The following is a 57,671-nucleotide window of genomic DNA, read 5'->3' as shown; positions in this document are numbered from 1 at the left end:
GCACAAACCCGATGATAACCCATCAGCGTGCACATCGAACAGCCGCAGTCACGGTGCGGACACTCCGCGCGCCACCCCGGGCGTGGTGCCTCGAACGCCGCCTTCCGCCTGTGCTAGTACAATTTGTCAATGACTTGACAAGTCAGGACCTATAGAAGAGGAGATATTCCGTGACTTTCTTCAATTCCATCAAGTCCGCCGCAGCTGGAATGGCCCAGAGAGCTCAGCGACTTGGAAAATACTCCGACGAGACGGCATCGGGCTTCGGCAATGAGGCCGAGGCGGACGACGAGGTGATGTCGCCTGAAGACCTGGCGAAGCTCCCTTGCACGTCATGGTGGGCGCCCGACTACCCCACGACAACGTATATCAGCGAGCAGTCCGGCATGCTCACCGCCACCACGAAGGGCGTGGACGAGATCGACGACGACAAGACCGTCTACAGCCTGTATGAGGACCGTGCGTCGCGCATGCCCGACGATCCGCTTTTCACTTACAAGCACAACGGCGAATGGGTGACGAGCACCGCCGCCGAGACGCTGACCGACATCCGCCGCATCGCGAAGGGCCTCATCCACATCGGCCTGAAGAAGGGCGATGCCGTGGCGTTCATGTGCCACACCAGCTACGAATGGGATGTGTTCGATGCGGCTGTGCTCGCCATCGGCGGCGTGATCGCCACCGTGTATGACACGGATTCCGAAGAGCAGATCCGCAACATCGCCAATAATTCCGATGCGCGCGCGGTCGTTGTCGAGACGCGCGACATGGCAGACAAGTGCGAGGGCATCGAAAAAGACTGCCCCACCGTGCAGCGCGTGGGATGCTTCGAAAATGGCGACCTGGACGCCCTGCGCGCCTACGGCGACGCGATCAGCGACGGCATACTCGACGAACGTATCTCGCAGGTTCACAAGACCGACTTGTGCTCCATCGTGTATACGTCCGGCTCCACCGCGGCGCCCAAGGGCGTGGAGATGACGCATGAGCATTACCTGCAGCTGGCATACAACCTGCAGGCGTTCGTGCCGGACATCGTCAACGACCCGAACGGCTCCATCCTCATGTTCCTGCCCCAGGCGCACACGTTCGCGCGCGCCATCAACTACGGCGTCGTGGGCGCCAGCATGCACGTCTACATCGCCACCGGCATCAAGACGCTCATCGGCGACCTGCAGGTGGCCAAGCCCACCGCGCTCATCGTCGTGCCCCGCGTGCTTGAGAAGGTGTACAACGCTGCATCGCAGAAGGCCGGCCACGGCCCGCAGGGCTATGTGTTCGCCTCCGCCGTCGACACGGCGCGCAAATACATGAAGCAGACCGTGCGCCATGGCAAGCCCGGCCCTGTGCTCGCGGCACACCGTGCGCTGTACGAACCGCTCGTCTATTCGCAGCTCAAGGAGGCACTGGGCGGTCGCATCAAGTGGCTTGTGTGCGGCGGCGCTCCGCTCGATCCCGAGCTTCTGACGTTCTACCGCGGCGCCGGCATCCCGGTCTACGAGGGCTACGGCCTGACCGAGACGACCGCCCCGTGCGCATTCGCCCCGCTGGGCACGCCGTTCCGCCCCGGCAGCGTGGGCGTTCCGTTCCCCGGATTCTCGGTGCGGCTTTCCGAAGAAGGCGAGATTCAGCTGCACGGCCACAGCGTGTTCCACCGCTATCACAAGAACGCCGAGGCGACGAAGGATTCCTTCACCTCCGACGGATGGTTCGCCACCGGCGACCTGGGACGCCTGGACGCGGACGGGTTCCTGTACATCACCGGCCGCAAGAAGGACCTCATCATCACCGCAGGTGGCAAGAACGTCTCCCCCGCCCCCATCGAGGAAGCCATCCAGCGCAGCTCCATCGTGTCTCATGCCTTGGTGCTCGGCGACAAGCGCCCGTTCATTTCGGCACTGATCACGCTCGACCCCGACACCCTCGGCGGCTGGCTTGAGTCGAACGGCCTTGACCCGAACATGCCGATTGACAAGGCGTGCGAGAACGGTGCCGTGCGAGCCGAAGTGCAAAAGTACGTCGACTTGGCGAACGAAGGCGTTTCGCGCGCCGAATCCGTGCGCAAGTTCATCATCGTGCCCGAGGACTTCACCCAGGCCAACGGCTTGATGACCGCGTCGATGAAGGTGATTCGCCCCAAGGTCATCAAGCGCTATTCCAAGCTGCTCGACACGCAGATGTACGTGCCCCGCAAGAAGTAGCCGCAGCAGGTAGCGGCAGACCAACCGCCACTTGGTTTTCCACGCCGGTAACAGCGCCCCGTCGTATTGTGCGACGGGGCGTTTTGTAAGCGCCAATGTCGCGGTTCGCAGTTGGTTCAGGGACGGCAGGTAGAATAATGCACAACCAGCCGGGCGCGGATGTTGCACGGCTGCACCAGCTACTGCCAAGGGAGGCTGACATGAGCTTGAGGAACGGAACAAAACAAGGAACCGTGCGGATCGGAGTGCTCGGCCTCGGCCGCATCGCCCAGCACATGGGCGAAACGCTCAGCGCCATGCACAAGGATCCGCGCTACTCGCAGCTCGTGGAGCCTTATGCCTGCGCCACGAGGAACGATGAGGCACGCGCCCGCAACTATGCCGATACGTTCGGCTTCACGAAAGCATACGGCAGCTACGAGCAGCTGCTCGACGACCCCGAGGTGGACCTCGTCTACATCGCCACGCCTCATGTGTTCCACAAGGATCAGGCGATTGCGGCGATGCAGCACGGCAAGAATGTGCTCGTCGAGAAAGCCTTCACGCTCAACGCACAGCAGGCGCGGCTCGTCATCGAGGAATCGCAGGACACCCGTCTGTTGTGTGCGGAAGCGATTTGGACGCGCTACATGCCCAGCCGCACGTTGCTCGTGCAGGCATTGGAAAGCGGCGTGATCGGCGATGTGGTGCAGATGCATGCCGACCTGTCGTATCCCCTCACCCACAAGCAGCGTCTCGTCGACCCGGCGCTGGGCGGGGGAATCCTGCTGGATTGCGGCATCTATGCACTCAACTTCGGCGGCATGATCTACCCCAATGCGAACGTGACCCGCATGCTCAGCAACGTGGTGATGAGCCCCGAGGGCGTCGACCGCACGTTCCAGGCGTCGGCGGTGCTGAGCAACGGCGTGCTGACATCCAGCTCGGCATCCATGCTGTGCGCATCCCCGCGCCTGGGCATCATCCAGGGCACGAAGGGATACATCATCGTGGGCAATATCAACAACCCCGAATACATCGACGTGTATGCCGCCGACCACACGCTCATCCAGCGCATCACACCGCCCGAGCAGCTCACCGGTTACGAGTATGAGGTCGCGGCCGCGGCACAGGCGGTGCTGGACGGGCGCATCGAATGCGTGCAGATGCCGCATTCGCAGACCATCCACATGCTCGAAGCGATGGACGGCCTGCGCGCGGACTGGGCGATGCGCTACCCCGATGAAAGATAATCGGGACCGAAAATAAGCAGCACCAAAAGAAAAACAGCGCTGAAAGATGAACAGCGCTCAAAGATGACGAATGGCATGCCGTTGCCGTGACTTCGGGGAGCCACCGCAACGGCATGCCACCGCATCAAGAACTCAGCGCATCATGACGTCACTGCATCATGAAACCGAGGCGGTCGAGCTGCTTGGGGTCGGACTGCCAGTTCTTGGCGACCTTGACATAGATGTCAACGTTCGTCTTCATGCCGACAATGCGGTTGATCGGCGTGCGCAGCTTCTTCTTGACGCGCACGATGTGCTCCGCCTTGTGACCGATGACGATGGGCTTTTGCGAAGAACGCTCCACGTACAGCGAAATGGATACGCGCGCCTTCTGTGGGGTCTGCTGGGCTTGCTTATCGCGCGGGGTCTGCTGGACTTGCGATTGCGTCTCCCCTGTCGTCTTGTCTGAATCCGATTCAACGTCGGATTCTTCGCTGTCGGATTCTTCGCTGTCGGATTCTTCGCTGTCGGATTCTTCGCCGTCAGCGTCCTCATCCTCAGCGTCCTCGTCGGGCTCCTCAGGCTGGGGGTAATCGATGGAATCGACGACGACCGCAAGCGAATGCGGCAGCTCGTCGGTGAGTTCCTCCAGCAGCACGCCGCGCACAAGCTCGGCAATCTGGCTTTCCTTGCTTTCCTCACTGATCTGCTCGGTCGGATACAGCTGAGGCCCTTCGGGAATCGTGCCGACGAGCACACGCACCAGTTCGTCCACGTTGTCTTTGTCTTGCGCGGAGACGGGCACGATGTCGGTGAAATTGGCGAATTGGTCAATCTGCATGAGCTTGGTCATGAGTTCGCCGCGGGAGAGCAGATCGATCTTGGTGACGACCGCCACGACCGGCACACGCCACGTCCAGGTGCCGTCATCGTCCTTTTTGGCGAATTCGCTGCGCAAGCGGGAGAGGATACGACGGTCGCCCGGACCGATCTCCTGGTCCGCCGGCAGCAGGAAGGCGATGGAATCGGCATCGGCGAGCGAGGCGTCCACCATGTCGTTGAGCCGCTGGCCCAGCAGCGTGCGCGGACGGTGGATGCCCGGCGTGTCGACGAGCACGATCTGTGCCTGCGGGAGCGTGAGGATGCCGCGAATCACCTTGCGTGTGGTCTCTGGCCTGCTGGAGGTGATGGCGACCTGCGTGCCCAGCAGCGCGTTCATCAACGTGGACTTGCCCACATTCGGGCGGCCGACCACCGCCACGAAGCCGGAACGGTGCGGTTGCGAACCGACCTGGGCTGCGGATGCGCCACCGGTTTCGAAACCAGGCTGCGGGGTGTTGTTGTCTTCGGTTGCGTCAGTCACGCGTGTCCTCGTCTTTCCGTTCGGTGTTCCTATGGTCGCCGCTGTTGCGGTCGGCTTCGTTCCTGTCGTTGTTGTGTATGGTGCGCAATGCGTCTGAGAGCTGTGCGTCCTCGTCTTCATTGGCATTATCCGCCCTACCGTCGAATTCGTCGCCTGCGGGCTCCACGAGGATCGTCGACACTTTCTTGCGCCGACCTGCGGAATCCACTGCGGTCAGGCGCAGGCCTCGCGTCACCGCGGACGAACCGACGAGCGGCACGCGCCCCAGGGCTTTCGTGAGCAACCCGTAGACGGTGTCGACGTCGTCTTCATCAAGGTCGATTTCGAAGAGTTCCTCGATGTCTGACAGCGGCGTGCGGGCGGGCACCTTCCACGTGCGGTCCCCGACCTTCACCGGGTCGGCGTGCTGCGTGCGGTCATGCTCGTCCTCGAGTTCGCCCACGATTTGCTCGATCGTGTCCTCGATGGTGACGAGGCCGGCGATGCCACCGTATTCGTCGACGACCACGGCGATATGCTGCCTGCTGCGCTGCATCTGGTGGAACAGGTCATCCACCGCCTTCGTCTCAGGCACGAGCATCGGTTCGCGTGCAATGGAGTCGACGCTGCGGGTCGCCGCCTGCGGGTTGAAGGTGACGGCGCGCACCGCATCCTTCATGTAGGCCATGCCGACGAGATCATCGACGGATTCACCGATGATGGGCACACGTGAGAATCCGGAGCGTGAGAACAGCTTGAGGGCTGATTGCAGCGTCTGGTCGCGGTCGATGCAGATCATGTCGGTGCGCGGCACCATGATTTCGCGCGTAAGCGTGTCGGACAGCGTCAGCACGTTGCGCAACATCTCGGAAATCTCAGGATCCATGTCGCTGGTCTCGGCGAGGCGATCGATCGTCGCCTTGCTTTGCTCCAGCTGGAGCTTCTCAAGCTCCTCGTCGTCCGAGAGCTCCTGCACATGGTGTTTCGTATGCCGGTCCCTGGCGAACGGGGCGAGTGTCACGGCGATGCGTGCCAGCCGCGAATACCGCAGCAGGCATTGCAATGGCTGCGCCGCGCCCATCGAACGGGGGCGAACCTTGACGGTGACGATGCCGAACAGCAGCGCGAACACGACGCCGCTGAGCACCTCCACCCACAACGGCGCCCCGCACAGCCCGGCGATGACCGCCACGAGGGTGCCGGTGATGATGTTGCACAACACACGGAAGAACGTGCAGGCGCCGCCTGTTGCGTAACGGTCGTCGATGAGGCGCTGCACGTGGTGGATGCGGTCGATGTGCTTCATGCGCGTGAACTGCGTCTCGTCGGACGTCTGTTCCTCAAGGATGAGGTTGTTGAGGCTGGCGCGCGTGACCTGGCCGACGGCGGATTCCACGGACGCCATGATGAGCGACAGCCATGCCAGCACAATGACGACAAGCGCGATCGCCACGATGATGGCGATGTCATAAGCCTCCAACGGATGCATGACTACGCCTCGTCCTTGTGATCGCGATCGTATTTCGCCAGAAGGTCGGGCGCCCCCGGCGGCAGCGTGACATCGGTGGTGAGGCCGGGCCTCATCGCCAGGAATGTGAGCAGCAGCTGGCGTTGCAATCCGAACATCTGCCGTTCCTGCTGCGGCGTCGTGTGGTCGTAGCCAAGCAGGTGGAGCGTGCCGTGGATCTGCAACAGCATCATCTCCTCGAGCGTGCTGTGGCCGGCGGCCTGCGCTTGCTGGCGCGCCACATAAGGGCACAGCACGATGTCGCCAAGCACGCCTTCGGGGCGGTTGTCGCTGTCGCCCGGCCGCAGCTCATCCATCGGGAAGCTCATGACGTCGGTGGGGCCTTTCAGGCTCATCCACCGCATGTGCAGTTCCGCCATCGACTCCGGGTCGTTGAAGATGACCGTGAGGTCGGACTGTGTGCTCACGCACATCTGGTCCATCGTCCACACCGCAAGGTCTGAGAACAGCTTGGGGTCGATGACCCATTCGGTTTCGTTCAATACGTCGACGCTCATCGACTGCCTTCCTTCGCATGGCGTTCCTTCTGGGAAGCCGCATACGAATCATAGGCGCGCACGATCTTGCCCACCAAGGCGTGGCGCACCACATCGCGGGTGTCGAGATGCACGAACGCGATGTCGTCGATGCCTCCGAGCACGTCTTCGATTCGGGCAAGGCCGGACTGGCGCACTTCGAAATCCACCTGCGTGATGTCGCCGGTGACGACCATGCGCGTGTTGAAACCCAAACGGGTGAGGAACATCTTCATCTGCTGCGCCGTCGTGTTCTGTGCCTCGTCCAAGATCACATACGCGTCGTTGAGTGTGCGGCCACGCATATAGGCGAGCGGCGCGACTTCGATGGTGCCATCCGTCAGGTATTTGTGCACGCGTTCGCCGCCGATCATGTCGGAGAGAGCATCGTACAGCGGGCGCAGATAGGGATCGACCTTGTCGGAGAGCGTGCCGGGAAGGAATCCGAGCTTCTCCCCTGCCTCCACCGCGGGGCGTGTGAGGATGATGCGGCGCACCTCGCCGTCTTCGAAGGCGCGCACCGCCTTCGCCACCGCGAGATACGTCTTGCCTGTGCCAGCGGGGCCAATGGCGAACGTGATCGTATGGGTCTCGATGGCGTTCACATACGCCACTTGGCCGGCGGTCTTGGGGCGCACCGGCACGCCGCGCGCCATGGCGATGACGCCGGGGACCCTCATGCGACGGGAGCCGTCGAATTCGCCCGACCATGCGGACGACGTGTCGCCGACGGCGATCGTTGCCGTCTTCCCGCTGGCATGTCCTTGGCGTCCGGCGCGCTCATGGTCGGAGCGGGTGCCGCCCACCGGTTGCACTGACCTGTCGGCCGGCACCGTGGGGTCGGTCACGTATGGGCTTTCCAACAGCTGCGCGACCTCAGCGGCATCCAAAGGCGCGGTGTATGCGGCGTCGATGATGCGATCGATGATCGTCTGTGCCTTGATGGCATCCGCCTCCGTCTGCTTGGAACGCGACATGATGGCGATGCGATTGCCCCTGACGATGATCGTGAGTGCGGGGAACGCATCCTCCACTTGGCGGATGATCTGGTCGGCTGGCCCGCAGACGACAACAGGGTCCAGCTCCGCGGGAATGGTGATGGTGCGTGTGGAAGTAGCCACAGGTTCCTTTCTGGAAATCCGGAAATCTGGAAAATCAAATGACGTTCGGAATGTTTGACGCAACCCAAAACAGGAGGTCAGACCGTCGGATGGCGGACCAGGCGACTGGATGGCAGGGCAAACAGCAGGCAGGGCGACTGATGGCGCCGGAGCCTTCGCTTGAGCCAGCCAGCGGCAGCCCGGGCACTGCAGGTCTTAGGCGAGTGCCGCGGCGACCTTGGCGGCGTCCGCCTTGCCGCCCAGCACATGGGCGTGGCAGTGGAACACCGTCTGCCCCGCCGCTTCACCGGTGTTGAACAGCAGGTGGAACGCGCCGTCGGACTGCTCGTCGGCGATCTTCTGCGCCACTTCGATGATGTGTGCGATGAGCGTGGGGTCAGCCTTGGCGACGGCGGCGGCGTTCGGATAATGATCCTTGGGAATCACCAGCACATGCACTTCGCTCACCGGATTGATGTCCTTGAACGCGTAAACCGTATCGTCCTCGTAGACCTTCGTGCTGGGGATCGTACCGGCAGCGATCTTGCAAAACAGGCAATCGGCGTCTTGTGCCATGGTGTGCTCCTTTGTGATTCTTGTGGTTGTGGGTAGGCGGCTACGGTCCATCGGCCTTGGATGCCGGTGACTGTGCGCATTACCTTCCGGATGGGGCGGCGCACGCCACCCGTTCCGTGTCTGATTCCATCTTAAGCCGTGCTCAGTACCTGCCGATGGCATGGCTGAGCAGGGTGAGCGCCACCGGACCTGCCGTCGAAGCGCGTAGGATCGTGGTGCCGATGACACAGCTTGCGGCGCCCGCTTGCACGAAGGCAGCGACCTCCTCGTCCGCGATGCCGCCTTCCGGCCCCACGACGACCCAGACCGTGGGACCGGCGGTCGCGGACGCGGATTGCGCCCGTACCGTCTGTGTCGCCGTTGCCGCCATTTGCGCGGCTTTCTGCTCGATGTGCCCCCACGTATCCGTGGCATCCTGATGGAGCACGATCACCATGTCGCCGCGCTTCGTCGCCTCGCCAATCCAGGCATTGAGCTGCCTTGTGGTGTGCAAGCCCTCCAGCTGTGGCATATACGCGCGGCGGGACTGCTCGGTCGCCGCGACGAGCACATCCTCCCACTTGGCAAGAGCTTTCGATGCTTTCGACCCCTTCCACTGCACAATGGATCGGTTCGCCTGCCATGGCATCACCGCATCCACGCCAATCTCGGTGGATGTCTCGATGGCCTGCTCGTCACGCCCGCCTTTTGCAAGCGCCTGGATGAGGCCGAGCCGCACTGCGGGTTGAGGCTCATGCTCCACCTCGGTCACCGTGGCAAGCGCCGCCTCGGAATCGTCCACGCGCAGCGTGACGCGCAGGCCCCTGCCATCGGTCAGTTGGAATTCGTCGCCGGCGGCGAGGCGCATCGCTTTGAACGCGTGGCGTTGCACGGAAGCAGGAAGCTGGGGACGCGAACCGACCGAAAACGCCGGGCTCGCCGACATGGCGGCGGATGTTGCACAAGCCGGCGCGGAAAAAGCGTCACGAAGCACGAAAACAGGAAGCGTCATGCCATTCAGGGTAGCACCGTGCTCTGCGTCGTCGCGCTGTGTACGTATGCGCTGTGGACGTATGTGCGTTTGCCCAATGTGCGCACCAGTGTCGCATTGCCGCCCACGACGATCGGCGGCCTGGAGCCCTGGGGCAGATACGACTCACGCTCCTCGGGGTCGCCCATCGCCCATATGGTGTCGCCGGACTGCGTCCCGAGCTTGGCCAGATAGCCGCATCCGCAATACGCATCCTTCGAAAACAATGGAACGACCACAATATCAAGGACTTGCGCGGATTCGTCCTGATGCAGACGGGGCTTGCCCACGCCACGCGTTGTGTTCTGCGCATGGCCGTAGCGCAGAACATACGTGATCGAGCTCGCAAGAAACACCATGAGGAAGAATGCCACGAACGGCCATGAACTCGGAATCGTCAGCTTCATCCAGGGGATAAGCTCTTGCGTTTGCGATATCGGCTGGAACCTGGCCCCGCCGAGCGTCAACATGAACGCGAGAGCGGATACCCCCATAATCGCCCCAAGCACACGGGCATTATGGGTCCATTCCCGTGCCACCTTCCCGTCATTCGCATCCTGCGGCTGCGACGAGGCGCCGAACGCCCTGTAGCCATCCATTCCGCTCGTCGCATAGCGTTCGCCCCATTCGGCATGACGCCACAGGCTGCCAAAAGAACGCGGGTCCTGATAATCGTCGGCTCCCGACACGTGATGCAGACGACTGCCGCCCGGCACGCCCGGCACAGTGCCAGGCATGGACACGTTGAAATCCCGATAGGTAAAAATCATGCGGATGCGGATGTCATCGGTGCTGTCCCTGTCCGCATACTCCACCACGACAGCGTTGCCAAGCGCAAGGTCACGTGCGGAATACGTCACGCCGCCGGACCACACACGCACCTGCCGACCGTGCACGTCCGTGAAGGCCACAAGGAAGTAATGAAGCCACTCCCAGTCGTCAGTGCTGCTGTCCGCGCCATGGGAAATCTCGCAGCGCAGCGCGTTGGAATCCACGACAATGCCCTTGGCGTACTTGAGATTCTCATGGAGAACCCTGCCATACACGCCGCCCGCTCCCATGTTCAACCGGGCGATGCGCCCGTCCAGGTTGATGGCAGCTGCCAGCGACTCATCGTTCCCTTGGCCACCCCATTCGGAGGAGCTTAGCGCAGGAGCACTGGTAACAGAGGTACCAGAAACAGAAGCGCCAGAAAAATAAGAACTCTCCATATCACTCATTGCTTCATTGTTGCACGTTTCTCCGATTGGTACAACCGTGCCCACGAACGGCTTGTGGATCCACGATGAACAGATGATGAAGCACGAAGAGAAGGAAGCACGAGAAAAGAAAAGACCTTCGATTTCTCGAAGGCCTTTTAATCGTGTCCGGAGCGGGACTTGAACCCGCACGACCGTTTAAAAATAGTCACTAGCACCTCAAGCTAGCGCGTCTACCATTCCGCCACCCGGACATCTTCAGTTATCTGAACTTGCTGCGTTGTTCAAGCGCAACAGTTGAATAGAATACCATGCGTGTGATTTATCGCAACCCTCGGCGTGTCGCGCATATTCATGCGGTTTTCGACTCCCCCGTTTCTGCCGGCAATCGCCTACAATGATGTGCGCAACGCGTCCCGCTTCCCTTTCACCTAAGGAGCCACATGCAGATTGTCCCCGTCTCTTCGCTCGATGACCCACGCCTCGCCGCATACACGCAGCTCACGGAAATCCAGCTGCGCAACCGCCTGGAGCCTGAAAAGGGCATGTTCATCGCCGAAAGCCCCAAGGTCATCGACCGCGCGCTCGACGCGCATGTGGAGCCGCTGTCGTTCCTTGTCGAAGAACCGTGGCTGGAAGGCATGACGCGCGAGTTCGAGCAAGTGGACGCCGAATGGGGGCCGGACATCCCCGTCTTCGTGGCGAGCCCCGCCCTGCTCAAGACCCTCACCGGCTACCGGTTGCACCGCGGCGCCCTGTGCGCGATGCGCCGCTGGAAGCTGCCTACCGTGGAGGACCTGTGCCGCGATGCACGGCGCGTGGCGGTGATGGAGAACATCGTGGATTTCACGAACGTGGGTGCGATCATGCGCTCGGCAGCCGCCTTGGGCGTCGACGCGGTGCTCGTGACACCGTCATGCGGCGATCCGCTGTATCGTCGCGCCGCCCGTGTCTCGATGGGCACCGTGTTCCAAGTGCCGTGGACGCGCATCGGTTCCGACGTGCACGACTGGCCCGACAAGGGTCTTGCTGAGCTCAACGCCCTGGGATTCACCACGGTGGCTATGGCGCTCACCGATGATTCCATCTCGATGCAGGAGCTGACGCGTCGCCTGCATCTGCCTGCCGATGACGCCCAGCATATCGACAAACTGGCGCTCGTCTTCGGCACCGAAGGCGATGGCTTAAAGCATCGCACGATCGCCCACACCGATCTCACCGTGAAAATCCCCATGTACCACGGCGTGGACTCCCTCAACGTCGCGGCAAGCACCGCCGTGGCGTTCTATGCCACGCAGATGGAGTAACGAAAATAGAGAGAGTACGGGGGATGAAAGAAGCAGCGGCAATGGAAGGAGCAGCGGGGATAGGGGCGCCCGCCCCCCCGCATGGAGCTCACACCAAGGCGGGTTCTAGTGAACGTCGCAACACCTTGGATTCGGAAGGAATCGAAACATGGTGTACGAGTTCGACGGGACCAAGTACGAGAAGCTGCGGGACATGCAGGCGGCGAGACGCACGAAGTACCTGGACCTGGTGCGCGGCGGCATGAACTTCACCCAGGCCGCCCACGCGGTCGGTGTGTCCAAACGCACCGGGAAGGTCTGGCGCAACGGCAGGACACGTTCCACCGGCCGCAACGAGCGGCCGCTCGTGGACTGGTACCGTGGCGGCATGGACAAGCCCAAGCGGACCGACGCCAGATACCTGTGCATGGACGAGCGCATCGCCATCGCCGACATGCGCCGCGCCGGCAGCGGCGTCCGAGCCATCGCCCGGGCCCTCGGCAGGGCGCCCAGCACCATCAGCCGCGAGCTGCGCCGCAACGCCGACGACATCGGCGGCTGGTACGGCCCGCACCGCGCCCAGCAGAAGGCCACCCACCGCCTCAAACGCCCCAAGCCACGCAAGATCATGCCCGGCACACGACTGTGGGACGAGATCAAGGCCGGACTCGACAAGCACTGGAGTCCCGAACAGATCAGCGGCAGGCTCCGACGCGGCCACCCGGATAATGAAAGCATGAACGCATGCCACGAGACCATCTACCAGGCCATCTACGTGCAAGGCAAGGGAGAGCTGCGACTCCAGCTCAAACATGCCATGCGACGGGGGCACGTCGCCCGCAGGCACCGCGGCGACGGCCAATCCAGACGCCCCAGGTTCCGCGAACCCATGGTCATGATAAGCGACCGTCCGGCCGAGGTCGCCGACCGAGCGGTCCCCGGCCACTGGGAAGGCGACCTGATCTGCGGGACCGGCAACCGCAGCGCGATCGGCACCCTCGTGGAACGCACCACCCGGTTCACGATCCTCCTGCACCTGCCCGACGGGCACGACGCCGAACACGTGCAGGACGCCATCATCAGCAAGATGCGGACGCTGCCCGCGCTGCTGCGCAACAGCCTGACATGGGACCAGGGATCCGAACTCGCCCTGCATGCACGCGTGTCCGCCGCGCCCGGCATGCAGGTGTACTTCTGCGACCCTCACAGCCCCTGGCAGCGCGGCACCAACGAGAACACCAACGGCTTGCTGCGCCAGTACTTCCCCAAGGGGACCGACCTGTCCGGATACACCGAGGAATACCTCGACGCAGTCGCCATGGAACCCGACGACAGGCCCCGCAAGACCCTGGACTACATGAAACCCAGCGAGAAGATCCTCGAACTGATCGACGACACCGCAACGTCAACATCAACCGATACCATCAACACCAACTGTCAACAAAGATGTTGCGACGACCACTAGAATTCGCCCAACAGGCAGCTAGCACCACAGGCAGCTCAGACGACAAAGGGCCTGCGACCGCGTTGCGCGAGGTCACAGGCCCTTGGTTTTGCGCAGGCTCACTGCACAGGCTCACTGCCCGTATTGCGGCAGGTTGCCGGCGTTGAACCCCAGCGCCGCCATCTGCTCGGCGCCTTCCGGCGTCATCATGTCGACGTTCCACGGCGGGGTCCACGTCCAGTCGATGCGGAACTCCTCAACGAGGCCGGCAAGCACGGTGGCGCACTCATCTTCGATAAGCGAGGTGAGCGGGCATGCAGGTGTGGTGAGCGTCATCGTGATGATGGCGCGGCCCAGTTCGTCAATCTCGATGCCATACACGAGACCCAGATCCATGACGTCGACGCCAAGCTCCGGGTCGATGACCTGATGGAGCGCTTCCTGCACGTCCGCCGCGGTTGCACGACCGATTGAATCGACTGCCTTCAAATCGACCTTGCCTTCCTGATGGTCCTTGGCAATGCGTCGCGCCTGGGCACGCATGTCTTCCGCGGCGTCCGCTGCGGTTGTCGGTTTGGCGGCGTCGCCTGCATCCGCAGCGGCGGTCTCTTCCTGGACGTCCTGGGCGCCTGCCTGTGCCTTCTTCTGTTCCGCTGCATCCAGCAGCTGCTTGGTGGCAGCCGGATTGCTCACGAGACTCTGCGCGGTCGCCGGATCATCGATCGCACTGTTGACGGCATCGAAAATGGGGTTGCCCAACGGGGGCACCAGATTGTCATTGGCCATCGCACACCTCCTTGCACGTGGTTACGTTGTACGCCATCCGCGACACTATCGCGGGATGTCGCATCTTTGGAAATATTACGAAGTAATGCACCTAGTCATTGATCTTCGCCAGCGCTTGGGCTGCCGAGGCTTTCAAGCCTTCCCAGCCCAGCAGTGCGCACTTGATGCGCATCGGGTATTTGGACGCGCCTTGGAATGCCACCGCATCCTCGAGCTCGTCCATGTCGGCATCCGATTCGAGGCCTTTGCCGCGCGATTCCATGAGCTGGTGGAATAGATCCGCCAGATGCATCGCCTCGTCCAGGCTCTTGCCTGCCACGAGGTCATGCATGATCGACAGGCTCGCCTGTGAGATGGAGCATCCGTGGCCGTCCCATTCAAGGCTGCGGATGGACACCGGCTTGCCGTCCGTTCCATCGCTGAGCTCCACGCGCACCGTCACCTCGTCGCCGCATGTGGGGTTGAACTGATGCGCCTGCCCGGGCACGCAGTACTCGTGCGAAGCGTGGAATGAGGCCTGCCCTTGCGCAGCAGCGCTGTCCGCAGCGGTGGAATCGGCCTTCTCTGACTCTTCGGAAGCCAGGTCCGGCGCAAAATTCGCGCTGCCGTGACGTGCACGGGAGGCTTCGAGGATCACTTCCTGGTACATCTGTTCCATGCCGTCGGAATCGTCCGAGGCGGAGTCGGTGGAACCGAAGCCGTTGTGGGGGAACCCGAATCCCGGCATTCCTGCGCCAAACATCGTCATAACCAATCTTCTCGTTTCTCTGCCGCCGTTTTGTGCTGCAGCTCATTCGCCATCAAGAGCACATGACAGTGCGAGCTGCTGCATACCGAAGCATTGTAAAGGAGCCTCAGAGGCTTTCTGGTTCATTCAGCCGAGGAAGAAACCGCGCACCTTGCCAAGGGTTTCCAGCAGACGGTCCACGTCGTCAAGGTTGTTGTAGACGCCGCAGGAGACGCGGTTGGACGCATACAACCCGAAATGACGGTGTACCGGCTGCGCGCAATGGTGGCCGACGCGGATGGCGATGCCTTGGGAGTCGGCGAACTGGCCGACGTCATGCGGATGCACGCCCTCCACATCGAACGCAACGGTGCCGATGCGGTCGGTCTCGTCTGTGGGCCCCAGGATGCGGAATCCCGGAATGTCGCCGATCGTGAGCAGCTTTCGGGTGAGCATGCGCTCATGCTCGGCGATGGCATCCATGCCGATGGCCATCATCCATTCGGCTGCGACGCCCGCCGCCACGACCTGCGCCACGGGCTGCGTGCCGGCTTCGAAACGTGCCGGCGGCTCCATGTATTGTGCCGGCTTGTCCATCCAGGCGAGCTCGACCATCGAACCGCCGAAGAATGCGGGCGGCAGGGCTTCGAGCAGCTCACGCTTGCCATACAGGAAACCCACCCCGGTGGGACCGTACATCTTATGGGCGCTCCAGCAGGCGAAATCCACGTCGAGAGCCTTCACATCCACGCGGATATGCGGGATGGATTGGCAGGCATCGAGCACGAACAGCGCGCCGACCTCATGCGCGCGACGCACCAGCGTGGGGATGTCGGTGATGGCGCCGGTGACGTTGGAGATATGGGTGACCGCCACGATCTTCGTGCGTTCGGTGATCACATCCTCCACATTGTCGGTGCGCACCCGACCGTCAGGCGTCAGATCAAGCCATCGCAAGGTCGCGCCGGTGCGGGCGGCAAGCTCTTGGAACGGCAGCAGCACGGAGTGGTGCTCGGCCTTGGAAACGACGATTTCATCACCGGGCTTGAGTGCGAAGCGCTTGGCGGCCTCGCCTCCCCTGCCCAGGCTGGCGTTGCCGAAGGCGATTGCCAGTTCGTTGAGACCACCGGTGGCGCCTTGCGTCACGACGATCTCTTCACTGCCTTCCTCGGCGTTTGCGTTCACCAGGCGTGCCACCTGGGCGCGCGCATACTCGAATGCCTCGGTGCTGCGTGCCGCAAGCTCATGGGCTCCGCGATGTACGCCGGCGTTGATGGTGCGGTAGAACTCGCTCTCCGCCTCCACCACGCACTCAGGCTTCTGCGCGGTTGCGCCAGAGTCGAGATAGACGAAGGGGTGGCCGTGGATCTTTTGGTCGAGGATGGGGAATTGCGCCCGGATCGCCTCAAAATCCACGGGGGTTTGACGCTCGCCCTCGTTGGGCTGGGGCTGCTGTGTGTTGTGCGTCATGTGTGCGATTGCTTCCTTCGTCTTGGTATGCGCGCGTACTGATACCTGATATGCGTGCGGCTTGGTATACGTCTGACGCCCGGTGGCCGATATGCCTGGCCGCCGATTGGCTCAACTGCCGGAATCTGCTCGATCAACTCGGCAGATTCCAGCAGAAGCGACCGGCTGCCAGACGGGGGCGGTCAGGCGAGTGCGGATTCGCTGGCGCCTTCGGGAAGGTACTTGTCGTAGCCTTCCTCTTCGAGGCGGTCGGCGAGGTCCGGGCCGCCGGTCTCGACGACCTGCCCGTGCGCGAACACGTGCACCACATCAGGCTTGATGTATTTCAGGATGCGCGTGTAGTGCGTGACCATCATGATGCCGAGACCGGTGTTTTCCTTGGCGCGGTTGACTCCTTCGGACACGATGCGCAGAGCGTCGACGTCGAGGCCGGAATCCGTTTCGTCAAGGATTGCGAACTTGGGCTTGAGCAGTTCAAGCTGGAGCACTTCGGCGCGCTTCTTTTCGCCGCCGGAGAATCCGTCGTTGACGGAGCGCTGTGCGAATTTCGGGTCCATGCGCAGGCGCTTCATCGCCTCGCTCAGTTCCTTCGTCCACGTGCGGATGGATGGGGCCTCACCTTGCACAGCGGTGACCGCGGTGCGCAGGAAGTTGGTCATCGACACGCCCGGCACTTCGACCGGGTACTGCATGGCGAGGAAGAGCCCCGCCTTGGCGCGCTCGTCAGCTGTCATCTCGAGCAGGTTCTCGCCGTCAATGAGCACCTGGCCTCCGTCGACCTGATACTTGGGGTGGCCGGCGAGCGTGTAGGCGAGGGTGGATTTACCCGAGCCGTTGGGGCCCATGATGGCGTGGGTCTGACCGGATTCGATCGTGAGGTTCACGCCGTTGAGAATCTGCTTGCGGCCTTCCTTCGTCTCCACGGAGGCGCGCAGGTCGATGATTTGAAGTGTTGACATGTCAGTTCTCCTCCGTTTGGCGGGATTGTTCGTTCGCTGATTCCGTTCCGTGAGCTGCGGCGTCAGGGTCGTCGGCGTAGGATTCGCCTTCCGTCTGCGACACGAGCTTGAGGTCCGCGGCCTTGATGGCCTCGGCATTGCCTTCGAGACGCGCGTCGAGGGAAGCCATGAGCGCGGATGCAATCTGCGGCAGGCCGATCTGCTCGACGAGTTCGCTGAAGAAGCCGTGAACGACGAGGCGACGCGCCACGTTCTCGGGAATGCCGCGGGACTGCAGGTAAAACAGCTGCTCGTCGTCGAAACGTCCGACGGAGCTGGCATGGCCTGCGCCCACGATGTTGCCGTTTTCAATCTCAAGATTGGGCTCGGAATCCGCGATGGCACCCCTGGTGAGCAGCAGGTTGCGGTTGAGCTCGTAGGAGTCGGTGCCCGGTGCATCCGGCAGGATGAGGGCATTGCCGACCCATGCACTGTGCGCACCTTTGCCGCTGAGCGCGCCCTTGTAGATGACGCGGCTCGTGCACTGCGGCTGGTTGTGCACGATCATCGTACGGTGTTCCAGATGCTGGCCGGGTTCGACGAAATAGATGCCGAGCATATCGGACTTTGCCTGGGGGCCAGCGAAATCCTGGTCGATGCGCAGACGCACGATATCGCCGCCCAAGGTGACGACATTGTGGCGCAGCTCGGCGCCCTCCCCCACGGTGATGCGATGGCCGCCCACATGCTTGGAGCCGGCGTCCCACTGCTGGAGGGACGTGACGGACAGACGGCTGTTCTTGCCAGCGATGATCTCGACGCATTCGTCGAGACGCGCCGTGCCCGTGTGGTCGATGACCACTGCCGCGTGCGCGCCTTCATCCGCCGCGATGATCAGATGGAGGGCATCCAGACGGTCGTCCACGCCGTGCACGGATACAAGCACCGGCGTGCTCACGTCACCATGCAGCCGCACGAGCAACGCATCATCGACGGCATTCCACTCGACGGCTTCGATCCTGTCGGCGGGCAAGCCCACCGTGCCCATCGGGGCATCGCCCTTGTCCACGGCGCTGATTTCAACGCCATCGGGCAGATCATCGCCGCTCAGTGGCTCCACGCTCACTTCGGTGGCGCCGGATGCGTCGAACGGTTCGAAGAACTCTGCGATTCGCTCCACCGGGGTATAGCGGAAATCCTCCTGCTTGCGGGTGGGCACCGTGTGGTCGCTTACATCGAACGAACGCACGGCACGGTCGGCGCTGGACGGCATGAGGGCCGGCATTGCATATGGATCCTTCGGGTCCGCCGCCGGCAGGGACGGCTCTGCAATGCGCGCCGCGCTGTTTTCTTGCGCTGTTGTGTCGGTCATCAGCCCACCGATCCTTCCATCTGCAGCTCCACGAGCCTGTTGAGTTCCAAAGCGTATTCCATGGGCAGCTCGCGCGAAATCGGCTCCACGAAGCCACGCACGATCATGCCCATTGCCTCGTCCTCGGTCAGGCCACGGCTCATCAGGTAAAACAGCTGGTCTTCCGAGACCTTGGAGACAGTGGCCTCGTGTGCCATCGTCACATCGTCCTCGCGCACATCCACATGCGGGTATGTGTCGGAGCGGGAGTATTCGTCGACGAGCAACGCATCGCACACCACCGACGAGCTGGAGCCTTCCGCCCCATCGATGATCTTGACGAGGCCACGGTAGGCGGAGCGGCCGCCCGCACGAGAAATCGACTTGGCGATGATTTGCGAGCTCGTGTGCGGTGCGAGGTGGATCATCTTGGCGCCGGTGTCTTGGTACTGGCCTTGCGAAGCGAAGCTCAGCGACATCGTGGATGCGCTGGCATACGGCTCGGCGAGGATGCACGCGGGGTACTTCATCGTGGCCTTGGAACCGATGTTGCCGTCCACCCATTCCATCGTGCCGCCCTCGCGCACATAGGCGCGCTGCGTCACGAGGTTGTAGACGTTGTTGGACCAGTTCTGCACCGTCGTGTAGCGCACACGGGCGTGCGGTTCGACGAAAATCTCGACGACGCCCGAATGCAGGGAGTCGGTGGAATAAATCGGGGCGGTGCATCCTTCGACGTAATGCACGTACGAGCCTTCGTCCGCGATGATGAGCGTGCGCTCGAACTGACCCATGTTCGGGGTGTTGATGCGGAAGTACGCCTGCAGCGGGATGTCGACATGCACGCCCTTGGGCACGTACACGAACGAGCCACCCGACCATGCGGCGGTGTTGAGGGCCGCGAACTTGTTGTCGTTGCTGGGAATGCATTTGCCGAAGTACTTGCGCACCAGATCGGGGTATTCGCGCACGGCGGTATCGGTGTCGACGAAGATCACCCCTTGCTTGCGCAAATCCTCCTGGATGGAGTTGTAGATGACTTCGGACTCGTATTGCGCCGCCACGCCGGAAACGAGGCGCTTCTTCTCTGCCTCGGGGATGCCCAGCTTGTCATATGTGTTCTTGATGTCGGTGGGCAGCTCGTCCCACGTCTGCGCCTGCTTGTCGATCGGCTTGACGTAGTACTTGAAATCATCGGCGTTGAAGCCGGTGAGGTCCACGCCCCACTGCGGCATCGGCCGGTTGATGAAGTCTCGGTAGCCTTGCAGGCGGTAATCGAGCATCCACTTCGGCTCACCCTTGTCGGCCGAAATGGCACGCACCACGTCTTCGCTGATGCCTTTCTTGGCGGCTTCGCCAGCCGCGTCGGAATCATGCCAGCCGTAGGTGTAATCGCCGAACTCGTTGATGATCTCATCGTCCTGACGGATCTTGTCTTCGTTCACACGGGCACGATCCGCCACGTATTGGCTCATCTCCACGTCAGCGGCTTGTGTGCCGTCGTCGTTCGACATGGACACCTCCTTCATCTTATGGGCGCCGGGATCTCTCCGACGCCTCCCGGGCATGCCCGGGCCGTCACGTTTGCCTACCCTAACAGTTGGGGCCGGGTATGTGAAGAGTGTGTCCGATTTCGTTGTGAGCGAACCCGGGCACACTCCTTATCCGTCATTTCGTCCCTTTGCGGCTACTGCTGGATGTGGACCGTCTCGTTGTAGTCGGCCCAGTTGTAATACCATTCGGCGACGTCCCAGCCCAAGCCGATGCAGCCATGGGATTCCGCCCCTGATGCGGGCACATCCGCGTCGTTGATGGCGGAAGTGGAGTTGATGCGATGGATGGCGCAGCCGGAATGCGAGAAGTAGTTGACGAACTTGACGCCCGGCGCGTTCCAGCTGGTGGTCGACCCGTCGGACAGTGTCAACGTGCCCTTCATGTCTTGGGAGTCGAGCTTCCACCAAATCTTGAAATCGCCCGTTGGCGTGCACAGGTCGCCCTTGCAGCTGCCGTCGGCGGCAGTGCCTGCGCCGTCGGCGATGTTTAAGGTCTTGATGACCTGATCGTTTTCGTAGGCATAGAGCTTCTTGTCGGACAGGTCGACGACGGTGTGGCGCTTCGTCTGCTTGGTCTGCATCGGAATCACGGTCGCGTTGATCTGTACGGTGCCGGAACCGGTCGCCATCGCCTTGGCGGCATCGGTGCCGACGTTGCTGTCCCCACCGTCGGCGACAGTCACACCAGGGTGGCCTTGCACGTTCGTCTTGATGACTTCGCCATCGTTGTTGACGATGACGTCGGCATCCTGTTCCGTGGCTTGGTAATTTGCCTTGATGTTCGTCTCGTAGTAGCTCTGCAGCTTCGCGGCGTCGAAGAGCACATAGCCGCTGCGCTGGGAGCCGTCAGGTGTCGAATCGGTGGGATCCACGGAGTAAGAGGCGTTGATGGCGTCCACGCCCAGGGTGGTGATGTCACCGCCGTTTCCGGTGATCTTGATGGGATTGGCGATGAGGTTGTTGAGCGTGTCAACCGCCTGCTTCGCGATGTCGTCGGTGATGGCGGGCTGCACGTCATTGACCTGCAGCTGCACGTACTGCGGCGTTGCTGAGGGATTCTCTATCGCATCCAGCAGCTGCTGGGCGGCGTCCGTCACCGACAGACCCATTCCCACAGTCGCCGCAGTGGCCTCATATTGCGTGCCGTCGGAGTTGAGAGACACCGTCGCATCGGTTGCCGCGGTGGACTGGACACCGAAGTCATTGCCGATCTTGGTAGGATCCGCCGAGGATGCATCGCCCAAGCTGGGGGCGACATTCACCGTCGCGCTGGACAGGTACCGCTGGATGAAGTTATCCGAACGCTTGGCGTTGAAGGCCTGTTCGGCGATGGAATTCGCGTCCACCGTGTACCCGAGGTCTGCGAGCGTGACTTGCTCGGATGCGTCGTTGTATGTGACGGTGACAGTGGTGTCGGTGACGAGTTTCGTCACGTCATCGGCGATCTGCTGCTGCGTCTCACCCGCCACGCTACGCCCCCACAGGGTGACTCCCGGAAGCGCGCGGTCTTGGTAATGCTGCACGCACAGCGCTGCGGCAGCGGCAAGGGCGACGATAATGACGGCAAGCACAATCCACGGCCAAGCATGACGGCGGTGCTTCACGGCACTCTGCTCCCCTGCCTCATGCCCGCCGTCGGCGACTTGCGCCGGCGCAACAGACGGATACGCGGCATTCGCGAAGACGGACGACTGGCTGTGGAAGTCCTGCGACACAGGGGTTTGCGCGGGAATCTGCGCGGTGGGCGCGGCGGATGTGATGGGCGCAGCAGACACGGTGGGCACCGCTGCTGAAGCAGCATCGGATTGTGGCGCGGACGACTGCTCATTGCCCAAAGTAAGGAACGGGTTCCCGCCATCGGCGGATGTCCAATCATCGTCTGCTTCGTCGGAAGCGATCACTTTCGCAGACCCTGCCTGCGGCGCGGCCTCGTAAGAAACGTCCAGCGGTGTAGTCTCGAAGGACCAATCCCCGGGTTGCGGCGCATCGAAGCTCGGCTGGTCGCCGGGCTGCGGCTGCTCCTCATTCTCCATTGGATTCAGTGACGATGGATTCAGTGATTCGTCATTCATGAAAATGAATCGCTCCTTATGCTTCCGCACGGAAGTGAATGTCACGCGCATGCTTATGATGCCGCGTTCCCCAAAATCGTCGACATCCGATTCCGACATTGTAACGCGACTGACTTAGTCATGCTACCGCCCGCCCTCGGCATTTGCGCAATCTGCCGGTGTTGCCGCAGATCCAAGCCGTCGCAGGCAATGCGCAAGCCGCCTGAAAGCAAATCTCCAAAGCAAGCCGGCCCGAAAGCAAGCCGCGGCGCGAACCTCCATGGGTCCGCGCCGCGGCGATCGCATATGCGCTGTTTTATGCAGATGCTTCAGGCTTTAGAGGTTTTCCTTCTTCTCGGCCTGTTCCTCCTGCTGCTCCTGCTGCATCTGGCGGGTCAGCTCGGCCTCGCGCTCATGCTTGTGCTCGAGCGCGGCGGCGACGAGACCCTTGAACAGCGGATGCGGCTTCGTCGGACGGCTCTTGAACTCCGGATGCGCCTGCGTGCCCACGTAGAACGGATGCACATCCTGGGGCAGCTCCACGAATTCGGTGAGCTCACCGTCCGGGCTCGTGCCCGAAATCACCAAGCCGGCATCCTCAAGGCTCTGCTTGTAGTCGACGTTCACCTCGTAACGATGGCGGTGGCGTTCGCTGACGTTCGTCGAACCATACAGCTGTGCGACGAGCGAACCTTCGCGGAGCACGGCCGGGTAAGCGCCGAGGCGCATCGTGTGGCCCATGTCGCCGCCCTGCTCGACGTACTTCTTCTGCTCTTCCATCGTGGCGATGACCGGATGCTCGCAATCGGGAGCGAACTCGGTGGAATTGGCGTCTTCGATTCCCAGCACGTCACGGGCGTACTCGATGACCATGGACTGCAGGCCCAGGCACAGGCCGAGCGCCGGCACCTTCTTTTCGCGGGCCCAGCGCAGCGCGCCGATCTTGCCTTCGATGCCGCGGATGCCGAAGCCACCGGGGATCACGATGCCGTCGACGTTGCCCAGCGCACGCTCGGCGCCTTCCATCGTGGCGCAGCTGTCGGCGGGGATCCACAGCACATTCGTCTTCGCCCAGTTGCCGAAGCCACCGGCCTTCAGGGCTTCGGTGACGGACAGGTAGGCGTCCGGCAGGTCGATGTACTTGCCGACGATGGCGATGGACACTTCTTCCTTGGGATGATGCACGCGCTCGAGAAGGTCGGACCATTCCGCCCAATCCACGTCGTGGAACGGCAGTTCGAGCTTGCGCACGACGTAGGCGTCGAGGCCCTCGTCGAACAGCACTTTCGGGATGTCGTAGATGGACGAGCAGTCGACGCAGTTGACGACGGCCTCTTCGTCCACGTCGCACATCAGCGAGATCTTGTCCTTGATGCCCTTGCCGAGCGGACGGTCGGAGCGCAGCACGAGCGCATCCGGGCGGATGCCCAGCTGGCGCAGGCTCATGACGGAATGCTGCGTCGGCTTGGTCTTGAGCTCATGTGCGGAGGCGATGTACGGGACGAGGGAGACGTGCACGAACATGCAGTTCGTTTCGCCCAGTTCACGGCGCACCTCACGGGCCGCCTCAAGGAACGGCTGCGATTCGATGTCGCCGACGGTGCCACCGATCTCGGTGATGATCACATCGACCTTGTCGGACGCCTGGGCGCGCATGCGGCTCTTGATTTCGTTGGTGATGTGAGGAATGACCTGCACACACTGGCCCAGGTATTCGCCGGCGCGCTCCTTGCGCAGCACGGACTGGTAAATCTGGCCCGTGGTGACGTTGGCCTTCTGGGAGAGCGGAACATCGAGGAAACGCTCGTAGTGGCCGATATCGAGATCGGTCTCGGCGCCGTCTTCGGTGACATACACTTCGCCATGCTGGAAGGGGTTCATGGTTCCCGGGTCAACGTTGATGTAGGGGTCGAGCTTCTGCTGCAAAACGCGCAGGCCACGGCTGCGAAGGAGCCGTCCGAGCGAAGAAGCGGTCAGACCTTTACCAAGAGATGAAACGACACCACCGGTGACAAAAATATGCTTCGTGACGTGATCCTGAGAGATTCCATGTTCAATGACCATGGAACTCCATGGTATCAGCTCAAGCAGACGAGTCCGTCGCCGTGTCGCGCGGCGGCGGACTCGTTGGAATCGCTTGCGGACAGCAACCGTTGCGGCATGATACCGATAAGCCGTCCGGGGCGCCCGGGGCGCCTTGCCGCCTGTGGCGCGCCGGAAGGAAGAGGCCTAGGCCTGCTGGCTTGCCTGAATGAGCACGGCGATCGACTCGATGGCGAGCTTGTAGCCGTAGAAGCCCATGCCCGTGATCGTTCCGGTGGCGATCGGCGAAATCACCGAGAGCCTGCGGAAGGATTCGCGGCCGGCAGGGTTCGAAATATGCACTTCCATCAGCGGCAGCCCGGCGTCGGTCACCTGCACGGCGGCGTCGCGCAGCCCGTAGCTGTAATGCGTGAAAGCGGCCGGGTTGAGCACGACCGGCGTGCGGCGGTCCACCGCCTGATGCATCCAGCCGATGACCTCGGCTTCGTCATCGCTTTGGCGCACGTCCACCTCAAAGCCGTATTCCTTGGCCCATGCGACGCACAGCTGGCGCAGCTGCTTGAGGTCCTGATGACCATATACGTCCGGTTCGCGCACGCCGAGGCGGCCGAGGTTGGGGCCGTTGACGACGACAATCTTATTGGCGGCGAAATGCGCCGTTCCTGTCTGGATGGCCTGTGTCATGGGGTTCCTTTCTCGAATGTCCGATGCCGATGATGTGCCGACCGGCCCGTCGTGGTCGGCCGGCAGACCCGGCGGCGTTCACTTGTTCACTGATTGATGAGGCTGAATGCTTCGCGCAACGCGTCTTCGTCGGGTCCGTCGAGATGGATCGGATGCCCGACCGATTCGAGGATGACGAAGCGCAGCATGTTGCCGCGGGCCTTCTTATCGCGGTGCATGAGCGCGAGCACGTCGTCGAATGAGGCGCCGTTCCAGCTGGTGCGCAGCCCCAAGGACTTAAGCAGGTTGCGGTGATAGTCCACGAGTTGCTGGTCGATGTGACCGGTGAGGCGCGACAGTTCCGCCGCATACACCATGCCGACGGCGACGGCCTGGCCGTGGCGCCAGCGGAAGTGTTCGGTCTTCTCGATGGCGTGGCCGAGGGTGTGGCCGTAGTTGAGGAATTCACGCAGGCCCTTTTCCTTGAGGTCGGCGCTGACATGGTAGGCCTTGACGGTCACCGTGCGTTCGATGAGTTCGCTGATGACTTCCATGAGCTCGGGGCTGACGGCAGTGCAGTCGAAAGTGCGCAGTTCGTCGGCATGCTCTTCGAGAATCGTGAGAATCTGCGGGTCCTTGATGAAACCGGATTTGGCGACTTCGCCCAAGCCTTCGACGAAGATGTCGTTGGGAAGGGTGGAAAGCGCGTCAAGGTCAGCGAGGACGCCTGCCGGCGTGTAGAAGCTGCCGACGAGGTTCTTGCCTTCCTCGGTGTTGATGCCGGTCTTGCCGCCGGTGGAGGCATCGACCATCGCCAGCAAGGAGGTGGGGCAGTTCACGTAGCGGATGCCGCGCATCCACGTCGCCGCCACGAAGCCCGCGAGGTCGGTGCACGCTCCCCCGCCCAGGCCGACGATGGCGTCGGAGCGGGTGAAGCCTTCCTGCCCGAGGCGCCTCCAGATGTTGTTGGCAACCTCGATGGTTTTGCCCGCCTCTGCGTCGGGGATCGTGATGTCGCTCACCTCATAGCCTGCCACTCGCAGGATTGTGCGCGCCTTGTCGGAATGGCGCTGCACGGAGCTGGTGTGGATCAGCGCCACACGCACCGGGCGCTCGCCCAGTACCTGCGGCAGGTGGTTGATCACCCCTGATCCGATGCGCACATCATAGGGTTCGATGGCGCTGCCGGTCACGTGTACGATTCGTTCGTTCATGCCTTCCATCACCGCTTTCGCTGCTTTGGCCGGCGTCTTGCCGCGTGTCGCCACGATGACGGTGGCGATGCGGGAATACACCGGGTCTCGTTGTTTGTAAAGATTCATCCACCGCGTTCGCGCGTCATGCGCGAGCAGCGGCCTGTTGCCGCCATGCTGGGAACGCACCATGGCCTCTTCCGGGTCGGCGCGCAGATACACGATGGTGCCGCCGTCCTGCACGTAGCGTTCGAGCGCGGCGCGCGTGCCCTCATGCATGGGCGAGCCGCCGCCGAGCGAGAGGATTCCTTCGAACGATCCCAGGAGGTCCTCAACGACTTCGTTCTCGATCCGGCGGAATTCCGGTTCGCCGCGGGTGGCGAAAATCGAGGGAATCGACTCATGCTCGCGTTTTTCGATCTGCTCGTCGGAATCAACGAATCCCAGACCGAGCAGGTGTGCGACCTCGGTGCCGATGCGTGTCTTGCCGGCGCCCGGCATGCCGATGAACACGGCGACCGGGCGGTTGGGCGCGCTCAGTCGCGCCACGTTCACGACCGGCATGTTGTCCCGCCGGGAGCGGGTCGAGCGCTGCTGGCTGCTTCCGCGGCCCGACGGTCGGAAGCCTGAATGGCTGGCGCTGCGATGCTGGTGCGAGCGGCCTTTGAACGAGCCGCCTTTGGTTGCGCCGTGACGGATCGGAGCGTCGTCCTCATGCCGGCTGGGACGGCGATGCGGCCTGTGATGATTGGGCATTGCCTGCCTCCTCAGCGCATGTGCTCAGGCCATGATGCAACATAGGCCTGAGCGTTGCGCTTGACTTCGAAGACGCTGTCTCCGCCGAATTTCTCAAGAACGAATTGCGCAAGGGTGAGCCTCACCATCGCCTCGGCCACCACTGCGGCAGCGGGAACCGCGGTGGCGTCAGAACGCTGGTTGATGGCGGTGGCGGCTTCGCCCGTGAGCACATTGACGGTGCGCAATGCACGTGGCAGCGACGGGATGGGCTTCATCGCGGCGCGCACGCGAATCGGCTCGCCATTGGACATGCCGCCTTCGATGCCGCCGGCGCGATTGGACAGACGGTGGATGCGACCGTCCTCGTCGGTGATGATCTCGTCATGCGCCTGGCTGCCAGGACGCTCGGCCTCGGCGAAGCCATCGCCCACTTCCACGCCCTTGATGGCCTGGATGCCCATGAGGGCTCCGGCGAGGGCGGCGTCGAGACGACGATCAGATTCCACATACGTGCCCAGTCCTGCAGGCACGCCGTATGCAATGACTTCGACGACGCCGCCAAGGGTGTCGCCTTGCGACTTCGCCTCGTCAATGCGCTGCTTCATGCGTTCCTCGGCGTCCTTGTCGAGGGTGCGGGTGGCGGAGGCGTCCAAAGCGTCCACGTCGTCAGGGCGCGGAAGAGGCAGCGAGGCATCGGCATGCACGCCGCCCAGCGACACGACATGCGACACGGTGCGGATGCCGACGGACTGTTCGAGGAATTTCGCGGCAACGGCACCCAAGGCCACGCGGGATGCGGTCTCGCGCGCGGAGGAGCGTTCAAGCACCGGACGGGCGTCGTCGAAACCGTATTTGCGCATGCCGGTGAGGTCAGCGTGACCAGGGCGCGGCCTGCTCAGCGGGGCGTTGCGTCCTTCCTCGGGCAGCACGGTGCCTTCCGGCAGCGGGTCGGCGCTCATGACCTGCGTCCACTTGGGCCATTCGGTGTTGCCGATTTCGATGGCGACCGGAGAACCGAGCGTCGAACCGTGGCGCACGCCGGTGAGCATGCGCACCTGGTCCTGTTCGAACTTCATGCGCGCTCCCCTGCCGTAGCCAAGGCGGCGGCGGGCAAGGGCCTGGCGAATGTCTTCGCTTGTGACCTGGACCCCTGCGGGAAGGCCCTCGATCATGGCCACCAAGGCCTCGCCGTGTGATTCGCCTGCCGTCTGCCAACGCAACATCGCATTACTCCTTTACCGGGACCACTTGTCTGTCCTTGCCAGGACCAGTTGTCTACAAGGGACCACTTTACGCGAAAGCACACACCGCGGGTCTGCATAGGCGCATGGCACGCCAATCCGGATCGCCTCTCACCGCCGCCCTTGGTGGCCCTTGCTACGTCTGAATGTCCATCATACGGAAGAGGGCACAATGCAGCGTGGCGCACGTCCACTGTGCAAGACGTGCGCCACACTCACTGCGCCCTCAGGTGTGCTCTCCGGTGTTGTCGTGAGCCCCGCCCGGCTTTCGCCGGCGTCTTATGAGAAAGAACCGGGGTTCCGTTGCACCCGGTCAGCCGTCAAGGCCGTTGGCCGCGAGCCACTGCTTGTATTCATCGCGGAACTGGTAGAACTCGTCCTCGCTCGCGGTGAACTTCGTTTCGCCCGTCTGCAGATTCACCGTGCAGAAATACAGCCAGTCGCCCTCCTCCGGAGACATTGCGGCGCTGAGCGATGCGTCGCCGGGATTGCTGATGGGTGTCGGAGGCAGCCCCTTGTTCACACGGTCGTTGTAGGGGTTTGACGGGTCGTTGAGCATCGCATCGGTCAGCTGGGACGATTCCACGCCGTTGCCATATGCCACGACGGAATCCATGCCGAGCGGCATGTCCTGCTCGAGGCGGTTGTAAATGACGCGCGACACCTTCCCCCGGTATTCGTCCTTGTTGACCTCATTTTCGATAATGGATGCGACGTTGATCTTCTCTTCGCGCTGCCCTTCGGGAATGCCCAATTCGTCGAGCTTGGCGATTCGCGCCTGCACGAGCTGTGTGATGACCGATTGCGCAGTGGTGGAGGAATCGGAGACGTTGTAGGATCCTGGTTCGAACCAGCCTTCGTAGCTACCGCCAGCCTCGTCAGGAAGGATGGAGTTGCCACCGGCGCTGATGATCGCCTGGAACTGCGAGACATCGATGCCTGAAGCGGCCGCCGCGGCATTGATGACATCGCTAACGGTTTCGCCGGACTTTACTTGGAGGATGCCCTGCGCGGCGGAGGTGTCGATGAGCACGCCCACGACGCTGGCGGAGCTCATGTGCTTGCGCAGCGTGAATACACCGGGCTGCAGCTTCGAACCGGCATTCTGGGCGTTCACGGCGTGAAGGAATCCTTCGGTCGTCTTCACGATGTCCTGTTGCACCAGATGCTGGGCAATCGTGGAAGCGTCCTCGCCGGAGTTCACGGTGAACTGGACTTCCTCGCCTTCCTGCGAATCGTAATAATCAAGCGCTTCTGCGGTCGACTGCTGGCTGTCGGGCGAGGTTCCCCGCCGGCTTGCCACGGAACGCACGGTGAAGACGACGACAAGCGCCATCACGACGAACACGACGATGAAGATGACGCGCAGGTTGCGTCGTTTGCTCAGCTTGCGGCGGCGTTCCCGCAGTTCGCGGCGGCTGTGCACAGGCTGTTGTTCCTGAAGTCTCTCGCCGTGGGTCGCCACGTCATGGTCATCGCTTACTTTCTCGAAATTCGTGTCATCGAAAAACGAGTCAAAATCGTCGCCCACCGAGGTTCCTTCCTTCGCTGCCTGTGCGCCATGCGGCCTGTGTCGTCTGTGATGTGTGTGATGCCTGTGCCGTCGACGCTGGCTGCGACGCCGTCTACGTCGCCACTATGCGCCGTGATGCCGATCCGTGATTCTATCAAGGGCGGTCTGCAAAATGACCACCGCGGACTGCTGGTCGACGGCCGGCCTGTGCTTGCGCGACCCCAGGCCGGCTTCGCTCAGCTGATGGTGAGCGGTCACCGTGGTGAGCCGCTCGTCGAGCAGCTCCACATCCACTCCGTCGAATCCTTCGACCGCCAGACGGTAGCGCAGGCGGTCCGCCCAAGCTTGTGCCTTGTGGGCGGAAGCGCCTACGCTGCCGTTGAGCTGCAGGGGGTAGCCAACTACCACATGCGCGACATCGTTGTCTTCGATGCAATCAATCGCATCCTCAACCGTCGTGTCGTAGTCACCGTATGCCTGCAGGTTCCCTGCGGGATGGGCGAACGTGAGTTCGGGGTCCGACAATGCCAGACCAACGCGCGCATTGCCCAAATCGACGCCCATCCACACTGACATGGGTCAGGCCTTCGCCATCGCGTCATGGCGCAGCTGGTCGAGCGCCGCGCCAATCTTCGACGCGTCTTGACCGCCGCCCTGCGCGAAGTCCGGCTTGCCGCCGCCGCCACCGCCGAGCACCTTGGACGCGGTGCGCACGAGGTCGCCCGCCTTGATGCCCTTGGCGCGGGCCGCGTCGTTCGTGGCGACCACGAGCGAGGGGCTGCCTGCTTCGGTCACGCCTGCGAGGGCGACGATGACAGGCTTGTCTTCGCCGATGCGCTGGCGGATGCTCATGGCGGTCTTGCGCAGCGCATCGTTGGAGCCGAACGCGCCGACGTTCTGCGCGACGATCACGACGGGGTCGGCGCTGGTGCGTGCCTGCTCCACGTAATCGTCCGCCTTGGACGCAAGCTCACGCTCGTAGAGCGCGGCGAGCTTGGAGTCGGAATCCTTGAGGCGCTGCAGCAGCTTGGCGATGCGGTCCTGCAGCTCGTCGGGACGAGCGTTGAGAGAGTCGGAAAGCTGCGAAACGAGGGCATGCTCGCGAGCGTTGTATTCGTAAGCGGACTTGCCCACGAGAGCGTCCACGCGGCGGGTGCCGGTGCCGACGGAGGCTTCGGAAAGAATCGTGACCTGGCCGATGACGCCCACGTTGCTCACGTGCGTGCCGCCGCACAGCTCACGGCTCCAACCGTCCTGACCAATGCTCACGACGCGCACGACATCGCCGTACTTCTCACCGAACAGATGCATGGCGCCCATCGCGATGGCGTCGTCGAACTTCATCTCTTGCGTGGTGACCGCAAGGTTCTCACGCAGCTTGTCGTTGACGCGCGCCTCGACTGCGTTCATCGCTTCGCGGCTGGGGGCGCTGCCCCACTGGAAGTCGAAGCGCAGGCGGTTGGGGGCGTCTTCGGAGCCACGCTGCGTGGCCTGGGGTCCGAGCTCTTCGCGCAGCGCCTTGTGCACCATGTGCGTCGCGGTGTGCGCGCGGGCGATGGCGCCACGGCGGTTCATGTCGATGTTGGCAGAAACCTGCGCACCGGCGATGAGACGTCCTTCGACGAGACGGCAGCGATGCACGGTGAGGCCCTTGATCGGCTTCTGCACGTCATCGACCTCCAGCACGGCGCCATCATCGGTAAGGATCTGGCCTTGGTCGGCGAGCTGACCGCCGGCCTCCGCATAGAACGGGGTCTTGTCAAGGATCACTTCGACGCTGCACGGGGCGGTCGCCACCGGCACGGCGCCTTCGCCTTCCTTGACGATGCCAAGCACGGTGGAGCGCGTGGAGAACGTCGTGTAACCCACGAATTCCTGCGGCGCGGACAGCGACTTGCGGATCTCGTCATACACGGAGACATCCACGTTGCCGCGCTTCTTGAGGGCATCCGCACGGGCGCGGGACTTCTGCTCCGCCATCAGCTCGCGGAACTTGGCCTCGTCGACCTTCACGCCTTCTTCGGCGGCCATCTCGAGCGTCAGCTCGATCGGGAAACCGTAGGTGTCGTGCAGTTCGAACGCATCCTTGCCAGAAACGACCTTCGTGCCCTTCTTGGCGTTGTCGACCGCCACGTCAAGGATCGTGGTGCCCTTCTCGAGGGTGCGGCGGAACGCACCTTCCTCACCGTAAGCGGCTTCGGCAATGTCATGGAACGTGTCGTTGAGCTCGGGATAATTCGGCGCCATTGCTTCCTTGCTGGCAGGCAGCAGGAACGGCAGCACTTCGGAGGTCACGCCCAGACGGCGCATGGCGACCTCGGTGCGGCGAATGAGGCGGCGCAGCACGTAGCCGCGGCCTTCGTTGCTGGGGCGCACGCCGTCGCTCATGATCATCAGAGCGGAACGCACGTGGTCCGCCACGACACGGAAGCGCACATCGGCGTCGGCGTCCTCACCATACTTTCGTCCGGAGAGCTTCTCCGCGGCTTCGATGACAGGGAACATCTCATCGGTCTCGTAGATGTTCTGCTTGCCCTGGAGCAGGTAAGCGACACGCTCGAGGCCCATGCCGGTGTCGATGTTCTTGTTGGCGAGCTCGCCGACGATGTGCAGGTCGGTCTTGGACTTGACGTTGTCGACCTCATAGTTCTCGAACACGAGGTCCCAGATCTCGGTGTAGCGGTTCTCGTCCGCGACGGGGCCGCCTTCCTTGCCGAACTGCGGACCGCGGTCCACGTAGATTTCGGAGCAGGGGCCGCCAGGGCCGGGGCCGCCGGTCGTCCAGAAGTTGTCTTCCATGCCCATCTGCTGGATGCGCTCGGGGTCCATGCCTTCGTTGCGCCAGATGGAACGGGCCTCTTCGTCATCGGTGAACGTGGTCACCCACAGTTTCTCGGGGTCGAAGCCGAAGCCGCCCTTGTCCTGCGGGGTCGTGAGCAGCTCCCACGCGTAATGGATGGCCTCTTCCTTGAAGTAATCGCCGAACGAGAAGTTGCCCAGCATCTGGAAGAACGTGCCATGGCGCGTCGTCTTGCCCACTTCGTCGATGTCGAGGGTGCGCACGCACTTCTGGTTGCTCGCCATGCGCTTGCGCGGCGGCGTCTTCTCGCCAAGCAGGTAGGGAATGAACGGCACCATGCCGGCGATGGTGAACAGCGTCGTCGGGTTCGGCGAAATAAGGGATGCCGAGGGCACGACCAAGTGCCCGTGCGTTTCAAAATAGTCAAGGTACCGCGATGCGATCTGCGCTGTGCGCATGGATGCGTCTCCTTACGTTTCTTGTCTGCCTGCCGCCGTGCCGTGTCTGCTGCCGCATTCGCCTGAGTCAAGCCAATGTCGGCCGGTTTCATCGGCCCGTTGCCAGGCCATGTGAACCCGAGCAGGACTGCCCGCGCCGGTCTTTGCCGTGTTTAAAATATACGCCTCCCTCTAGAACGCTGAAATATGCAATCATTGGCGATGGATCCACCGTTGGATTTCATATTCCGACGAGCCACAGGGAGGCTTGGTTGCTTCGCCGGCGTTTGTTCAACGCCTCTTTTTCACCGTCTCTTCGAGCGAGCGATGAACTGGCGGTTGAGCTCGTCTTCGCGTTCATGCTGGTAGGTGAGGAAGTCGCCCCACAATGCGGCGAGCGTGCGGATTGGCACGTCCGTCTGATCGGGTCCAAGCACAAATTCTCGGGCTGCCTTCGGCGTGTGAGCCTTCACATAGGCGCTTGCCTTCGTGGCGATCACAATGCCGGCGGCGATTCCCACACCCACCCACAGGATTCTCTTCGTCATGCCTTCTCACCTGCCTTCCGGGCGGCACGGGCGGAAGCCTGGTGCGTAGAAGCCTGGTGTGCAGAAGCCTGGTGTGCGGCTGCCTGGCGCGCAGCAGGCTTCGAAGCCGTGGACTGCGCCGAGGCCTTAGTCGACGTCGTTTTCGCAGCTGCCGGGTCGACCGTGGTGGAATCCACGACCTTCTTACCGCCGTGACCGCGTCCCTTGAAGAAATCTCCGACGGTCTGGCGCACTGCCCAGACCGTGGACGCGACCTTTATGGCGGGCTTGCCAAGCATCGCGCCATACAGGTCGGTCAGGGCGGACACATTGTTTGCGGTGGTGGACAGCGCATCCGACACATCGTTGACGTCATCGAGCGTCTTGTTGATCTTCTGCACGGTGTCCACGCCGCCGTCAAGCGCCTCGACGGCCTGATCGCCGGTGTCCTTGACTGTCTGCGACAGTTGGTCGAACAGCTTGCCCAGCCGGATGAGCGGATAGATCATGAACCCGACCAGAATGACAAATGCAATGGCTGCGATGAGCCCTGCCACATCACCCAAGTCCATGTGCGAACCTCTTTCTCGTTCCCTAGCCGGCGCATTACCTATCGCTAACGATGCCGGCGTGACGAATACACATGCAAGGCTAGCACGGCAGCGGCGGCGAAGCGACGGACATGCGGATTATTCGTTGTAAGCGATAACCGTGATCGCCGAATCGAACGGCGCCGTGGTGTCCAGATCCATGCGCGTAACCGAACCGTTCGCCGGGCGCTCCGACAGGTCGTATCCCTCGGGCGCGAATCGGTGCATGAGGCTCAGAAGCGTGTTGCCGTGCGAAATCTGCAGCACATTGTCACCGTCCGTCAGCGCGGCGTTCGATGCGATGAGTTCGTATCCGCCGGCGATGCGCCGCCAGTACTCGTCATCGGACTCCGCGTCATGGAATGGATCGGCCTCTTTGAGGAAGTCGCGGGTGGCGGCAAGGCCGTAGCGTTCGACAATCTCGTTGTAGGTCGTGGCTCCGTGCGGGGCGCCCGCCGCCCACCATGCCATGTTCATGTCCTGGCCTTCGTAATACCCGTAATGCTGTTCGCGGAAGTGCATGTCCGCGATGAGCGCGGGACGCGGTGCGCCCGACTCGTTGAGGTCGAGAATCGTGCCCGCCGTGATCTGCGCGCGCGTGGTGTCGGAGCAGTAGGCGGCTGCGAACGGCACGTGCGCGAGCTTGGCTCCGGCGCGTTTGGCGTCTTGCATGCCCTTGTCGGTGAGCGGCGAATTGCTCCAGCCTTGCAGCCTGTTGTAACGGTTGAATTCAGTCTGGCCATGACGCACCAGGAACAAATGAAGGATCATGCCTTGATTATAAAAGGCATGATCCTTCTGCTTCTATTCCTTGATTCCTTGCGCTTGCCTGCTGCGATTGCCTCGGTGTAAAAGGCAGCTGGTCACAGGCAACCTGTCACAGACAAGCCGTCACAGGGCAACTTGTCACAAGGCAACCGGCTGGTATTCGCGACGGTCGTGCTTGAGTTCCTTCGCGATGAGGCACGCGGCAATCAGCCCGGCGATCACCGCCGCGATATACGCCCAATGCGCGCCCGTCGTGGTGGCGGCAGCAAACGAGGCGCCCTTGTTCTGCTCCACGGCTTGGAACACCGACACGATCGTGGCACTCACCGTGGTGCCGAACGCGCAACCGAACTGCTGCATCGTGTTGAACGCGGCGTTGCCATCCGGGTTCTCGGCAAGGGGCACCGTGCGCAACGCAACGGTGAACGTATTGGAATACGTGTTGGAAAAGCCGATTTCGCACAGCGCGTAGCCAAGCATGAGCCCGCCGATGGTGAGCGCCGGAGTGGCAACCGCCTGGAACACGAGTCCGCACAGCAGCACGGTGAGGCCGCAACCGATGGGCAGCAGCGGGCCGCGGCGGTCGAGGACCCTGCCGCTCAACGCGGTGAGCATGGCGCCGATCAAAGCGCCGGGCAGCACGGTGAGGCCGGCCTGCAGCGACGTCGCACCCAAACCCATCTGGCTGAAGTTCGGCACCACGTAAGACAAGCTCAGCTGGATGAACTGCACAAACACCGCGGCAGCCACCGCACACCGCAGCGCAGGATGGCGCAGCACCCGCAGGTTGAGCAGCGGATTGCCCGACCCCAGCGACAGGCGCACGAACACGGCGATGAGTGCAATGCCGCCGAGAACCGACACGAGGCACACCGCCGGGAGCGATCCCAGCGGAGCGCCGACGACTGCCTGCTCGATCCACGAGCCGGTCTTTTGCAAGCCGAAGATGAGCAGCGCGAAACCACCGGCGACGCATACGGTCTGGGCGATGCTGAGCGTGGCATGGCGGTCGACGGGCGAGCTCTGGCGCAGGCAGAGGAAGCCGAGCACGCCGAACAGCGCGATGAAGACAATGATGATGAGGAAGATGTGGCGCCACGGCATGATGGTGATCATCAGACCGCCGAAGGTCGGGCCAAGCGCCGGGGCGAGGCCCACGACCAGGTTGCACACGCCCATGAGCACACCGAGCTTGGCGCGCGGGGATTGCTCGAGCACCACGTTGAACATGAGCGGCATGCAGATGCCGGTGCTCAGGCCTTGGAGGATGCGGGCGACGAGCAGCACCGTGAAGCTGGGCGACCACATGGCGATGAGGCCACCGACGATGCCCACCGCGATGGCGGCGGCGAACACTTGGCGGAAGCTGAAGCGCTTCTTGAGGAACGCGCTCAGCGGTATGACTGCGGCGATCGTGAGGATGCACGCGCTCGTGACCCATTGGACGGTTGCTGCATCGATGCCGAATTCCTGCATGAGGTGCGGGAACAGCACGTTCATCATTGTTTCGGTGAGGATGCCCATGAAACAGATGCCTGCAGTGGCGACGATGGATCCGATGAGGCGTCCCGTCACCTTGCTGACGTTGAGCTGCGGCGGGACGAAGTCCTGCGCACCCTGTGAGCCCTGTGCCTTGGTTTGGGGCTGGGATGCCTGGGATGCTTGGGACACCTGAGATTCTTGAGACGCCTGGGATTGGGGTGCCCGAGACTGGGAATCGGGGTCCTTCTGAGGATTGTTGTGGTTCGGATTGCTCTGGGATGTGTCCTGCGATGCGTCCTGCCGCTTCCCCTGTGGCTTGGCTTGCGGCTCGGCTAGTGCAGTGGAGTTGGTGCTCTGCGATGATTGAGAACTCTGTGAATCTTGGCTGGACTTCGGGTCACTGATCTTTGTGGTGTTGTCTTCTTTCATGATCCATTTTCCAATAAAACTCCGCTACGCACACCGGATGCGGCGCACAGCCCATCACAGCGATGCTCCACGGCTGACATTTCAGTATTTTTAGGACAACCCCCGACAATCCGCCCCGATTGCTACCTGTTGCCCACCCCGGCACCGCGCCGCGCCAATGCTGCCGCCCACCGCGCCAATGGCCCCAGTCATCACACCAATGGGCAAGTTCCCGCTCCAATGTGCCAAATGTGCCAGCCACCGCGCGCACATAGGCACGCAACATATCGCCGACCCACTTATGTGCCAGCCACCACTCACACATAAGCCCGCAGTCACCGCCATCCCACTACACAAACCCAGCAAATAAGCCAAACACCAACCCAAGCAATCCGCCTGCCCCACAAAGTGACAGCCACCGCTCACACATAAGCAAGCAACCACCACACCGGCATCCAACAACACACGCAAACAAGCCAAAACCCGAGTCAAGCAGCCATCCCTCCCCGCCTAAGTGCCAGCCACCACTTACACATAAGCCCATAATCGCAGCCTCGCCATACCACAACACAAGCAAACAAGCCAATCTCACACACCAAGCAACCCGCCCACCCCACAAAGTGCCAGCCACCACTCACACATAAGCCCACAACCACCACACCGCCGTCCAGCAACACAAGCGAACAAGCCAAATCCCGAGTCGAGCAGCCACCACTCCCCGCTTATGTGCCAGCCACCGCTGACACATAAGCAAGCGACATATCGCCGAACCGCTTATGTGCTAGCCACCGCCTACACATAAGCCCATAATCGCAGCCTCGCCATACCACAACACAAGCAAACAAGCCAATCTCACACACCAAGCAACCCGCCCACCCCACAAAGTGCCAGCCACCACTCGCACATATGCAAGCCGCCACCACAGCGCCGTCCAGCAACACAAGCGAACAAGCCAAATCCCGAGTCGAGCAGCCACCACTCCCCGCTTATGTGCCAGCCACCGCTGACACATAAGCCCGCAGCAACCAGCACCCCACTACACAAACCCAGCAAACAAGCCAATCTCATACAACAAGCAACCTGCCTACCCCACAAAGTGCCAGCCACCGCTGGCACATAGGCAAGCAACTCACCTCCCGCATCCTAGATGCGCAAGCCACCGTCCGCACAACGAAAAGACCCGCCGCTTGCGCGACGGGCCGTTTCGGTATGTATGGCTGTGAGAAAACCCGCGTGAGCGGGCGCCTGATCAGCGGCTGTAGTATTCGACGACGTACTGGATGTTGACCTGCACCGGGATTTCTTCCGGCTCAGGGATACGCGTCAGCGTAGCCTTGAGGGAGGGCAGGTTCACATCGAGGTAGCCCGGAACCGCGGGCAGAACGTCGCGGTGCACGCCTTCAGCGGCCTGCACGAAGGGCTCCATGGTCTGGGACTTGGCGCGCACCTGAATGGTCTGGCCAGGCTTGACACGGTAGCTGGGGCGATCGACCTTGTTGCCATCAACGAGGATGTGGCCGTGCACGACGAACTGGCGTGCCTGGGCGGTGGTGCGAGCGAAGCCGGCGCGCAGCACGAGGGCATCGAGACGGGTCTCGAGCTCGCGGAGCATTGCGTAACCGGTCTGGCCAGCGGTACGGGTGGAGCGATCATACACAGCGCGCAGCTGCTTCTCGGACACGCCGTACTGTGCGCGCAGACGCTGCTTCTCGCGCAGACGCACGCTGTAATCGGACTCGGTGCGGCGACGGGTGCGGCCGTGCTCACCAGGAGCATACGGGCGCTTCTCGAAGATACGCTGGGCCTTGGGGGTAAGCGCAATGCCGAGGGCGCGGGAAAGACGCACCTGACGACGAGCACGCTGAACTTTGGTCATCTGTATTCCTAACTTTTGATTCTGTCGTTGTCTGAACGCAGGCAGACACCCGAAAGATGCGGGCGAATGCCGAGCCAGCCTCTCCAATGCTTCACCGTGCCATGCACGAACGGCTTGCGCCGCCGACCCATTGATGGGCTAAGGCTCCAGACAGTGTGCTTACGCACACAAACGTCTAGCATACACCCTCTTGGCGACTGACGCCACAGGCTCCGTTGCGAAGTAAATAGCGTCCTGTGAAGTACATAGCGCCATGGATTGAACCTCAGATTTGATTGCATCAGGCGCAAGGATGGCGAACTGGCAGCAGAGTAAACGCGTTGTGGATTGCGGAACACGGCACGCTCGCCAGTCGCGACAGGTCGGCAAGTCACAGGCCGCGATGTCCGCAACCGCAGCGAATCACAGCTTTTCCATTGGTGCCATGCGGAGCATGAGGCGCTTGATGCCATCAGAGCCGAAGTCCACGGTCACGACGGAATTGTCACCCTTGTCTTCGGTCGAGATGATTTTGCCCAGGCCGAATTTATCGTGCGAGACAAGGTCGCCGACGTGCAGGTCGCTGATGCTCAGGCCGTTGCGGGGCGCGGACGAACCGGAGGAAGCGGCCGTCGAGCCTGTGCCCGGCGCTTGGCGCGGGACGCGGCGCGTCGTGACCTTGCCATTGCGCGTGCAGCCCGAGCCGTAGGATCCGGAGCTGCCGGATCCGGAGTTGCCGTAACCCGAACGCCCAGAGCGATACGAGGAGCCTTCCTGAGGGGTGCCGTATCTGAAATGAGAGGAACCGCGGCGACCGGAATCGCCAGAACCGTAGGAAGATCCGGCAGACCCATAGGAAGAGCTGCGCGAAGAGCGGTAGGAAGATCCGCGCGAACCGAAATCATTTGACGAACCGTCATATGACCTGCCCCGCGAACCCGAGCGCGAGTCCGAGGATCCGCCAAAGGATGCGGCGCCAAAGGTCGAGTAATCGTCATCGTCGAACGGGTAATCGGAATCAAAGCCGTAATCATCACCACTGGCGCCAAACGCTCGCTCGCCGCGAGCGCCATCACGCCAGTTGCGCGACGAACCGCCCGAGCCTGTGCTCGCGCCGCCCGAGCGAGCGCCCCACCGTCCGTGCGATCCGCCTCGGGAAGCGCCGCGTGAAGACGAACCATCGAATCCGTCAAAGCTGCGCGAGCCGCCAAAGCCGCCGAAGCCTTGGAATCCGCCGAACTCACCGAATTCGCTTTCCCCGCTTTCGACGGATGTCTCCTTGCGTTTCCAATCGATGAGCTTGTCGGGGATGTCGTCGAGGAACTCGCTGGGAAGCATGGTCTCTGCCTTGCCCCATTGCGTGCGCTCCCCCGCTCGCGTGACGTATAGCCTCTTGCGAGCACGGGTGATGCCCACGTAGGCAAGGCGGCGTTCCTCAGCCATTTCGGTCACGTTGTCCATTGCGCGTGAATGCGGGAAGGTGCCTTCCTCCATGCCGACGAGGAACACGACGGGGTATTCGAGGCCCTTGGACGTGTGCAGAGTCATGAGTGTGACGGAACCGCGCTGCTCGCCTTCGTCGGGCAGCTGGTCGGAGTCGGCGACGAGTGCCACGGATTCGAGGAATCCCGCGAGCGAGGAATCGGGGGTGTTCTGTTCGTATTCGGCGGCGACGGATTGCAGCTGCGAGAGGTTTTCGACGCGGCCTTGTTCCTGCTCGTCCTTGGCTTTGCGCAGTTCGTCGATGATGCCGCTTGTCTGCAGCACGTGCGCCACGATGTCGCTGGGGTTGGCGTCGTGTTCGGCGGCGTAGGCGATCAGGTCCTCCATCATGCTACGGAATGCATGCAGGGGGTTGGCCATGCGTGTCGTCATTCCCGGGATTTGCTCGGTGTTGCCGAGTGCCTGCCAGAAGGTGATGCCCTGTGTCTGCGCGTAATCGGCGACGAGCGCTTCGGCGCGCTCCCCCAGGCCTCTCTTGGGCACGTTGAGGATGCGCCGCATACTCACGTCGTCGCTGGGGTTGGTGATGCACTGCAGGTAGGCGATGGAATCCTTGACTTCCTTGCGTTCGTAGAAGCGTGTGCCGCCGATGAGCTGATAGGGTATGCCGGCGTTGATGAAGGCTTCCTCGAAGCGGCGCGACTGCGCGTTGGCGCGGTACATGATGGCGATGTCGCCGTAGGTGAAGCCATCCTCCGCGACAAGCCGGGCGATTTCGCCGGCGACCCATTGCGCCTCCTGCAGGTCGTCGTCGGCGGCGTATCCGACGATGGGGCTTCCCGCTCCTTCCTGCGTCCATAGTTTCTTGGGCGTGCGTCCGGCGTTCTTGGAGATGACGGCGTTTGCAGCGTCGAGGATCGTCTGTGTGGAACGGTAGTTCTGCTCGAGCATGACGGTCTTGGCGTTGGGGAAATCCTTCTCGAAGTCGAGGATGTTGTGGATGTCCGCCCCGCGGAACGCGTAGATGGACTGGTCGGAATCGCCGACGACCGTGACCCAGTTGGGCTGGGCCTGCTGTGGCTGTGGGCTGAGCTGCATGTATTGCGTTCCGGCGGCATGAGCGGCACCGGCTGCACCAGCAGCGCCTGCGACGCCGGAGGCGCCGGAGGTGGTGTCAACGCCGGAAAGTTCACGGACGAGCACGTATTGCGCATGGTTCGTGTCTTGGTATTCGTCGACGAAGATGTAACGGAACTTGTGCCGATAATAGGCGGCCGCCTGGGGGTCGACCTGGAGCATCTGCACGGTGCGCATGATGAGGTCGTCGAAGTCCACGGAGTTTGCTGCCTCGAGCCGGCGCTGGTATTCGGCATACAGGCAGGCGTTGAGCATGTCGCCCGGCTCCAGATGCCCCAGGTTGGACGGCTGCCCGGGCTTGTAGTCCGGCGCATACTCCTTGAGCTGCATGCGCCACCCCTTGAGCTCGTTCTTGCAGTCCGAGATCGCCGAGAGCACGTCACGCGGCTTGACGCGCTTGGGGTCGAGACCATGCTCCTGCTCGATCGTGCGCATCAGTCGAATGCTGTCGGCCTGATCGTAGATGGTGAACGACCGGTTCAGTCCCACTGCCTCGCCGTCGCGGCGCAGCATGCGCACGCATGCCGAGTGGAACGTCGACACCCACATGCGCTGGGCGGCCGGCCCGATGAGCGTTTCGAGACGATCTTTCATCTCGCGCGCCGCCTTGTTGGTGAACGTGATGGCCAGGATCTGGCTTGGCCAGGCGTTCCACTGGCTCAATGCCCATGCGATGCGGCGGGTGAGCACGCGCGTCTTGCCCGACCCTGCGCCCGCGCCGATGAGCAGTGCGGGACCCGAGTATTGCACGGCTTCGGACTGTTGGGGGTTCAGCCCATCAAGCAGTTCTTCGGCGCTGCGACGGATAACGGCGGGTTCTGTGGTATCGATTGGCATGGTCCCTCGATTGGTCAGCGGTTGGGAAACGGTCGTTTCAGTGAAGTTATGTAGATGAAGTCGCATCAATGATGATTACGGAAGACTATGGTTCGGCAAGTGATGATGGTGTCGCACGTGACGATTCAGGTCACTGCGACGGCGGTCCGGCCACGCATAGGTGTGAACAAGAATCAGCCCTTGTTTTTAAGCCACAGCGCGATCGAATCATACAACGTCTGGGCGTAGAGGTCGCCTCCGGCCGGTTCCGTGGGATGGAATCCGTCGGAAAGCAGCAGGTCCGTGTGCCCGCCGATTGCAGTGTCCCAATCCGCCACGAGCACATGGTCGGAATGCGCGGCGGCGTAATCGGCGACCGCCTGGTTGCTCGGCGCAATCCATGAACGGTCGGCATAACCGGTGACGAGAACCAGGTTGTGCCCCTGCCCCATCGCCGAGTCGATGGCAGCGATGTCCTGCGCGGTGACCATTCCGTTCGTGCCAAGCCCCACGACCAGCCACGGACGCAGGGTTCCCGCTGATGCAAGCGATGAGATGATGGTCAGACCATCGCCGACATGCCTGGAAACCTGCGCGTCGATGTATGCTCCGGGGAACTTCGCCAATATGGACGGGGATGCGCCGAGCATCACGGAATCGCCGACCATCGACATCTGGTCGCCGGAAGGCATCTGCTGAAGCACCGCAGGATCGCTAATGGCCTCCTGTGCTTTGCGGGCCCGCTCCTCGGCGAGCTGCTTCGCTTGCTGCGCCTCCTTGACCTGTTTTTCGAGCGCCGCTTGTGCCGCGGCGTCACGCTCATCGGTCTTCTTCTGCTGGATTTGCGCGTCTGCAGCAATCTGCTGGTTGAACGCATCCGACATCGGCGAGGACTGGGACGATGACTGGGGTTGGGAATCCTGGGCAAGCAGCTGTGAGTGCTGCGCCAACTGTCCGTCAGCCCTCAGCACCGCCTCGGTTTCGCCCAAGCGTGGCGCACAGGCCAGCGCGAAGCCCGAACCGTACGTCAGAACAAGCACCACGGCGATTGCGCTCCCTGTCTTCAGGCATGCCACCGGCCCGGACCACGCTTGGTCGGAGATGAAGAAACGGTGGAATCCACGGGAGGCTATGGGCGTGGCAAAAACGTGGTCACCAATCCATGTCAGAGCCATCGCCAGTGCGACGACAGCCACACACACAAGCGCCTCATGCCACCACGCCGCCTTCAGATACGACGCAAAAGCCGCTGCGGCGATGGTATACAGCGGGTAATGCCACAGGTAGAGCCCGTAGGAATGTCTGCCCAGCCACACGAGCGGCGCACACGATGCGAAGGACTCCAAACGGGTTCCAGGCGTCAGAATGCCTTGGAAAAGAGCCACGGATGTGATGGCGCCCACAAGCAGACCACCGCGGAACGCCACCAAGCCATTGGAGCATCCGGCCACGCACAGTGCGAGCACCGCCAGGCCGGTCCATCCGACAAGCTGCTGCGTGTATCGGGTGCGTGCATCGGCGGGTGTGCGCTGGCGGCCGTGGGCATGCCATGCGAACGCCATGCCGAGCAGCAGGGCGAAGCAATGCGTATCGGTGCCGTAGTACACGCGCGTGGGGTCGGATCCGGGAACGTAGAGCACGATCATGCCGGCTGCGCTCACAGCGGCAAGCAGGATAAGAACGACGACGGGAATTGCGCGGCGTACGCGCGCGACCCATGAGACCGTCTGGCCACTTGTGACGGCGGCGCCTTCCACGCCAACTGTCTGCGGGGAGCCTTTTCGACGACTGTCCGCACCTGTATCCGCAGCATCGGAGCGTTTGCCGTCCACGCCTCCGATGCGCGCCAAGAGCGCGACCAGCCACGGGCAGATGAGCAGGAACTGCGCCAGCACTGCCACGTACCACACGTTTTTCAAAGGTTCGGGCACGGTGGCCGAGAAGTAGCTTGACCCTTGGGCGATATCAACCCAGTTGTACGAGAACGTCAACGCTCCAATAGCATGAGGGAACGCACCGACCAAGGCCTGGCGGCAGAGAACAGCGGCAAGGCACAGCGTGGAGAGGGTCGCGAGCGCAAGCGTGGGATACAAACGGCGCAAACGCCGCACATAGAACGTGCGGGTGGAATGCGGCACGCCTTTGCCACGACGCACCAAGATGCTGCGGGTCGTCAGGTAGCCTGAAATGACGAAGAAGAGCTCGACCCCGACGAATCCCCCTGACAGCCCCGGCATGCGCAGATGATAGAGGATGATTGCGATGATCGCCAGCCCTTTAAGGCCATCAATCCCCTTGATATGCGATGACGGCTGAGCGCCTTTCTTCATTGCTTTCTGCACTGCAACGAGCCTCTCCCCCGTCGTATGGCGACGGTCTCTTTACCTGTGGGCGATGTGACACTGTATCTCATTCGCCTGACGATGTGGGTGCCTTTGTGATGTGCGCACGCTTTTGTGATGTGTGCACAATGAATCAGTGCGAATCACGCGGGCGGAATGGGCATCCCGCGCACAGCAGTGACGTAGGTTGCGGTGTGCATGTGCCGGATGCGCACGTGCCCCGCCACGAGGCGACGTCGATTCTGCCATCCTCCGCGGCGGATTCGATGACCTGCCGCACGAAAGCCACGGGCATGCCCACGGCGGATGCGATGTCCACCATCGTGCTGCCGTCACATGCCAAGGCAAGGATCGCGGGGACGATTCCTTCGCCATGGCCTTGCGCCGGCTGCCGAGTGGGGCGAAAGCCGTCTGTGCCGCGTGCGCGCCGCATGCCAGGGAGCAAGGTTCCGATCATGTTTTTCATGCTGCCGCTCCTTGTCTTGTCGGTCTGTGTCTTGTCGGTCTGTGTCTTGTCGGTCCTTGCTTTGCCGGTCCTTGCTTTGCCGGTCCTTGCTTTGCCGGTCCGCACCTTGCCGGTCTGTATCTTGCCGGCCTCTGCATTGTCGGTCTGTGCCTTACTGCCCCTTGCCTTGTTGACCCTTGCCTTGCCATCCCTTGTCTGAGGGCCCATTGCCGTGAAGCCCATTCCTGAGAGTTCATCGCCTCTCCCCTCATAGCACGAGCCTGAGCGTCTGAAAGGCTATGACCGCCAGCATGTAGGCGACGATGAGACCAATGCCCACAGTGGCTGCCGCCACCTTGCCGCCGAACTGGCGCCTCAATTCCGCCACCGTCGCAAGACAGGGCGTGTAGGCGAGCACGAACAGCAGGAACGCCACGGCGGCGGCACGCCCATGGCCGCCGGAAGACTCGTCGAAGTCCTGCCTCAACGCCGCGCCGAGTGCGCCTTGGCCTTCCTGCGCCTCGCTCTCGTCATCGGACTGCTCAATGCTGTAGGACTGGCTCATGGCGCCCACCACGACTTCCTTCGCGACGAATCCGGTGATGAGAGCCGCCGAAGCATGCCAGTCGCCGAAGCCTGCCGGCTTGAACACAGGCGCCACAGCGTCCGCGACGGCACCGTATGCGGAATCGTGCACGTCCTCCACTGTCCCGAAGCCACCGGCGGCACCAGCGAGCGGAATGCCTTCGAGCAGCCACAGCACGAGGATCGTCGAGATGATGATCGAGCTGGCGCCGGTGAGGAATCCCCAGAGGCGCCCCACCACGGTGCGCACCAGCGCGATGGCGCGCGGGTACTGGTATGGCGGCAGGCTCATGACGAATGGCTCCGGGGCGAGGCTTCGGAACGCAGTGTGCTTGAGCACCAGCCCCACCAGGAGAATCACGAGAATCGACATGACGTACATGAGGAAGACGACGAGCCCTGCGTACTGTTCAAAGAACGCATAGGCCAGCACCAGATACACGGAGAGGCGCGCGGAGCAGGATGCGAACGGAATGAGCATGCCCACGAGCACTCGCTGGCGGGAATCCGGCAGTGTGCGCGTGGCAGCCAGGCCGGGAAGATTGCAGCCAAAGCCGACGACTATGGGCAGGAACGCACGGCCGTCCAATCCGAGTGCCCTCATGGCGCGGTCCATGACGAAAGCCGCGCGCGCCAAATACCCGCAGTCCTCCAAGAGGGACAGCAGTATGAACATGATGCCCATCGGTGGGATGAACGTGGCGACGGTGATGATGCCGTCGAGCAGTCCGTTGACGATGAGGGAATGGAACCAGCCGTCCGACGCGCCCGGCCCGAACAAGCCGAAGACCCAATCGATCCCGGTCTCGCACCAGCCGCGCACGGTCACGTCGAACCAATCCTGCGCGGGGCCGGCAAGCGTGGTGGTTGCCTGGAACACCGCGAACATAACGATGAGGAACACGACGATGCCCCACACCGGATGGAGCAGCACCTTGTCAATGCGGTCGGACAGCGTCAGCCCGCTCTCGCTGCCCATGCCGACATCGGACAGCACGCGTGCCGCCCATTCGAAACGTTCGTCGCTGCGCGAACGCACCCATTGCCGCATCGTGAGACCAGCTACCGGCCGCTCGGCAAGACCGCGTGGCATCGGCGTGCCGGATTCCAATGCGCCGGCGATCGCGTCCGCCAATTCATCGCAGCCCTCGCCCACACGTCCGTCGACGGCGACCACGGGCACGCCGTCCAAGGCGCGTTGCAACCGGGCTGCATCGACAGGCGTGCCCTGCTTGGCGGCAAGGTCCGTCATCGTCAGCGCCACTACGGTCGGCCTGCCAAGTTCGAGCACTTGGGCGAGGAAGTACAGCGAACGGGACAGGTTCGTCGCGTCAATCGCTGCCACGATGAGGTCTGGTTGCGGATGTCCTTTTGCTCCCGTGGCCGCTTCGACCGCGACCTCTTCGTCAGGCGACATGGGCAGCAACGAATACGTGCCGGGCGTATCGGTGAAATCCCATTCCTGTGCAAGAGCCGCCGTGTCACCGTGCCGCGGCACGTAACGGTATGTGCCGTGCTCCAGCAGGACCGTCGTGCCGGGCGCGTTCATGACCTTGGCATGCATGCCGAGCATGGCGTTGAACAAGGATGACTTGCCGACATTGGGGTTGCCGATGAAGACGACGCGAGCGCCGTCGCTGTGACAGCAGCAGCTGTCCGCGGAGCCTGGTGCCGTCTGCTCGGTGACTGGGGCTAGCGCGTCGCCGTCGCCTTCCTCGAAATCCACGGTCGAGTCATGCCGGTCGAACAGTGCCGCGATGCCGCGCCGGTGTCCGTTGCCGCAATGGCCGGAGTGGGATGAATGGCCGGCATGATGCGTCTCACGGCGCATCTCGTTATGCGCCTCGTGCTGTATTTCTTCGTGCATCCCGTGGCCTGTCTCGTGTTTCAGCTCGTTGTTCCCGGCGGGCTTGTCTGCGTGCCCGGCAAGGCTGCTCGCATGGGTGGTGCGGTCGGTGGTGTGGTCGATGGTGTGATGGTCTGTAAGGTTGTGCGGTTCCGCCATGGTCACGCCTCCTGCCTGTCCGCGGTGTCGTGTTGCGGGGCGAGCTGACTGTCGCGACCGGCCGCGGGCGCGACGAAAATGCTGCGGGCGGTCCCGCCGTCGATGGCGATCCGTTGCGTGCCGGATGCCACCACCCGTCCGCCGAAATTCGTCCGTTGGATCACGGTGAGCATGGTTCCTTTGCGCAGGCCCATCTCTTCAAGGCGGAAGGCATGGCGGTCGTCGAGCGACGTGCCGGTCATCGTGTATGGTCTGCCCGGCTTGGCATCGCGCAGGCTCACGTCTCCGACTCTCTCGCCTGCACGGGCGTGGCTGTCCCTTGGCTTGTTCATCTTCGTCACTTCTGCTTTCGTCACGTTTCTGTTGTAAAGGAATCCGCGGGCGAAATCAATACCCCGCAGGTCAAATTCGCGGATTGCGGATTCGATTGCAGATTGCAAAGTGCAGGTGTCGGCAGCTTCGGACGATCCCACCGCGCTCCTGTCCGCCGTCTCCCCCGCTAGGCTGCGGTGAGTTTTATGCGGAGCGAAATGGAGCGTGGCGTGTCCATGTCGTCGAACGCCACGATGTAGGCGCCTGCATCGTCATCTATCGCCGTGACGGTGCCCTGCCCGAACACGGGGTGCGACACTCTGTCGCCTGTCGAGAACCGTTTGGTGGCGGCGGACAGCCACCGCGAATCAGCTTCGTTCCGGGCACGCGCCTGGGTGAGCAGGCGTTCGTCCGGCCTGTTTTCGAATTCAATGAGCGTGGGGTCGATGTCGAGCAAAAACCGGGAAGGATACCGCACGGAACCGTCGGTGGAGCTGAATCCCGCGGCTTCCGACAGGTGCAGTTCGCGTTCGGCGCGCGTGACAGCGACGAACGCCAGGCGGCGTTCCTCCTCCATGCGTTCGATGGTTCGGGTCTTGCGGCTAGGGAACACCCCTTCGTTCATGCCGCATAGGTACACGATGGGGAATTCCAATCCCTTGGCTGCGTGCACTGTCATGAGCCGCACCTTGTCTCCCGCCGCCATGGCGTCCTGGTTCGTCAGTAACGCCACATGCGACAGATAGTCGGATATCGAAGTCTCCTCCCCGCAGTCCAGCTCCCATTCGTATGCGGACTGTTTGAGTTCGGCGATGTCGTCGAGACGCTCCTGGCTGCCCTCGGTGCGCAGCATGTCTTCGTAGCCGCTGGCGTCGAGCACAGCGGAAAGCGCTTCACTCACCGGCCGTCGCGCGTATTCGCGCGACATGCGCTCCACCATCGAGAGGAACGGGCGTGCCTTCGTTCCTTTGAATTGCGCGGAATCCACGGTCTGCCTTAGGGCGTGCAGCAGAGTGCATCCGTGCTTGCTCGCCCACTCGTGCAAGAAAGCCATGCGCTTGCGTCCCAGATTGCGTTTGGGACGGTTGGCCACCCGTTCGAACGACAGGTCGTCGCCCAAGGCGATGAGGCGCAGGTATGCGAGCGCATCCTTGACTTCGGCACGGTCGAAGAACTGGATGCCGGAGTACACGACATAAGGCACCCGGGAGTTGTGGAGAGCTTCTTCCAGCGAGCGCGTCATGAAATGCGCCCGGTACAGCACCGCCACGTCGCCGTATTTCACGCCACGCTCATGCGCGGCGGTGATGGAATCGACGATGTGCTGCGCCTCGTCGACGGCGTCCTTGGCATGGTTCCATGTGACGGGCGCCCCGTCGGGCAGCGTGGGTTCGAGACGCTTGTCGATGCGCTGCTTGTTGGCGGCGATGAGGCTGTTGGCGACGGCTACGATCTGTGGGGTGGACCGGTAGTTGCGGTTCATCATGATGGTGCGCGTGCCGGGAAACACCTGGGGGAAATACAGGATGCGCTTCACGTCGGCGCCGCGCCATGAATAGATGGTCTGGTCGGGGTCGCCCACGACAAACAGGTTGTGGTGGTATCCGCTCAGTTGCTTCATGAGCTCGAACTGGGGTGCGTCGATGTCCTGGAATTCGTCGACCATCACGTATTCGAGGCGTTTTTGCCATTTGAGCCGGATGTCCGGGTAACGGTCGAACAAGTAGAGGACGAAGAAGATCAGATCGTTGTAATCCACCGCGAAGCAACGCCTCTCCTGATACAGGTAACCGCGGAATATCACGTCCTTGGGGTCGCGCGCCTCATCATAGGATTTCTTGAGCTCTTCCAATGGCAGGGCGAGCATGTCAAGGTAGTACGTGGGGTCGGTGATGCATTTGCGTATCTCGATCATGTCGCGCGCCTGGCCGAACGTCATCTGCCGCATCGTCAGGTCCCGCTCCTCATAAATGCCGGCGAGCATCTGGTCGATGTCGGAATTGTCGAGCACGAGGAAGCTCTTGGGGTATCCCAGTGCGTGGCCGTCCTCTTGCAATATGGACACGCACAGCCCATGGAAGGTCGTGACATAGCCCGTGTCGCGATCGCCGGTGAGCGCCCGTATGCGCTGGCGCATCTCCTGCGCCGCCTTGTTCGTGAACGTCGCGCACAGTATGGAGCCGGGCATGATGCCCAGCACGTTGACCAGATAAGCGAAGCGGCGCGTCAGCGCGCGTGTCTTGCCTGAACCAGCCCCCGCCACGACCCGCACATAGCCTTCCGTCGCGGTGACAGCCTCGCGCTGCGCCTCATTGAGCCCTTCCAAGGAATCGGCGGCAAATCCCATCGGACCGCCAGCCAATCCATCGCCAGGCAATCCATCGCTAGGCATTCCATCGCCCGGGACATGGTCGCCCGAAGCGCCGCCGTCGCCAAAACCGTCATCAGAAAAAGCCGAATCCATGCCGTCCATCGCCATACTGCCTCCTTCCGTCACCCCCATGCTACATCAAATCGCACAAATGTTCGAAAGAATTGTCCTTCCATGGCGACGCCATCCCCCGCCGGCCGCACACGCCAAGGCAAAGACTGCGACAATCCCATCCGGGAGCAACGCCCCGGCGTGTCACGCAGCGTCGCGTAACGCAGCATCGCGTGTAACGCGGCGTGGCGTGTGGCGCATGATGCGCCGGAGTAAACGGCAACATCCCGGCGTGTCACGCCGTGAGGAACACCATTGTGATGATCGCGGCGAAACCGGTCAGGTCCATGCCGGTGAAGGACGTGCCCAGACACACGGCGGACGTGACCGCCGCCGTCACCGGCTCGATCGTGCCCACCATCGCGCCGCGCACCGATCCGATGACGCTCACGCCCTTGAGAAACAATCCGAATGCCGCGAACGTGCCGAACACCACCGACAGCGCCACCAGCACCCAGCCGGTGGTATCGAGGGCGGGCATGCCCCGCCACGGTGGCGCGACAGCGAGCAGCACGACGCCGGACATCAGGAACGTGACGGCGTTGACGGTGAAATTCCCCCACTTCGCAATGTCGCGCAGCGGAAGGATCGCCATCCCCGCGGTCGCCACCGCCTCGCCCAAGCCCCACGCAAGACCTTGCCACGGCAGCGCCAGCCGGGTGGGGTCTCCCTGAGTGGCGAGCAAAAAGACGCCGATGAGCGCCAGCACGGCGCCGATCGCGTCCCGCCTGCGCGGCGCCTTGCGCGACCTGATGCACACGTAAACGAGCACGATGAGGATGTTGACGCTTTGCAGCACGGTGGCGGTCGCCGAGTTCGTCCAGTCGATCGCCTCAAGGTATCCCACTTGCACGAACAGCACGCAGAAAAGCGCAAGCCACAGCATCCGCAGCATCTCGCGCGGGCTGGAGACCACTCCCTTGAGGCTGCGGGGCGTGCGCCATGCCGCGCATGCGAGGAACAGCATCCCCGCGCACAGCTGGCGCACGCATGAGAACCACAGGGGCGTCACGCCGTAATGCGACATCAGGTATTTCGACAGGGTGCCGTTCATTCCCCACAGCATGGCTCCGCCCACCGCCATGAGCAGGCCGAGCGTAAGGCTGCTGCGCATCATGCGACGCGTGCGCCTGCTGCGCTTGTCAGCCCGGTCCGGCTTGCCGCTGCGCTTGTCAGTTAGGCCCGACGCCTCGGTTTGCGCTGCCTGCGGTTGTTCACTCATACCCTTCACCTTACCGAGTCGACATGCCGCAGACGGTCATGCGCGCGCCGCAGAGGTTCATATGCACCGCAACAGTTCATGCGCGCGCCGCGTTCGCCTCGAGAACCGCTGCCGCAAGCGCACGCGCCGCCTGTGGCGCTGCCTGGGGCGTCAGCCCGTCGTATTGCATGACGAACCTGGGGCGGGAGTCCCCGTATCCGGGCAGCGGCATGTCTTCGATCCGCGCCGCACGGCGGTCCGCCGGCGGTCGCGCGACGGCGGACGCCTGCACGTAGCCCGACATGGGCGCCAGACGCACGCCGTGGCGCAGCGCCAGCCGCGCGATCCGCCCTTCGCCGCACGGGGCGTCCACCGCGAGTACGAAATGCAGACCGGAGTCGGCTTCCTCCACGTGGCACATCCCTCCCGCCGGCGTATCCGCGAGCGCGTCGAGGAACAGGTCCCGCACGGTGCACCGCTGCGTGCGGAAGCGATTGACGTGGCGTTCGTAGTCACCGGATTCCAACAGGCGGGACAGACAAATCTGGTCGACCACGCTCACCGTGTTGGAATAGAATCCCAAATCGTCGTCATAGCGCCGCGAAAGCACTGGAGGTAATACCATGTATGCCAGGCGCAGCGCCGACCCCAGGGATTTTGAAAACGTGCCGATGTACACGACGCGGCCTAGCACGTCGATGCTGGCGAGCGACGGGACGGGACGGCCAGCGAGGCGGAATTCGTTGTCGTAGTCATCCTCCACGAGGTATCGTTCGGCGCCCCCGGCGAGCCAGCCGAGCAGTTCATAGCGCCGGGTGACGGATGTGACGCGCCCCGTGGGGAATTGATGGGAGGGCATGATGTGCACGACCGACGCGCCGCTTGCATCCAGGCCATCCATGTCGATGCCCTCGGCGTCCACCGGCACGTGACGGATGCGGAACCCGTAGGCGCTGTAAATGCTGGCCAGACGCGGGTATCCCGGGTTTTCAACAGCCACCACCGGCGTGTCCGATGGCGCGCTCGCATCCGCCGGCAAACGCACGCCCGACGGCAGGCGCGCGCCCACGGCGGGGGCATGTGCATCCGGCATGCCCGTGCTTGCGCCGGTGGCGTGCAGGATTAGCTGCGCCACCATGCCGTAGAGCATCTGGGCGCCGGCGCCGATGACGATACGCCCGGGGTCCACGTCCATGCCGCGGAACGAGGCGAGGTGGGAGGCGATGGCGCGCCGCAGCCTCAAGGACCCGCGCGACGGCTGGGGCGCGTACAGTTCGCGGTCCCCTTCGTGCGCCAGCGTGTCGCGCAGCGCCCTGCTCCACAGCGTCGCCGCGACCCCCGGGTTGTATGCCGGCCACGAAAAGTCCGCGATGAGGCCACTGCCGCCATGGAATTCCTGCAGCGGCTGAACGGCCGGGCGCGCGGGACCATCGCCCGCCGCCGCAGATGCTCCCGTTGCAGACGCCGCTGTTGACACAGGCGCCGCGGATGCTCCTGACGGAACGGGAACCGCATCGTCCTGTTCCTGCCGACGCGAAATACGCGCAGTGCGCACGTCAGCCGCCGGCACACGTACCGGCTGCCGGAGCGCCACGAAATACCCGCTGCGCTCCCGCGCCCGCACGTATCCCTCCGCCTCAAGCTGGGCGTATGCCTTCTCCACCGTCACGAGGCTCACGCCTTCCCTTTTGGCAAGCACCCGCTTGGAAGGCAGGCGCTGCCCCGGTGCCGCTTCGCCGGATTCGATGTCGGCGCGCATGCAGCGGTACAGGTACTCGTATCTGCTGGAATCACCCCTGCCCATCATGTCGTATTCGAACGCCATGCGATGCTCCTTCCTACCTGTGATTCGCTGCGCGACATTCGCCAAGGTGTCCGCCAAGGTATCCGCCATGGTTCCGCCGATACGTGCAGACCACGACGGAACCGCGCGGTCACAACGCGCGCAATCGGCTGATCCGATTGCGATTCATTGAACCAATCAAAAACCATCTGGTCTTATCCCAGTGTAACGTCTGGTCTGCTTCTGGTCTTATAACTTCGTCGAAAATCAGCGGAATCCGGTTGGAAAACCCGCACGGCGCCGTCGTAATCTCTCAACCGACACAAGCCAACCATTCACATGCCAGGAGGCACCATGACCGATAAGACCACCCAGAATGCAACCACCGAAACCGGCGAGGACCGCGCAGCCCTCAACCGCCAGCTCGCCCAAATGCTCAAGGGCGGCGTCATCATGGACGTCACCACGCCCGAGCAGGCCAAGATCGCCGAGGACGCCGGCGCATGCGCAGTCATGGCGCTCGAACGCATCCCCGCCGACATCCGCGCAGCCGGCGGAGTCTCCCGCATGTCCGACCCGGCCATGATCAAGGGCATCCAGCGCGCCGTGTCCATCCCGGTGATGGCGAAGGTGCGCATCGGCCACATCGCCGAGGCGCGGATTCTGCAGGCCATCGACATCGATTACATCGACGAATCCGAGGTGCTCTCGCCCGCCGACGACGTGTACCACATCGACAAGACTCAGTTCAAGGTGCCGTTCGTGTGCGGTGCGAAGAACCTGGGCGAGGCGCTGCGCCGCATCGCCGAAGGCGCATCCATGATCCGCACCAAGGGCGAGCCCGGCACCGGTGACGTAATCCAGGCCGTGCGCCATATGCGCACGATGAACCGCCAGATCCACGAGCTCACCGCGTTGCGCGACGACGAGGTGTTCGAGGCAGCCAAGAAGCTCGAGGTGCCTTACGACCTGGCCAAGTACGTGCACGACAACGACCGTCTGCCCGTCGTGAACTTCGCGGCCGGCGGCGTGGCGACGCCCGCCGACGCAGCCCTGATGATGGAGCTGGGTGCCGAAGGCGTGTTCGTCGGCTCGGGCATCTTCAAGTCCGGAGACCCCGCCAAGCGCGCCGCCGCCATCGTCAAGGCGACCGCCAACTGGCAGGACGCCGACCTGCTCGCCGAGCTCAGCGAGAACCTGGGCGAGGCCATGGTGGGCATCAACGAGGACGAGATCAAGACGATCATGGCTGCAAGGGGCGAGTGACATGGTCGTTGCAGTCCAATACATCAGCAAGGAACAGGGCGGCGAGCAGTCGCACGACGTGACCGGCATCCTCGCGGTGCAGGGGGCGTTCGCCGAGCACGCCGCCATGCTCGACCGGCTCGGCGCGCCATGGCGCCTGCTGCGCGCGGCCGAGGACTTCGATGACTCGATTACCCGCGTGATTCTGCCGGGTGGTGAAAGCACCACGCAGGCCAAGCTGCTGCACTCCACCGGGCTGTTCGACCCGATCGAAGCGCACATCAAGGCCGGCAAGCCTGTGCTCGGCACGTGCGCGGGGCTGATCCTGCTCGCCGAACACGTGGAGACCGCCGACGGTGACACGATCACCGACCGTCACGACGGACCGTACTTCGCCACCCTGCCAGTGCATGTGCGTCGCAACGCCTACGGCCGCCAGCTGGGCAGCTTCCACACCACCGCCGAGGTCAAAGGCATCGGCACGATCCCCATGACGTTCATCCGTGCGCCATTCATCACATCCGTCGATGACGGCGCCGAGGAACTCGCCCGCGTCAACGGCCATGTGGTCGCGGCGCGCAGCGGCAATCAGATCGGCATCTCGTTCCACCCCGAGCTTGACTCCGACACCCGTCTGCACGAGGCATTCCTCGCGCTGTAGGGGTGGTGAGCGGGTGCGGTTGTGGTTGTGACGCGCTGCGCGGCCTTGCGTGAGCGGTCTTACGCATGGGTTGCGCATGGTTCTTCCACATCCGAACCCCATAATGTTGGCCCCGGCCCCCTGTCAATAGGGACCGGGGCCAACACTTTCAACGACGCAATGCGGAACAGCCCCCGAACATTCGGCAGATCTGATAGATCTGGCAGCTGTGATTGTTCCGCGCCTCAGGTTATCCCGCGCCTCAGATTATTCCGCGTATCCGATGACATCCTTTTCAACGGCGTCAATGACGTCATCAGGAATCTGCGAAACCTCGATACGCGACGCGACGTTCAGCCTCGGATTGTAGATTCCCAGATATCGAACGTTGCGGAATTCAGGGTGGACAGAGCGCAGCCCCATGCGCCAATACATCAGTAGTTGAAGCGTGTGTTCTTTTTTAATCGGGTTCTTGGATACTTTGAGATCCCAGAGCGTGTCAGCTGTGAGAAAATCACCGTCTCCATTCACGATAACATCGGAATACCCGCCTTCGAAAGTAAATCCATCAAGTATTTTCGGCCCATACACATCAAGAAAATGCAGCGTTCGGTTCACCATAACTCTGATGTTTTCAATCGTGGAGGTATCGGGTTGAATCTCTTCAACGGGTTTGTATAGCTGTGGGCCAACGCGAAAACATACATCAAACCCCGTAAGCTTTACCGCGTTGGTAATCGAAGCATCATCAAGACCCGTTACTCCACGAAGAAGCCTATCAGCCTCTTCAGCATGGTGAGAAACTACTGATCCTTTCAAACTCGGTTTGAACGCTTCCTCCAGCCGGGTTCCTGAGAGGAAACGGCTGAGGTAATCAACTGACATGCCTACGAGGCTCGCAGGAACATTCTCGACAGGATTGAGCTCATCCAACCCCTCTCCGAGACTGACGGCAACGAAACTCTTCGGCTTGAGATATCCACCGCGGGGCTGCTTTACGCTCTTCGCACGCTGAGTCACCGTAAAGCCATAAGAAAATCCACTCATGATTCCTCCTCTTTGAGATCATGAAAAAACGAAGCGACGAAACATGGAATGCGGGCAGGGGCATCCTGGGCAATAGAGCATCTGCCGCACGAACGCCACCCACCATTGGACGACGCCGGCTGGCTTCCTGCGTCATGAACCGGAAGCCAGCGCCCAACTTTTCACCGCACGTCCTGATTATGTTGCTGCAAATAGGCTGCGTATGCAGGGTCCGAAGCCGCCGCCGTTCGCTGGGCTTCTTGTGCCTGATGCTGTTGGAATTCCTCGTAGGTCATCGGTCGATTGGCCTCTTCTTTCGCGGCTTTTACCGCAGCCAAGTCGGTATGCACCATCACCACGCAACCTGCAATCGCGAGCAGCTGAGCGAGGACGGAACCAATCACAAGACCAGCATCCGGATCTTCCGCCACCGCAAGCATCTGAGCAGCAAAGAAAGAGACAATTATTGACATAAGACCACAGCCACCAACGATGAGATTGAACTTGCGATCCGTTATCTTCAGATTGACTCCCAAGGCAATGCTGACAATGGAACACAGAATCGCAACAATGGCAATGATGATGGCTGTAGCAGTGAACAATACAGACATCTCTCCTACCTTTCTTTCTTCATTGAAATTTCAATCAGGAAGATACCCCCCCCCAGACAATTCCTTAGGGAGGGGGCGGGTTCTAATGATCCTCGCAACATCTTTGTTATCTTCTGGTATCCATGGCATACGAATTCGACATGACCGGCAGGCAGTCGAATCACAAGACCCGCCTCGCCGTAACCTCCACCATCGGCGACACACCTAGGATTCGCCGAAAAAGGAAGTTAGACAGTCGAAAAACGGGCTCCAAACCTCCACAATCGGCGACACAACCCATCACTCGCCGATGACGGAGGTTAAACGGTCCAACAAGGAAACCCAAACTTCCGTCTTCGGCGACCGATCACGAGACGCGCCGAAAACGGAATTTAGACGGATCAAAAAGGGGTCCCTAACCTCCGTCTTCGGCGACCTTCGAAACCGCCGCCGAAGACGGAGGATGCACGACACTCCCCCAACCTCCCAACCTCCACCATCGGCGACAAACCCAGGATTCGCCGCTTACGGAAATTAGACAACCCAAAAGGAATCCCAAACCTCCACCATCGGCGACGCATTCAGGATTCGCCGAAAACGGAATTTAGACGGATCAAAAAGGGGTCCCTAACCTCTGTCATCGGCGACCGATCACAAGACGCGCCGAAAACGGAGGATATAGACCTCAAAACATGATTCCAAACCTCCGCCATCGGCGACAAACCCATCACCCGCCGAAGACGGAAGTTAGACGGCCCGTCATGCGAAAGAGGCCCAAAACGCTGCCCAACGACTTGGTGTTCCGCCTACAGTGATCTACTTCGCCGATGCTGAAAGGCTCGGGAGCCGACGACCCCAACCTTCTGTCCCGGACGCTGCGGAGCTACTACAACAATCCAGTTTCGCTCTTGCAGCGATTCAAGGCGATCTCTGAGAGTGTTGGTGCAAGCGACGAAGGAACTGCAAAGGACAAGTTCTTTGCAGAAATTGATGGCCTATTGGATGACATATACGTTGGCCTTCTCACAGACGGTTCCAATGGGGCATACGGCTACTCAGGCCTTGAGCCTAGCG

The 57,671-nt window shown here is 62.3% G+C and carries 42 protein-coding genes, 1 tRNA gene and 1 pseudogene (1 of these 44 only partly in view); 7 read left to right on the top strand and 37 right to left on the bottom strand.

The annotated features are described in order from the left end of the window. Nucleotides 1–170: 170 nt before the first annotated feature. Both CLV65_RS01525 and CLV65_RS01520 read left to right on the top strand, forming a co-directional pair. Complete coding sequence (locus CLV65_RS01525; protein ID WP_420848413.1) at nt 171–2,201, top strand: AMP-dependent synthetase/ligase; 2,031 nt, start codon at nt 171–173, stop codon at nt 2,199–2,201. Between the two features lie 200 nt (nt 2,202–2,401). Then, nucleotides 2,402–3,433, top strand: coding sequence for a Gfo/Idh/MocA family protein (locus CLV65_RS01520; protein ID WP_094691629.1), 1,032 nt, complete (start codon nt 2,402–2,404; stop codon nt 3,431–3,433). A 148-nt stretch (nt 3,434–3,581) separates the two neighbouring features. Here CLV65_RS01520 and era read toward each other — a convergent pair whose 3' ends face one another. From era to CLV65_RS01480, 8 genes are all read right to left on the bottom strand, one after another. After that, the gene (era, locus tag CLV65_RS08980) at nt 3,582–4,775 is read right to left on the bottom strand and encodes a GTPase Era (RefSeq protein ID WP_244569191.1); all 1,194 of its coding nucleotides are present in this window, start codon (nt 4,773–4,775) and stop codon (nt 3,582–3,584) included. Further along, on the bottom strand, nt 4,768–6,243 hold the full coding sequence (locus CLV65_RS01510; protein WP_094691628.1) for a hemolysin family protein: 1,476 nt from the start codon (nt 6,241–6,243) through the stop codon (nt 4,768–4,770). Before CLV65_RS01510 ends, era begins: the two co-directional genes overlap by 8 nt. A 2-nt stretch (nt 6,244–6,245) precedes the next feature. Next, on the bottom strand, nt 6,246–6,779 hold the full coding sequence (gene ybeY / locus CLV65_RS01505) for an rRNA maturation RNase YbeY (protein WP_094691627.1): 534 nt from the start codon (nt 6,777–6,779) through the stop codon (nt 6,246–6,248). Further along, the gene (locus CLV65_RS01500) at nt 6,776–7,918 is read right to left on the bottom strand and encodes a PhoH family protein (protein WP_094691626.1); all 1,143 of its coding nucleotides are present in this window, start codon (nt 7,916–7,918) and stop codon (nt 6,776–6,778) included. Before CLV65_RS01500 ends, ybeY begins: the two co-directional genes overlap by 4 nt. A 195-nt stretch (nt 7,919–8,113) precedes the next feature. Beyond that, nucleotides 8,114–8,473, bottom strand: a complete 360-nt coding sequence (locus CLV65_RS01495; protein WP_094691625.1) for a histidine triad nucleotide-binding protein — start codon at nt 8,471–8,473, stop codon at nt 8,114–8,116. A 142-nt stretch (nt 8,474–8,615) separates the two neighbouring features. Continuing rightward, nucleotides 8,616–9,398: a 16S rRNA (uracil(1498)-N(3))-methyltransferase gene (locus CLV65_RS01490; protein ID WP_094691832.1), complete on the bottom strand. Its 783-nt coding sequence runs from the start codon at nt 9,396–9,398 to the stop codon at nt 8,616–8,618. 71 nt (nt 9,399–9,469) lie between these two features. After that, nucleotides 9,470–10,693 (bottom strand): hypothetical protein, encoded by a 1,224-nt coding sequence (locus CLV65_RS01485; protein WP_094691624.1) that lies wholly within the window; start codon nt 10,691–10,693, stop codon nt 9,470–9,472. A 153-nt stretch (nt 10,694–10,846) separates the two neighbouring features. Further along, nucleotides 10,847–10,935 (bottom strand) — tRNA-Leu (locus tag CLV65_RS01480). 189 nt (nt 10,936–11,124) lie between these two features. Between CLV65_RS01480 and CLV65_RS01475 the strand changes: the two genes are divergently transcribed. Together CLV65_RS01475 and CLV65_RS01470 are read left to right on the top strand one after the other, a co-directional pair. Further along, nucleotides 11,125–11,988: a TrmH family RNA methyltransferase gene (locus CLV65_RS01475; RefSeq protein WP_094691623.1), complete on the top strand. Its 864-nt coding sequence runs from the start codon at nt 11,125–11,127 to the stop codon at nt 11,986–11,988. A gap of 193 nt (nt 11,989–12,181) precedes the next feature. Continuing rightward, a complete protein-coding gene (locus CLV65_RS01470; protein WP_420848425.1) occupies nt 12,182–13,432 on the top strand; it encodes an IS30 family transposase in 1,251 nt (416 codons plus the stop codon). A 111-nt stretch (nt 13,433–13,543) separates the two neighbouring features. On the opposite strand, the gene CLV65_RS01465 is transcribed toward CLV65_RS01470, so the two are convergent. From CLV65_RS01465 to CLV65_RS01335, 27 genes and pseudogenes are all read right to left on the bottom strand, one after another. Continuing rightward, a complete protein-coding gene (locus CLV65_RS01465; RefSeq protein WP_094691621.1) occupies nt 13,544–14,197 on the bottom strand; it encodes a metal-sulfur cluster assembly factor in 654 nt (217 codons plus the stop codon). Between the two features lie 91 nt (nt 14,198–14,288). Next, nucleotides 14,289–14,855: a Fe-S cluster assembly sulfur transfer protein SufU gene (gene sufU / locus CLV65_RS01460; protein WP_420848424.1), complete on the bottom strand. Its 567-nt coding sequence runs from the start codon at nt 14,853–14,855 to the stop codon at nt 14,289–14,291. A gap of 216 nt (nt 14,856–15,071) precedes the next feature. Continuing rightward, nucleotides 15,072–16,394: a SufS family cysteine desulfurase gene (locus CLV65_RS01455; RefSeq protein WP_094691620.1), complete on the bottom strand. Its 1,323-nt coding sequence runs from the start codon at nt 16,392–16,394 to the stop codon at nt 15,072–15,074. A 182-nt stretch (nt 16,395–16,576) separates the two neighbouring features. Further along, on the bottom strand, nt 16,577–17,353 hold the full coding sequence (gene sufC, locus CLV65_RS01450) for a Fe-S cluster assembly ATPase SufC (protein ID WP_094691619.1): 777 nt from the start codon (nt 17,351–17,353) through the stop codon (nt 16,577–16,579). Between the two features lies 1 nt (nt 17,354). Further along, nucleotides 17,355–18,704: a Fe-S cluster assembly protein SufD gene (gene sufD / locus CLV65_RS01445; protein WP_094691618.1), complete on the bottom strand. Its 1,350-nt coding sequence runs from the start codon at nt 18,702–18,704 to the stop codon at nt 17,355–17,357. Next, a complete protein-coding gene (gene sufB / locus CLV65_RS01440; RefSeq protein WP_094691617.1) occupies nt 18,704–20,197 on the bottom strand; it encodes a Fe-S cluster assembly protein SufB in 1,494 nt (497 codons plus the stop codon). The genes sufD and sufB overlap by 1 nt, the downstream gene beginning before the upstream one ends. 173 nt (nt 20,198–20,370) lie before the next feature. Beyond that, nucleotides 20,371–22,308, bottom strand: a complete 1,938-nt coding sequence (locus CLV65_RS01435) for a L,D-transpeptidase family protein (RefSeq protein WP_157847186.1) — start codon at nt 22,306–22,308, stop codon at nt 20,371–20,373. A gap of 315 nt (nt 22,309–22,623) precedes the next feature. Beyond that, entirely contained in the window at nt 22,624–24,351 is a 1,728-nt protein-coding gene (locus tag CLV65_RS01430) for a CTP synthase (protein ID WP_094691615.1), read from the bottom strand. A 165-nt stretch (nt 24,352–24,516) separates the two neighbouring features. Next, on the bottom strand, nt 24,517–25,014 hold the full coding sequence (locus CLV65_RS01425) for a type II 3-dehydroquinate dehydratase (protein ID WP_094691614.1): 498 nt from the start codon (nt 25,012–25,014) through the stop codon (nt 24,517–24,519). An 86-nt stretch (nt 25,015–25,100) separates the two neighbouring features. Further along, nucleotides 25,101–26,750 (bottom strand): bifunctional shikimate kinase/3-dehydroquinate synthase, encoded by a 1,650-nt coding sequence (locus CLV65_RS01420; RefSeq protein WP_094691830.1) that lies wholly within the window; start codon nt 26,748–26,750, stop codon nt 25,101–25,103. 203 nt (nt 26,751–26,953) lie between these two features. Then, on the bottom strand, nt 26,954–28,147 hold the full coding sequence (gene aroC / locus CLV65_RS01415) for a chorismate synthase (protein ID WP_094691613.1): 1,194 nt from the start codon (nt 28,145–28,147) through the stop codon (nt 26,954–26,956). A 331-nt stretch (nt 28,148–28,478) separates the two neighbouring features. Continuing rightward, entirely contained in the window at nt 28,479–29,696 is a 1,218-nt protein-coding gene (gene mltG / locus CLV65_RS01410; protein WP_244569188.1) for an endolytic transglycosylase MltG, read from the bottom strand. A gap of 105 nt (nt 29,697–29,801) precedes the next feature. Continuing rightward, nucleotides 29,802–30,254, bottom strand: a complete 453-nt coding sequence (gene ruvX, locus CLV65_RS01405; RefSeq protein WP_094691612.1) for a Holliday junction resolvase RuvX — start codon at nt 30,252–30,254, stop codon at nt 29,802–29,804. Between the two features lie 3 nt (nt 30,255–30,257). Beyond that, the gene (gene alaS / locus CLV65_RS01400; RefSeq protein ID WP_094691611.1) at nt 30,258–32,936 is read right to left on the bottom strand and encodes an alanine--tRNA ligase; all 2,679 of its coding nucleotides are present in this window, start codon (nt 32,934–32,936) and stop codon (nt 30,258–30,260) included. Between the two features lie 284 nt (nt 32,937–33,220). Then, entirely contained in the window at nt 33,221–33,463 is a 243-nt protein-coding gene (locus tag CLV65_RS01395) for a hypothetical protein (RefSeq protein ID WP_094691610.1), read from the bottom strand. Between the two features lie 197 nt (nt 33,464–33,660). Then, nucleotides 33,661–34,014 (bottom strand): annotated as a pseudogene (locus CLV65_RS08970) (DUF948 domain-containing protein); the annotation flags it as partial. Between the two features lie 117 nt (nt 34,015–34,131). Beyond that, nucleotides 34,132–34,803, bottom strand: coding sequence for a histidine phosphatase family protein (locus CLV65_RS01385; protein WP_094691608.1), 672 nt, complete (start codon nt 34,801–34,803; stop codon nt 34,132–34,134). Between the two features lie 135 nt (nt 34,804–34,938). After that, nucleotides 34,939–36,711, bottom strand: a complete 1,773-nt coding sequence (locus tag CLV65_RS01380) for an MFS transporter (RefSeq protein ID WP_094691607.1) — start codon at nt 36,709–36,711, stop codon at nt 34,939–34,941. A 1,228-nt stretch (nt 36,712–37,939) separates the two neighbouring features. Beyond that, nucleotides 37,940–38,566, bottom strand: a complete 627-nt coding sequence (gene rpsD / locus CLV65_RS01375; protein ID WP_094691606.1) for a 30S ribosomal protein S4 — start codon at nt 38,564–38,566, stop codon at nt 37,940–37,942. Between the two features lie 402 nt (nt 38,567–38,968). Then, a complete protein-coding gene (locus CLV65_RS01370; protein WP_094691605.1) occupies nt 38,969–41,962 on the bottom strand; it encodes an ATP-dependent helicase in 2,994 nt (997 codons plus the stop codon). 173 nt (nt 41,963–42,135) lie between these two features. Next, the gene (locus CLV65_RS01365; RefSeq protein WP_094691604.1) at nt 42,136–44,271 is read right to left on the bottom strand and encodes an acyltransferase family protein; all 2,136 of its coding nucleotides are present in this window, start codon (nt 44,269–44,271) and stop codon (nt 42,136–42,138) included. A 145-nt stretch (nt 44,272–44,416) separates the two neighbouring features. After that, nucleotides 44,417–44,749 (bottom strand): peptidase, encoded by a 333-nt coding sequence (locus CLV65_RS08665; RefSeq protein WP_144441901.1) that lies wholly within the window; start codon nt 44,747–44,749, stop codon nt 44,417–44,419. Between the two features lie 247 nt (nt 44,750–44,996). Next, nucleotides 44,997–47,144, bottom strand: coding sequence for a ferrous iron transport protein B (gene feoB, locus CLV65_RS01355; protein ID WP_094691828.1), 2,148 nt, complete (start codon nt 47,142–47,144; stop codon nt 44,997–44,999). 176 nt (nt 47,145–47,320) lie between these two features. Continuing rightward, nucleotides 47,321–47,791, bottom strand: coding sequence for a FeoA family protein (locus CLV65_RS01350; RefSeq protein WP_244569186.1), 471 nt, complete (start codon nt 47,789–47,791; stop codon nt 47,321–47,323). Nucleotides 47,792–47,817: 26 nt separating this feature from the next. Continuing rightward, nucleotides 47,818–50,109, bottom strand: a complete 2,292-nt coding sequence (locus CLV65_RS01345; RefSeq protein WP_211278432.1) for an ATP-dependent helicase — start codon at nt 50,107–50,109, stop codon at nt 47,818–47,820. Between the two features lie 238 nt (nt 50,110–50,347). Further along, nucleotides 50,348–51,334, bottom strand: coding sequence for a DMT family transporter (locus tag CLV65_RS01340; RefSeq protein ID WP_244569184.1), 987 nt, complete (start codon nt 51,332–51,334; stop codon nt 50,348–50,350). 76 nt (nt 51,335–51,410) lie between these two features. Next, nucleotides 51,411–53,138 (bottom strand): aminotransferase-like domain-containing protein, encoded by a 1,728-nt coding sequence (locus CLV65_RS01335; RefSeq protein WP_158216106.1) that lies wholly within the window; start codon nt 53,136–53,138, stop codon nt 51,411–51,413. 312 nt (nt 53,139–53,450) lie between these two features. On the opposite strand from CLV65_RS01335, the gene pdxS reads away from it, so the two are divergent. Continuing rightward, nucleotides 53,451–54,362 carry a pyridoxal 5'-phosphate synthase lyase subunit PdxS gene (gene pdxS, locus CLV65_RS01330; protein WP_094691601.1) on the top strand — a complete coding sequence of 304 codons (912 nt, stop codon included), beginning with the start codon at nt 53,451–53,453 and terminating at the stop codon, nt 54,360–54,362. A 1-nt stretch (nt 54,363) separates the two neighbouring features. After that, nucleotides 54,364–55,002 (top strand): pyridoxal 5'-phosphate synthase glutaminase subunit PdxT, encoded by a 639-nt coding sequence (pdxT, locus tag CLV65_RS01325; protein ID WP_094691600.1) that lies wholly within the window; start codon nt 54,364–54,366, stop codon nt 55,000–55,002. 246 nt (nt 55,003–55,248) lie between these two features. Here the strand turns inward: pdxT and CLV65_RS01320 are convergent, their stop codons facing one another. Together CLV65_RS01320 and CLV65_RS01315 are read right to left on the bottom strand one after the other, a co-directional pair. Then, the gene (locus CLV65_RS01320; RefSeq protein ID WP_094691599.1) at nt 55,249–56,028 is read right to left on the bottom strand and encodes a hypothetical protein; all 780 of its coding nucleotides are present in this window, start codon (nt 56,026–56,028) and stop codon (nt 55,249–55,251) included. Between the two features lie 161 nt (nt 56,029–56,189). After that, nucleotides 56,190–56,618, bottom strand: a complete 429-nt coding sequence (locus CLV65_RS01315) for a hypothetical protein (RefSeq protein ID WP_094691598.1) — start codon at nt 56,616–56,618, stop codon at nt 56,190–56,192. 806 nt (nt 56,619–57,424) lie between these two features. On the opposite strand from CLV65_RS01315, the gene CLV65_RS08895 reads away from it, so the two are divergent. Then, a protein-coding gene (locus CLV65_RS08895) for a hypothetical protein (protein ID WP_211278431.1) crosses the window boundary here: on the top strand, nt 57,425–57,671 show its 5' portion. It continues 221 nt past the right edge of the window; only the first 247 of its 468 coding nucleotides appear in the window; it begins with the start codon at nt 57,425–57,427; the stop codon falls past the right edge of the window.

This window comes from Pseudoscardovia suis, from assembly GCF_002797875.1.
In the GTDB taxonomy this organism is placed as follows: domain Bacteria; phylum Actinomycetota; class Actinomycetes; order Actinomycetales; family Bifidobacteriaceae; genus Pseudoscardovia; species Pseudoscardovia suis.
This window is presented reverse-complemented; position numbering and strand designations above follow the sequence as displayed.

What these genes read in the sequence shown, in the direction of transcription:
- CLV65_RS01485 (WP_094691624.1), bottom strand. Translation starts at nt 10,693, where the DNA reads ATGGAGAGTTCTTATTTTTCTGGCGCTTCTGTTTCTGGTACCTCTGTT.
- ruvX (WP_094691612.1), bottom strand. Translation starts at nt 30,254, where the DNA reads ATGTCAGTGTGGATGGGCGTCGATTTGGGCAATGCGCGCGTTGGTCTG.
- sufB (WP_094691617.1), bottom strand. Translation starts at nt 20,197, where the DNA reads ATGTCGAACGACGACGGCACACAAGCCGCTGACGTGGAGATGAGCCAA.
- CLV65_RS01490 (WP_094691832.1), bottom strand. Translation starts at nt 9,398, where the DNA reads ATGTCGGCGAGCCCGGCGTTTTCGGTCGGTTCGCGTCCCCAGCTTCCT.
- CLV65_RS01320 (WP_094691599.1), bottom strand. Translation starts at nt 56,028, where the DNA reads ATGAGTGGATTTTCTTATGGCTTTACGGTGACTCAGCGTGCGAAGAGC.
- CLV65_RS01425 (WP_094691614.1), bottom strand. Translation starts at nt 25,014, where the DNA reads ATGACACAGGCCATCCAGACAGGAACGGCGCATTTCGCCGCCAATAAG.
- CLV65_RS01510 (WP_094691628.1), bottom strand. Translation starts at nt 6,243, where the DNA reads ATGCATCCGTTGGAGGCTTATGACATCGCCATCATCGTGGCGATCGCG.
- rpsD (WP_094691606.1), bottom strand. Translation starts at nt 38,566, where the DNA reads ATGACCAAAGTTCAGCGTGCTCGTCGTCAGGTGCGTCTTTCCCGCGCC.
- aroC (WP_094691613.1), bottom strand. Translation starts at nt 28,147, where the DNA reads ATGTTGCGTTGGCAGACGGCAGGCGAATCACACGGCGAGGCCTTGGTG.
- CLV65_RS01495 (WP_094691625.1), bottom strand. Translation starts at nt 8,473, where the DNA reads ATGGCACAAGACGCCGATTGCCTGTTTTGCAAGATCGCTGCCGGTACG.
- CLV65_RS01455 (WP_094691620.1), bottom strand. Translation starts at nt 16,394, where the DNA reads ATGACGCACAACACACAGCAGCCCCAGCCCAACGAGGGCGAGCGTCAA.
- CLV65_RS01395 (WP_094691610.1), bottom strand. Translation starts at nt 33,463, where the DNA reads ATGACGAAGAGAATCCTGTGGGTGGGTGTGGGAATCGCCGCCGGCATT.
- feoB (WP_094691828.1), bottom strand. Translation starts at nt 47,144, where the DNA reads ATGCGCCGTGAGACGCATCATGCCGGCCATTCATCCCACTCCGGCCAT.
- CLV65_RS01420 (WP_094691830.1), bottom strand. Translation starts at nt 26,750, where the DNA reads ATGCCGGTCGTGAACGTGGCGCGACTGAGCGCGCCCAACCGCCCGGTC.
- pdxS (WP_094691601.1), top strand. Translation starts at nt 53,451, where the DNA reads ATGACCGATAAGACCACCCAGAATGCAACCACCGAAACCGGCGAGGAC.
- CLV65_RS01430 (WP_094691615.1), bottom strand. Translation starts at nt 24,351, where the DNA reads ATGGTCATTGAACATGGAATCTCTCAGGATCACGTCACGAAGCATATT.
- CLV65_RS01315 (WP_094691598.1), bottom strand. Translation starts at nt 56,618, where the DNA reads ATGTCTGTATTGTTCACTGCTACAGCCATCATCATTGCCATTGTTGCG.
- CLV65_RS01435 (WP_157847186.1), bottom strand. Translation starts at nt 22,308, where the DNA reads ATGAATGACGAATCACTGAATCCATCGTCACTGAATCCAATGGAGAAT.
- CLV65_RS01520 (WP_094691629.1), top strand. Translation starts at nt 2,402, where the DNA reads ATGAGCTTGAGGAACGGAACAAAACAAGGAACCGTGCGGATCGGAGTG.
- CLV65_RS08665 (WP_144441901.1), bottom strand. Translation starts at nt 44,749, where the DNA reads ATGAAAAACATGATCGGAACCTTGCTCCCTGGCATGCGGCGCGCACGC.
- CLV65_RS01475 (WP_094691623.1), top strand. Translation starts at nt 11,125, where the DNA reads ATGCAGATTGTCCCCGTCTCTTCGCTCGATGACCCACGCCTCGCCGCA.
- CLV65_RS01365 (WP_094691604.1), bottom strand. Translation starts at nt 44,271, where the DNA reads ATGAAGAAAGGCGCTCAGCCGTCATCGCATATCAAGGGGATTGATGGC.
- ybeY (WP_094691627.1), bottom strand. Translation starts at nt 6,779, where the DNA reads ATGAGCGTCGACGTATTGAACGAAACCGAATGGGTCATCGACCCCAAG.
- CLV65_RS01380 (WP_094691607.1), bottom strand. Translation starts at nt 36,711, where the DNA reads ATGAAAGAAGACAACACCACAAAGATCAGTGACCCGAAGTCCAGCCAA.
- sufC (WP_094691619.1), bottom strand. Translation starts at nt 17,353, where the DNA reads ATGTCAACACTTCAAATCATCGACCTGCGCGCCTCCGTGGAGACGAAG.
- CLV65_RS01470 (WP_420848425.1), top strand. Translation starts at nt 12,182, where the DNA reads ATGCAGGCGGCGAGACGCACGAAGTACCTGGACCTGGTGCGCGGCGGC.
- sufD (WP_094691618.1), bottom strand. Translation starts at nt 18,704, where the DNA reads ATGACCGACACAACAGCGCAAGAAAACAGCGCGGCGCGCATTGCAGAG.
- CLV65_RS01465 (WP_094691621.1), bottom strand. Translation starts at nt 14,197, where the DNA reads ATGGCCAATGACAATCTGGTGCCCCCGTTGGGCAACCCCATTTTCGAT.
- alaS (WP_094691611.1), bottom strand. Translation starts at nt 32,936, where the DNA reads ATGCGCACAGCGCAGATCGCATCGCGGTACCTTGACTATTTTGAAACG.
- pdxT (WP_094691600.1), top strand. Translation starts at nt 54,364, where the DNA reads ATGGTCGTTGCAGTCCAATACATCAGCAAGGAACAGGGCGGCGAGCAG.
- sufU (WP_420848424.1), bottom strand. Translation starts at nt 14,855, where the DNA reads ATGGAACAGATGTACCAGGAAGTGATCCTCGAAGCCTCCCGTGCACGT.
- CLV65_RS01385 (WP_094691608.1), bottom strand. Translation starts at nt 34,803, where the DNA reads ATGATCCTTCATTTGTTCCTGGTGCGTCATGGCCAGACTGAATTCAAC.
- CLV65_RS01335 (WP_158216106.1), bottom strand. Translation starts at nt 53,138, where the DNA reads ATGGCGTTCGAATACGACATGATGGGCAGGGGTGATTCCAGCAGATAC.
- CLV65_RS01345 (WP_211278432.1), bottom strand. Translation starts at nt 50,109, where the DNA reads ATGGCGATGGACGGCATGGATTCGGCTTTTTCTGATGACGGTTTTGGC.
- CLV65_RS01370 (WP_094691605.1), bottom strand. Translation starts at nt 41,962, where the DNA reads ATGCCAATCGATACCACAGAACCCGCCGTTATCCGTCGCAGCGCCGAA.
- CLV65_RS01340 (WP_244569184.1), bottom strand. Translation starts at nt 51,334, where the DNA reads ATGAGTGAACAACCGCAGGCAGCGCAAACCGAGGCGTCGGGCCTAACT.